This window comes from Streptomyces sp. LaBMicrA B280 (assembly GCF_049222185.1).
Taxonomy (GTDB): Bacteria; Actinomycetota; Actinomycetes; order Streptomycetales; family Streptomycetaceae; genus Streptomyces; species Streptomyces murinus.
Map to the genome: position 1 here is coordinate 1 of NZ_JBMJCT010000024.1, position 57,671 is coordinate 57,671.

The following is a 57,671-nucleotide window of genomic DNA, read 5'->3' on the forward strand; positions in this document are numbered from 1 at the left end:
GCGCCGGGCCGCGCGCGAGGCGCCGGGACCGGATTCGTCGTGGTGCGCCGCCGGGACCGGGGCGCGGCCCGCGGCCCGCTCCCCCGCCCAGAACGCCTCCAGGAGCGGCTCCTCGATCCAGTCCGCGAGGACGGTGAGATCGTCCAGGGAGAGCGCAGGGCGGGCCCGGATCTCCTCCACGCAGACGCTGCCCCCGTCGCTCACGACGGCCAGCGCGTCCACCCCGGCGCCGTCCGGGAAGTCCAGCCGGACGTACAGCCAGGACAGCGTGCCGTCGTGCTCGCGCACCTCCCACGCGGGCCACACGGACAGCGCGCCGTCCTCCGCGTTCCGCTCGGAAAGATCAAGAAAGGATGCTTCGAGCACCTACGCAACGTATCCGCGCGCGCACCCTCCATACGGTGGGACACGCGCCCGCGTCACCCGGCGGGCTCTGCCCTCGGGGGCGCCGCGGTGGGACCCTGGAGACGTCCGCGCACTCTCCTTTCGCCGTCAGGAGCACCGCCGTGCTGCGAGTCGCCGTCGTCGGATCCGGACCGAGCGGGTGCTACACCGCCCAGCAGCTGGTCCAGCAGGACCCCGGGGTGCGCGTGGACGTGCTGGACCGGCTGCCCTGCCCCTACGGCCTGGTCCGGTACGGCGTCGCCCCGGACCACGAGAAGATCAAGTCGCTCCAGAGCAGCCTGCGTACGGTGCTGGAGCACGAGCGGGTGCGCTTCCTCGGCGGGGTGCGGGTGGGCGGGCCCGGCGGGCTGCCGGTGAAGGTGCTCCGGGGGCTGTACGACGCGGTGGTGTACTGCGTGGGCGCCGCCACCGACCGCCACCTCGGCATTCCCGGCGAGGAGTTGCCGGGCTGCTGGTCGGCGACCGAGTTCGTGGCCTGGTACAGCGCGCACCCGGACGCGGCCGACGCGGGCTTCCTGCGGGACGTGCGCTCGGCGGTGGCGATCGGCGCGGGCAATGTGGCGGTGGACGTCACCCGGATGCTGATGCGCGGCGCGGCCGAACTGCGCCCGACGGACATGCCGCAGGGGGCGCTGGACACGCTGGCGGAGAGCGGGGTCCGTGAGGTGCGGATGGTGGCGCGGCGCGGTCCCGCGCAGGCCCGTTTCACCACCAAGGAGCTGCGGGAGCTGGGCACCCTGCCCGGCACCCGAGTCCTCGTGGAACCAGGTGACTTGGCGCTCGATCCGGCCGACCCGGAGACGCTGCCCGCGGTGCAGCGGCGCAATCTGGAGGTGCTGCGCGGCTGGGCGGAGCAGCCTCCCTCAGGGACCGGGCGGCACATTCGGCTGCGCTTCTTCCTGCGCCCGGTGGAGCTGCTGGCGGACGGCGGCCGGGTGGGCGCGGTCCGCTTCGAGCGCACGGCGCCGGACGGGCGGGGCGGGGTGACGGGGACGGGACGCTACGAGGAGTTGCCCGCGCAGCTGGTGCTGCGCTCGGTGGGCTATCGCGGGGTGCCGCTGGAGGGGCTGCCGTTCGACGAGCCGAGCGGCACGGTCCCGCACATCGCGGGGCGGGTGGTGCGCGACGGCGTGGCCTCGCCCGGGGAGTACGTCGCCGGGTGGATCAAGCGGGGTCCGTCGGGCGTGATCGGCACCAATCGGCCCTGCGCCAAGGAGACGGTGGCCTCGCTGCTCGCGGACGCCCCCGGGGCCGCGCGCTGCGAGGCGCCCGAGGACGCGGTCCCGGCGCTGCTGGCGGCCGGGATCGAGCCGGTGGTCTGGGACGGCTGGCTGGCGATCGAGCGGGCGGAGGCCGAGCTGGGCGCGCGCCTGGGCCGGGGTGTGGTCAAGCTGGCGGACTGGGACACCCTGCTGGCGGTGGCCCGGTCGTCGTAGCCACGGCGCGGCCCCCCGGCCGCGTGCTCAGGCGTCGTCGCCCACGCGGGCGTGCTGGCTCTTCGCGGCGGTGAGCAGGGCGTCGAGCAGGCCGGGGAAGAGGTCGTCCAGGTCGTCCCGGCGCAGGCCGCTCATCTTGGCCGTGCCCCGGTAGCACTGCCGGATGACACCGCTCTCGCGCAGCACCCTGAAGTGGTGCGTGCTGGTGGACTTGGTGACCGGCAGGTCGAAGCGCGAGCAGGACAACTCGTCGGCGGCCGTGGAGAGTTCGCGGACGATGCGCAGCCGTACCGGATCGGACAGCGCGTGCAGCACGGTCTCCAGTCGGATCTCCGCCCGGTCGGGGTGCGACAGCACCCGGCCGGGGGCGGCGGTCTCGGTCACGGCGGCCCACCTTCGTCGCTTGCGTCATGGAACGGTCACGTCCCCGCATTGTACGAAAGCCATCATAGTTTGACATCTCTCGTACTACGAGGTCTATCGTACGAGCAGACCTGCGGTCCATGACGAAGGGAATCTGTCGTGAGCGTGCTGTTCGAGCCCGTCACCCTGCGCGAGGTGACCATCCCCAACCGGGTGTGGATGCCCCCGATGTGCCAGTACTCGGCCGAGCCCGCGGGGCCGCTCACCGGCGCCCCGAACGACTGGCACGTCGCGCACTACGGGGCGCGGGCCACCGGCGGCACCGGTCTGATCGTGGTCGAGGCCACCGCGGTCTCCCCGGAGGGCCGGATCTCCCCCTACGACCTCGGCCTGTGGAACGACACCCAGGTGGAGACGTTCCGCCGGATCACCCGCTTCCTCTCCGCCCAGGGCACAGTGCCCGCCGTGCAGCTCGCGCACAGCGGTCGCAAGGCCTCGACCGAGCGGCCCTGGAAGGGCGGCGCGCCGATCGGCCCGGAGGGTCACGGCTGGGAGCCCCTCGCCCCGAGCCCGCTGCCCTTCGCCGAGGGCCACCCGGTGCCCGCCGAGCTGACGGTGGATCAGATCAAGGAGATCACGGGGCAGTTCGGGCAGGCCGCGCGCCGGGCGCTGGAGGCGGGCTTCGAGGTCGTGGAGATCCACGGCGCCCACGGCTATCTGGTCCACGAGTTCCTCTCCCCGCACTCCAACCACCGCACCGACGCCTACGGCGGCTCCTACGAGAACCGCGCCCGCTTCGCGCTGGAGGTCGTGGACGCCGTACGGCGGGAGTGGCCCGCGGACAAGCCGCTGTTCTTCCGCGTCTCGGCCACCGACTGGCTGGCGGAGGGCGGCTGGACCGCGGACGACACGGTCCGGCTCGCCCGCGATCTGCGCGCCCATGGCGTCGATCTCCTCGACGTCTCCACCGGCGGCAACGCCTCCGGCGTCCACATCCCGGTCGGGCCCGGCTACCAGGTCCCCTTCGCCGCCCGGGTGAAGGCCGAGACCGGCCTCCCGGTCGCGGCCGTCGGTCTGATCACCGAGGCCGAGCAGGCCCAGAAGATCCTCGCGAACGGCGAGGCCGACGCCGTCCTGCTCGGCCGCGAGCTGCTGCGCGACCCCTCCTGGGCCCGGCACACCGCACGGGAGCTGGGCGGCGACGTGCGGGTGCCGGAGCAGTACCTGCGCTCGGTGTGAGCCTCAGCTCGGCAGCAGCCGTACGACCGTCTCCTCCAGGCGGGGCAGCGCGCGCTGTCCCGCCAGCGCGAGGGCGATGGCGACGGCCACACCGGCCCAGGCGAGCGGGCCGAGCGGGGTGCAGCCGAAGGCACGGCTGAGCACCGGGGTCTGGACGACGGCGACGAGCACCGCGGCCGAGCCCAGCGAGGTGATCTGCACCAGCCGGCTGTCCCGCCGGTCCAGGAGGGTCTGCACCAGCTGGGTGCCGACCACCCCGCACAGCGCCATGGTGCTGGAGCGGCGGGCGGTGCCGGGGGTGAAGCGGCCGATCAGCCAGGCGGTGAGCGCGCCCAGACAGGTGGTCAGCGCGCGGTGCCTGATCTGCCGCAGCAGCGGGTCGCCCAGCACCCCGGCGGCCTCCTCCACATGGGCGAGGTCCGCCTCGCCCTCCTTCTCCGTGACGGCGACGGCCATCGAGGGGAACAGGTCGGTGAACAGGTTCACCATGAGCATCTGCCGGGTGGACAGCGGCGCCCGTCCGGACACCAGGGTACCGATCAGGCCGAAGCCGACCTCGCCCGCGTTGCCGCCGATCAGGATGGCGATGGCGTCGGCGACGCTGTGCCACAGGGCGCGGCCCTCGCCGACCGCGTCGATCAGGACCGTGAGGTCGTCGGCGGTGAGCACGATGTCGGCGGCGTTGCGGGCGGCGGCCGAGCCCCGGGCGCTGATGCCCACGCCGATGTCGGCGGCGCGGATGGCCGCCGCGTCGTTGGCGCCGTCGCCGACCATGCCGACCACCCGGCCCGCGTCCCGCAGCGCCTCCACGACCTGGAGCTTCTGCTCGGGCGCCACCCGGGCCACCACGCCCGCGTCGCGCAGCATCCGGGCCCGCGCCGCCCGGTCGGCGGCGGCGAGTTCGTCGCCGGTGACCACCACGGTGTCCTCCGGCCAGCCCAGTTCGGCGGCGATGGCACGCGCGGTCTGCGGATGGTCGCCGGTGAGCACGACGGGGCGTACGCCCGCCTCCAGCAGCCCCTTCACCAGTGCCGTGGAGGTGTCGCGCGGCACATCGGACAGCGCCAGCACTCCGGTGAACTCCAGCTCCTGGAGCGCCTGTTCGAGTACGGCGGACTCGTCCTCCCCGCCGTCGAGGCGCCGTTCGGCCACCGCCAGGACGCGCAGTCCCGAACCGGCCAGCTCCTGGGCCGCGTTGGCGGCGCCCGCGGGGAGGCCGGTGCAGGCGGGCAGTACGGTCTCGGGGGCGCCCTTGACCACCAGGACGCGGGAGCCGTCACCGGTGCGTCCGACGGCGGCCGCGTAGCCGCGGGCGGCCTCGAAGGGCAGCCCGGCGAGCTGCGTCCAGTCGGGATCGGGGCGGGCGGCGGCAAGGACGGCCTCGTCGGTGGCGTGCACCGGCCGCTCGGAGCCGCCGTTGAAACGGGGGCAGGCGCGGGCGGCGGACCGTACGGTGTCCGCGGACCCGGCGGCGGCCACGGCGCGTACGGTGCCCTCGGCGTCGGAGACCCGCACCAGACGCAGCCGGTTCTCGGTGAGGGTGCCGGTCTTGTCGAAGCAGATGGTGTCCATCCGGCCGAGCGCCTCCAGGGTGCGCGGGGTGCGCACCAGGACCCCGCCGCGGCTGAGCCGGCGGGCCGCGGCCAGCTGGGCGACGGTGGCCACCAGGGGCAGCCCCTCCGGTACGGCGGCCACCGCGACCGCCACACCGCCGCTGACCGCCTCCCGGATCGGGGTGCCGCGCAGCAGCGCGAGACCGGTCACCGCGGCGCCGCCCGCCAGGGTCAACGGCAGTGCCTTGCGGGTGAGTTCCTGGAGGCGGGCCTGGACTCCGGCGGCCGGGGGGGTGCGTGCGGCGAGGTGCACGGCGCGGGCGGCCTCGGTGTGCTCGCCGGTGTCGACCACGACGGCACGGGCCTCGCCCGCCACCACGGTCGTACCCTCGAAGACCATGCAGCTGCGGTCGGCGACCGGGGCGTGCGGGGTGGGGTCGGTGTCCTTCTCCACCGGCAGGGACTCGCCGGTCAGCGCGGACTCGTCGACCTCCAGGCCCTCCTGCCACAGCAGCCGGGCGTCGGCGGGCACCACGTCGTCGCCCTTGAGCTGGATCACATCGCCCGGTGTGAGCTTGCCCGCCTCCACGGTGCGGGTGCCACCGGCCGGCGCCTCCTCCGCCGTGGGCACCACGCGCGCCTTGCGCTTCTGGTCCGCGACCAGACCGGACAACGCCCGCTCGGCGCGCAGCCGTTGGACCCCGCCGACCAGGGCGTTCAGATCGAGGGCGCCGACCACGAGCAGGGCGTCCACCGCCGAGCCGAGGATCGCGGAGGCGGCCGAGCCGACCGCGAGGACCGGGGTGAGCGGGTCGTGCAGCTCGCCGCGGACGGCCTGGCCCAGCTCGTAGGACCAGCGCACGGGGGCGACGAGCGGATGCCGAAAGGCCCCGTCGGCCGCCTTGCGCAGCCCCTCGGTCAGCGTGCCCAACGGCGTGCTCTCGGCGCCGGGTCGGTGTTCGAGCCGGTCCCTGGCCTGGTCCGGGTCCAGTTCGTGCCAGTGCACCCGGGGGCGGGGGTGCGGGGCGCGGGCCACCGCCACGCCGAGCGCGGCGCGCATCCCGGACAGCAGGGCCATGGCGGCGCCCGCGTCGACGGGCGCGTGCCGCAGCCCCGGCAGCATGGCGAACCGCCCCCGGCCGCCCTTGGCCTCGCCGACGGCCACGAGGAGTCCGGACAGGGCCGCGCCGGACCGGGCCAGCGTCTGGGACCGCCCGCCGACCGCGCGGGCGGCCGGGATCGCGATCAGCACCCGCCACACGTCGGGCAGCCCGTGCAGGGCCAGCATGTCCGCGCCCCACACCACCGCGCCGTCCCGGTCGGTGAGGGCGACGGCGACATCGCTGGCGCGCAGCGCGGCCAGCACGTCGCGGTCCTCGGCCGAGCGCACCCGGGCGACGGTGAGGACGGTGTGCGTCTCGCCGCGCGCCTCGTAGACCACGTCGTCCAGCGGTCGGCGGGCGTCCACGACCTGGTCGGCGAGGCCGGTGAAGTCCTCCAGGGCGGGATCGTCCACCAGCACCACCCGCAGCCCGGCCCGGCGGGCGGCGTCCAGCACCGGCTCGGCCCACGGGTCCGCCTCGCCGTCCGCGCCGCGCAGCGCCCCGGCGTGCAGGACGACGGTCCCGGCCAGGTCAAGGCGGCGCAGCCGCTCCGGGTCGCGGACCAGCACCCCGGTGCGGGACAGGGCCGCGCTGAGGACGGCGTGGAAGGCGGCGGGACCGTAGCGGGCGGCCTTGGGGGAACCGGCGAGCACCGCCTCGGCCGCCTCGGTGCCGTCGTGCTTGACCAGCAGGGTGGCCGCGGCGCCCAGCACGCTGCCGGCCGAGGCGTGCGAGGCGTACTCCTGGGCGGGCGACTCGCGCAGCGGCGGCCGGGGCTCGCCGCCGGGGGCGAGGCTGACGCGGTCGGGGGCGCACAGGTCGTCGTGCACCGCGTCGAAGGCGGCGGCGCGGGCCACGGTCTCGGCGACCTGGCAGGCCCGCAGGGTGCCGTCGAGCAGCAGCGACGCGGGGGTCTGCCCGGCGCCGTGCGCGGCGGCGTTGGCGGTGGCCAGCACCAGGTCCATCCGGTCGGGTCCGAGGCGGGCGCGCAGCCAGGCGCGGAACCGCGGGTTCTCCCGCAGCAGCGTCACCACGGCGGTCAGCAGCCGGGGCGAGGGCGGCAGCCGCAGCGCGTACCCGGTGACCGCGACGGCGGTGCCCAGCACGTCGACCCCGAACGTGGCCACGGCGGTACGGACCCCCGCGGGGTCGGCCGGGTGGGTGGTCTCCTCCACATCCCCGGCGGCCAGTTCGAACCCGTGCCGCGCGGCGAGCCGCGCGGCGTGCTCGACCACGTCGTCGGTGGCCTCCTCCTCGGTCGCGCTCACCACGAGCCGGCCGAGACCGTCGTCCCAGTAGGCGAAGAGCACGTCGGGGCGGTCGGCGAGCAGCTGGGCGATACGGCGGCCGATGTGGGGGGTGGGGTTGGGAGGCCGGGGTTTGGGGCTGGGCGGAGGCTCGGGAGGCGGGGGCGCGGTCGCGGAGGGCTCGGGCGCCCGGCGTTCGGGGGCGGGGGGTGGCGTCACGTCTGCGGGGCCGGTGGCGGACTCGGGAGCCGGGGGTGCGGTGGTCCCGCCCGACGAGGGCTCGGGGGGTGGGGGCTGCCCACCGGACGCACCGGTGGCGGAGTCGGGTGTGGCGGGGCGGAGGGCGAGGTGGGCGCGGGTGCCGGAGCGCCAGTGGTCGCCGGAGCCGGGGAGGGTGTTGCGGGCGACGCGGGCGACCCGCAGGGCCGCGTCCGCGCCGCGCACTCCGGCACCGCGGCAGCGCCGGCGGCCACCCCCACGGCGGGCACGGCGGCGCGGGCGAGCAGACGTGGTGGCGCGGGCAGCAGCCGGAGGGTGGCCCGCGGCACGGTGAACAGACCTGGCAAGGGGCTCTCCTCAGCGGGTGGTGCGGTCGGGGCGCGCGGTGGGCCCGAGGGGGCCGGTCACCGCCTTCGGGGTGCTGTCCCGGGAGCCGTCGGCGGGTACGGGTCCGGGTCGATGCCCGTGTCCGTGCCCGTGTCCGCCCTCGCCGTGGTGCCGGTGCGGTTGCTCCTGGGGTCCATGCGTATGCGCGTCCGCGCCGGACCGGAGCGCGGCGGTGCCGAGATCGTGCGGAGCCGCGGCCCGGTCCGTGCCGGTCCCGTCGCCGTGCCGGCCGGGCCGGGACTGGGTGAGCCAGGCCACCGCCGCGCCGGTCAGTGCCACGGGCCACTCCACGACGCCCGCCGCGCCGAGCACACCCGCTCCGGCGTACACCGCGATGCGCCGCCCGCGCGGGGAGACGGCGCCCACCTTGTCCAGGGTCTCCTCAGCGGCGTGGCCCACCGCCGTGGCACCCGGCACCTTGCGCAGCACCGAGGCGGCACCGCGCAGGGGCGCCGTGAGGGCCGACGACGCTTTCTGCTCAGCCATGACTCTCCTCGGGTGAGATCGTCGTCCAACCCCCACCGAGTGCCCGCGACCGTGCCGGTCACCCTCCTGTCTCCCAGGGAACGCCCTGCACGTCGGGCGCGCCACCCGCCGGGTGGGCGGGCGCGGGGCGGCCCGGTCACCGGGGGCGGGGAGCCGTCGCGGCCACGGTGCCCGGAGGACCGGTGGAGAGCGGGTGCGGGGGTTGCTCCGCATGGGGCGGGGCGGGGGGCTTGGGCAGGCGACGCGTGCGTACTCGACGGCGGGGCGTGCGCCTCCAAGGGCCGCGAGGCCGGCCCCGACGGCGGGCAGAGCCCTCTGGCCCGCCCGGCGGACCACCTCACCCCGCCGACAGCGCCTCCTCACCGCCGAGCACCACCCCCTCAAGCCCGGGCCCCGGCCCCTCAGCGGCCCCTCACCCTCCCCTCCACCCCGACCGACGCCCCGACCTCCCGCTGATACCCGGCGTACGCCGTGCGCAGTTCGGGGCCCGGCCAGGTCGGGGGGAGGAGGGCCGGAGGGAGGACGGGGTCGCCGAGGAGGTGGCGGACGATCGCGGCGAAGGCGGTGAGGCGGTCCGCTGGGCGGGGGGCGTCGGAGGCGGACATGAGCAGGGCGCGGGCGGCGCTCGCCCAGCCGGACAGGGGCCACAGGCGCGCGACGAGGTCGTGCGCGGGCTCGTCCGGGCGGGCCGTGTACGTCACCGCCACCCGGTAGAGTCCGCCCGGCAGCGGCCGGTCGAGGTTGGCCGGGCGCAGCCACACGCCCTCGCGCAGCTCGGCCAGCCGCAGCGCGGTCAACCGGGCGCGCAGCTCGGCGCGTTCGGCCGCGCCGCGCCCCGTCGCCGTGATGACCACCATCTCCCAGTCACCGTCCCACGCCCGGGTACGGGGGTGGACCGCGTCGTCCTGGCGGCGCTGTCTGGCCAGCAGCCGCTCGCTCAGCCCGTAGACCGCGTCCGTGCGCCACAGATCGCCCGCGGCCACCATCCGGCTCAGCGCGGCCCGCAGCGTGGAACCGCCGACGCCGAAGGGCTCGACCAGCCGTACGAGGTCCCGCACCGGCAACTCGGGCGGGTGCACGGCCAGCAGCATGCTCAGCACGACCGACCGGGCGGACAGGGGCCGCAGGCCGGTCGTCTCCGGCCCGGTCGACACGTTCATGCGCATGGGCAGGTACTTTACGTGCGCCCCCATGTTGCACTATTGCTACAGCCGCAGAGAAAGCGCAACATGACGCGTATGGCCTCCACGCAGACGCAGCCCCAGACGCAGTCACAGCCGCAGTCACAGCCGCCGCTCGCGACCCATGACGTCACCAACCAGCCCCCGCCCCTCGCCCCCTACGACTCCTCCGACGACACCGCCCTCCTGGAGGGCCTGCGCCGCGAGGGCGCCCAGTGGGCCGAACAGGAGATCCACCGGATCGGCGCCCGCGCCGGCAGCGCCCAGGCCCAGGAGTGGGCCGAGCAGGCGAACCTGAACGAGCCGGTGCTGCGCACCCACGACCGCTACGGCAATCGCGTCGACGAGGTGGAGTTCCACCCCAGTTGGCACCATCTGATGCGGGCCGCGGTCGAGGCGGGCCTCGCCGGATCGGCCTGGGCGGACGAGCAGCCCGGCGCCCATGTGGCCCGTACCGCGGGCGGGTTGGCGTGGGGGCACACCGAGGCGGGGCACGGCTGCCCGACGTCGATGACGTACGCCGCCGTACCCGCCCTGCGCGCGCAGCCCGAACTGGCCAAGGTCTACGAGCCGTTGCTCACCAGCCGGGAGTACGAGCCCGGCCTGCGGGTGCCGACCGAGAAGCCCGGGCTGATCGCCGGGATGGGCATGACCGAGAAGCAGGGCGGCTCGGACGTGCGGACGAACACCACGAGGGCCACGCCCACCGGCGAACCGGGCCTGTACACGCTGCGCGGGCACAAGTGGTTCACGTCGGCGCCCATGTCCGACGTCTTCCTCGTCCTGGCGCAGGCCCCCGGCGGGCTGTCCTGCTTCCTGGTGCCGCGCGTGCTGCCGGACGGCAGCCGCAACACCTTCCGCATCCAGCGGCTGAAGGACAAGCTGGGCAACCGTTCCAACGCCTCCTGCGAGCCGGAGTTCGACCGGACCGTGGCGTGGCTGGTGGGGCCCGAGGGGCGGGGCGTGAAGACCATCATCGAGATGGTCAACTGCACGCGCCTGGACTGCGTGATGTCCTCGGCGACGCTGATGCGCAAGACGCTGGTCGAGGCCGGTCATCACGCCCGCCACCGAAGCGCGTTCGGCGCCCGGCTGCTCGAACAGCCGCTGATGCGCAATGTGCTGGCGGACCTCGCGCTGGAGTCGGAGGCGGCGACCACCCTCACGCTGCGGCTGGCCGGGGCCGCGGACCGCGCGGTGCGCGGGGACGCCGGGGAGCACGCCTTCCGGCGGATCGCCACGGCCGTCGGCAAGTACTGGGTCACCAAGCGGGGGCCCGCGTTCACCGCCGAGGCCCTGGAGTGCCTGGGCGGCAACGGGTACGTGGAGGAATCCGGCATGCCCCGCCACTACCGGGAGGCCCCGCTGCTGTCCATCTGGGAGGGCTCGGGCAACGTCAACGCGCTGGACGTGCTGCGCGCCCTCGGCCGCGAACCGGGCGCCGCCGACGCCCTGTTCGCCGAACTGGCCCTCGCCCGGGGCGCGGACGCCCGCCTGGACTCCGCCGTGGCCGCCCTCAAGTCCGAGCTGCCCCGGGCCGACCAGCTCAGCGCCCGCCGTCTGGTCGAGCACATGGCGCTCGCCCTCCAGGCGTCCCTCCTGGTCCGCCACGCCCCTCGGCCGGTCGCGGACGCCTTCTGCGCGACCCGCCTGGCCGGCGACTGGGGCCACTCCTTCGGAACCCTGCCCCCCGGAACGGACCTGAACGCCATCCTGGAACGGGCCCTGCCCGACCGCGGCTGAGCCCCGTGGAGCCGTCCCCGGGCGAGAACGATTCGGCCACGGTGACCGGCACTTCACCATCGGCGAGGACACCGCGCCCGCGATGGCGCCGATCACGATGCCGAGCGCGACGAACCGAGGCAGCCGAAGCCGAGGATCGATCCTTCCGGTGCTCGACCTCTTCGGCGGCGGGACGTCTCCACCGGGCCGCGCTCAGACCATGCGTCCCCACTGCGGCCCCAGCCGGGCCCACTCCGTGTCCCAGGCGGCCAGCCGGCGGCGCTCCAGCCGGGCGCGCAGCAGGATGCCGCCCGTGAAGGGGCCGAGCGCGGTGCCGAGGCCCGCCAGGGTCCCGACGAGACCGGCCCGGAAGGCGGCCTGGCCGGGCGGGACGGGGCTGCCGACGAGGTGGCCGCGGGAGTCGGTCCAGACGGTGACCCTGGTGCCGACCCTGTTCCCGTCCGCCGTCCGGACCAGGCCGGTGCGCACGGAACCGTCGGCCGCCGCCCAGCGCACCTCGGCCCAGCCCGGGGCGCCATGGGAGATGTGCCGTCCGGTGGGCACGTCCGGGATCTCGGCGACGACTTGGGCTGCGGCGGGGCGCCGGTCGGCGCGCTCGCGGGCCAGCCCCTGCGTCACCGACCGGGCCACCATGAGCCCGGCGAGCACCCCGGCGAGCACGGTCAGCAGCCCGACGCCGAGCACCAGCCAGCCCTCCATCACGTCCGCCCGGCGCTTGAGCGGATTGCGCCGCCACCGCCACAGCCACACCTTGGGACTCCGGAACGCCATCAAGGGCATCCTCCTCGCGACCGCAAAGACCGGCCGGACCGTCCTCCTCGGGGGAGGGACCGTTCCGTTGCTCATGACAAGGCTCATGACAAGCCGTCCTCGACGTTCGCACGAGAGGCCCGCCTCGCGCAGGCGCATCGGGGAACGGACCTCGCGGATCCTCGCCGAATGCCGACGACACCCGCGCTGAGCTGGGGCGATGACCGCTCCAGGGGAGACTGTCAGTGGTGGGGTGCAGACTGGCCGATATCTGACGCGACCCTGGGCAATGGCGCCCCGGAGGTGATCGGCATGACCGAGGTACTGCTGGCGGTGGGCACCCGCAAGGGCCTGTTCATCGGACGGCGGCGGGGGCAGGCCCCGTGGCGGTTCGACGAGAGCCCGTACTTCAACGCGCAGGCGGTGTACTCGGTCGCGATCGACACCCGGGGACCTCGTCCGCGCCTGCTCGCGGGCGGCGACAGCGCGCACTGGGGGCCCTCGGTGTTCCACTCCGACGACCTCGGCCGCACCTGGACCGAACCGCCCCGGCCGGCCGTCAGGTTCCCCAAGGACACCGGCGCCTCCCTGGAGCGCGTCTGGCAGCTGCACCCGGCCGCAGCCGAGACCGATGTGGTGTACGCGGGCACGGAACCGGCCGCGCTGTACCGCTCGGTGGACCGCGGCGAGAGCTTCGAGCTGGTGCGGCCGCTGTGGGAGCACCCCACCCGCTCCCGCTGGGTGCCGGGCGGCGGCGGTGAGGGGCTGCACACGGTGCTCACGGACGCGCGCGACCAGGCGGCGCTGACGGTGGCCGTCTCCACGGCCGGGGTGTTCCGCAGCACCGACGGCGGGGCGAGCTGGGCGCCGTCCAACTCCGGTGTGGCCGCGGTGTTCCTGCCGGACCCGAACCCGGAGTTCGGCCAGTGCGTGCACAAGGTCGCCCGGGACGCGGCCGATCCTGACCGGCTGTACCTCCAGAACCACTGGGGGGTGTACCGCAGCGATGACGCGGGGGCGCACTGGAGCGACATCGGCGCGGACCTGCCGTCCACCTTCGGCTTCGCGGTCGCCGCCCATCCGCACCGCGGCGACACCGCGTACGTCTTCCCGATCAACGCGGACAGCGACCGGGTCCCCGCCGACCGCCGCTGCCGGGTCTTCCGCACGGCCGACGCGGGCAAGTCCTGGGAGCCCCGGACCCGGGGCCTGCCGACCGGGGACCACTACGGCACCGTGCTGCGCGACGCCCTGTGCACCGATGACGCCGACCCCGCGGGCGTGTATTTCGGCAATCGCAACGGAGAGGTGTTCGCCTCGGCCGACGACGGCGACAGCTGGCGGCAGGTGGCCAGGCATCTGCCGGACGTCCTGTGCGTGCGCGCGGCGCTGGTCGGCTGAGGGCCGGGGCCGGAGAAGGAAGAAGAGGAGGAAGCATGACCGAAGAGGGGGGCACAGCCATGTCGGGAGAGCGGGATTCCGGGGGGCCGGGGGCGCGGGGCGTCCGGCCGGGTTCCGGCCATCGGTTGATCACCGGCCGCCGTACGGCAGTAGGGTGACGCCCGTGGCACCACGACCCTTGCATGAAATCGTCGAACCGGGCTGGGCGAAGGCCCTGGAACCCGTGGCCGGACGGATCGCCCAGATGGGCGACTTCCTGCGCACGGAGATCGCCGCGGGACGTACGTACCTCCCGGCCGGAAGCAACGTCCTGCGGGCGTTCCAGCAACCCTTCGACGAGGTGAGGGTCCTGATCGTCGGTCAGGACCCTTATCCCACCCCGGGGCACGCGGTGGGCCTGTCGTTCTCGGTCGCTCCCGAGGTACGGCCCCTGCCGCCGAGCCTGATCAACATCTACCGCGAGCTGAACAGCGACCTGGGGCTGCCCCAGCCGTCCAACGGCGACCTGACCCCCTGGACCCAGCAGGGCGTCCTGCTGCTCAACAGGGCGTTGACCACCGCGCCGCGCAGCCCGGCCGCCCACCGGGGCAAGGGCTGGGAAGAGGTCACCGAACAGGCGATCCGGGCCCTCGCGGCGCGCGGCAAACCGCTGGTGTCGATCCTGTGGGGCCGTGACGCGCGCAATCTGCGTCCGCTGCTCGGGAACCTGCCCGCGGTGGAGTCGTCGCACCCCTCGCCGATGTCGGCCGACCGCGGGTTCTTCGGCTCGCGCCCCTTCAGCCGGGCCAACGACCTGCTGGTCCAGCAGGGCGGACAGCCCGTGGACTGGCGTCTGCCGTGACCGTCGCCGGGTATCTCGCCGTGGACTCCGGCGGCTCCGGCCTCCGGGTCGCCGTCGGCGTCCCGGGGCGGGCGCCCTCGGCACAGCGGGAGACCCGGGAGCCGGTCCGTACCGGCGCGCGCGGCATCGACCCGGCCCATCTGATGTCCCGACTCACCCCGCTGGCCAGGGAGTTGACGGCCGAAGCGGGGGTGGGCGAGCTGGGCTGGGCCGTCGTCGGCGCCGCCGGGTTCGCCACCCTGGGCGACGCCCTGCGCGCCGAACTGCCGGACGCCCTCGCCCGCGATCTGGGGGTACGACGGGTCGCGCTCGCCGCCGACGCCGTCACCGCGTACGCCGGGGCCCTCGGTTCCCGGCCGGGCGCGGTGCTCGCGGCGGGCACCGGGCTGATCGCGATCGGCACCGACCTGACCGGCTGGCGGCGGGCCGACGGCTGGGGGCATCTGCTGGGCGACTGCGGCGGCGGCGCCTGGATCGGCCGGGCCGGTCTGGAGGCGGCGCTGCGGTCGAACGACGGCCGCGAGGGCGGCTCGGCCGCGCTGCTGAGATGCGCGGAGGAACAGTTCGGACCGGTGCGTCAACTGCCCGGCCTGCTCTACCCGAGGACCGACCGGGCCGCCGTACTCGCCTCGTTCGCGCCCCGGGTGGCCGATTGCGCGGCGGACGACCCTGTCGCGGCGGAGATCCTGCGCGCGGCGGCGCGGCACATGGCCGACTCCGCCGCCGCGGTGTGTCCCGCGACCGGGGCGCCCGAAGTGGCGCTCACCGGTGGCCTGTCCAAGATGGGCGATCCCCTGCTCGCGCCGCTGCGCGAGGAGTTGGCGCGGCGGCTGCCGCATGCCCGCCAGGTGCCGCCCGAGGGCGACCCGTTGCACGGCGCGGTACGGATCGCGGCCGAGCTGGCCGCCGGGCGGCTCACGCTGCCGGGTGAACCGACAATGCTGCACGTCACAGCCGCCACCCGTAAGCGGGCAGACAAAAGCGGACGGATACCGCTCACCTGTACCCTCCCCGAACAGGACCATCCGGGAAACCAGTAACATGCGGCGCCATGAGCTCCTCCACTGGACCCGAGTCCGGCCTCCCGGTACGAATGCCGCGACCCCGCCAGCCGGGACGGCACCGTCGGCCCGAACCGCTGGTGGCTCCCGAGGGCGCGCCCGCGCTCGTCCTCGCGGTGCCCGGTGTGCCCAGCGCCGCCACGCGTGGCCTCGCCGAGGAGGTCGTGAGCATCGCCCGTTCCGAGCTGCCCGGCCTGAACGCCCGGATCGGCTACCTGGACGGTGACGACGCCGAGTTCCCCGCGCTGCGGTCGGTCCTGGCGCGCGCCGCCGAGGAGCGCACGGCCCGCTACGAGCAGGCTCTCGCCGCCGGCGTCGAGGGCCTGCGGGAGCCCGACGGCCCGGTCGCGGTCGTCGTACCGCTGCTGGCCGGTCCGGACAACGCGCTGCTGCGGCAGATCCGCCAGTCGGTGAACGACAGCCGGGTCGCGGCCGAGCTGACCGATGTCCTCGGCCCGCACCCGCTGCTCGCCGAGGCGCTGCACGTACGGCTGTCGGAGGCGGGCCTGGCCCGCGCCGACCGTGCCCGGCTGTTCACCGTGGCCACGGCCGCCGACGGCATCGTGCTGGCCTCCGTGGGCGGTGAAGAGGCCGTGCAGGCGGCCGGGATCACCGGCATGCTGCTCGCCGCGCGGCTGGCCGTGCCGGTGATGGCGGCGGCCCTGGACCAGGAGGGTTCCATCTCCTCGGTCGCCGAGCAGCTGCGCTCCTCCGGTTCGCAGCAGCTGGCGCTCGCGCCGTACCTGGTCGGCCCGGAGATCGACGCGTCGCTGCTCGCGGCCGCCGCCGAGGAGGTGGGCTGCTCGATGGCCGAGCCGCTGGGCGCCTACCCGGCGATCGGCAAGCTGGCCCTCGCCAAGTACACGACGGCCCTGGGTATCGCGCCGCAGCAGGCGCAGGGCACCCCGGTCCGCTGACCGCACGGAAGACGGAAGTTCGGACAAGCAGGGCCCGCTCCCCTCGGGGGGGCGGGCCCTGCGCCGTGCCGGGGATCCGGTGTCGTGGCCGCTCAGCCGAAGACGACGCACGAAGCCGCGGCGACCTGCACCGAGCCGTCGTAGCGCGGTACGCCGGTCGCCTCGTCCACGGCGAACCAGCAGACGTCGCCGGAGCGCTCGTTGGCCACGTACAGGAAGCCGTCGTGCAGGGCCAGGGCGCGGGGCCAGTGGCCGCCGCAGGGCACGGTGCCGAGCGGTCTGAGGCCGTCCCCCTCGACGGCGAGCACCGACAGGACGTCCTCGCCCCGGGTCGCCGTCCACACGAAGCGGCCGTCGGGAGCGACCACGATCCCCGAGGGGTAGGCGTCACCGGCCGGGGCGCCCGGCAGCAGGGGGACCTCGGTGAGCGGCTTCAGGGAGCCGGCCGAGGCGTCCCAGCGGCACACGGTCACCGTCGGGGTGAGTTCGTTGACGACGTAGGCATGCTCGCCGTCGGGGTGGAAGGCCAGGTGGCGGGGCCCGGAGCCGGGTCGCAGCGCGCACTCGCGGTGCAGCGCCGGGGCACCGGCCTCCAGCGTGCACACCCGCACCGAGTCCGTCCCGAGGTCGACGCTCACTGCCCAGCGGCCGCTCGGGTCCGGCTGCACCTGGTGGGTGTGCGGGCCGCGCTGCCTGCGGTCGTGCGGCCCCGACCCGGTGTGCTGGAGCCGGCCGGAGGGCTTCGCGGCCAGGGTGCCGTCCGGGCGCAGCGGTACGGCGGTGACGCTGCCGCAGCCGTAGTTGGCGGTCAGCACATGCCCGGCGTACAGGCTCAGATGGGTCGGGCCGCTGCCGTCCACCGGCACGGACGGTCCGGCGAGCTCGGTGCGGCCGCCGTCGACGCGGTAGGCGGCCACGGCGCCCTCGGCGGTCTCGCTGACCGCGTAGAGCATGCCGCCGTCCGGGGAGAGGGCCAGGTAGGAGGGGTCCGGTACGTCGTTGACGGCGGCGACGAGGGTGAGCGCGCCGCCCCGCGCCGCGACCTCGGCGGCCACCAGCCCCGGGCCGCCCGCCGCCGTGAACGACCCGATGAACACCCTGCCGCCGCCGCTCCGCACCACCGCTGTCCCCTCTCGGTCGAGCCCGTCACGCGCCGACGGTAGCAGCCGAGCCAGTTCGGTCTAGACCAAGAGAACGGCGTGGGGCGGGAGTCCTTCACTCCGGTGCGGCATCCTCCGGAGGGGGCGGGGGGAGGGTCGGCGGGCGATCCGGACAGAAACGTCGGCATCTCGGCCGACGGCACGGGGGTTCCCCAAGGGCGTGCCGCCCCGCCTTCACGCCCCGACCAGCCTCGCCCCCGCCGCCCCTCGCAACGGCTCCGCGAGCGCGGCCAGCGCATGCTCAAGGCCGTGCACATGGGCCAGCGCCGGTGACACCGGAGACTCGGCCGCCGCGACCGCCGGTCCCGCGGCGCCCCCGGTCAGCGCCTCGACCGCCGACTCCACCCGCCCGCACGCCGCGGCGAGCCGCGCGTCGTGCGACGCCTGCGGATCCGCCGCGACAGCGACCAGACCCCGGATCTCGCGCGCGCAGTCGTCGAGCAGCGCCAGCACCCTGCGGGCCCGCCGCTTGCGGGCGGGTGACGGGTTCAGCGGATGCACCAGCGGCGCCACGGACAGCCGTACCCGGCCGAGCAGCTGCTCCAGCTCGGCCACCCGCGGCGCGGGATCGGCGCTCGGCGAGCCCGCGAGGCGTGCCGCCGCCTCCGCCGTGCAGGCGTGCACGCACCGCAGGGCCCGCTGGATCCACGCGTCCGTCGTGGCGTGCGTGGTGACCGGCAGCAGGACCAGCACCGCGAGCGCGGCGCCGAGCGCGCCCACCGCGGTCTCGCCGAGCCGCAGCGCCAGCAGCCCGGGGGTGAGGACGCCGAGCAGGCCGTAGAGGAGTTCGGCGAGGACCGTCACCCAGAGCATCATCCAGGTGTAGGAGACGGCGGCGGAGTAGAAGATGCCGAAGACGGCCACGGCGAGCAGCGCGGCCGTCGGCACCGGCGCGCCGTGCAGGGGCACGGCGACGAGGAAGCCCAGACCGACGCCGATCAGCGTGCCGAGGACCCGGCGGAAGCCCCGTACCAGCGTCTCGCCGCGCGAGGCGGTGTTGACGAAGACCCACCAGGTGGCGCCGACCGCCCAGTACCACCGCTGGCCGGACACCAGCTCGCCCACGACCAGCGCGAAGCCCGCGCCCGCCATCGCCTGGAGGGCCTGGCGCGTGGTCACCCGGGCGAGCCCGCCGCCGCCGGTCGACAGGGGGGCGGGGGCGGCGGCCGGGGGCAGCCCGCGCTCGTAGCACCACAGCCCGAAGCGCACCGCGGCCGCGCTGAGCACGGACAGCAGTACGGCGGCGGACAGCTCGGGCAGCCGGTCGGGGGTGGCGTGCAGGAACTGGGCGGTGAAGAACATCATGAAGGCGAACACGCCGAGGCTGTGCCCGCGCGGTCCCCAGCGCCGGGCGTACACCCCGGCGCCGACGACGGCGAGGAAGGCGAGGTCCCGGGCCACCGGGTACGGGTGCAGCGCGGCCGCGGCGCCGAGCACCGGCAGGCCCACGACCGGCAGCAGCGCGGTGGTGGCCGCCTGCCCGCGCACGGTGGGGTCGGCGACCGTGAACAGCGCGAGCAGCGCCGCGAGCCCGCCGGTGACCGCGCCGACGACGGAGTGCCCGACGAACAGGCAGACCACCGCGGCGAGCCCGATGCCGAGGACGGCCCGGGACGCCCAGCGCAATCGCGCCCGGCCCGGGTCCGGAGCCACGAACACCTTCTTCAGCACTGCTGCCCTCCCCATGGACACCTTGGAAGACCAAGGAAGACCGGAAAAGAAAAGGCGCCGCGGGGATCCGCAGCGCCATCGACATGTCTATAAGAGCATCCCCTGCCGCAGTGGCTCAAGTGATGCCTGATTCGATGGGCCAATGGTCCAGCACAGAGCCTCGTCATGGACACCCCGCGACGCCAACGGCGCAGGTCGAGCGGCACAGTGGTCCGAACGGGTACTGGGCCATTGGTACAGTCGTACATCATGGCCGTGGACGAGCTCGACACCCGCATCCTGCGACTGCTTCTGGAGCAGCCGCGCACCAGCGTGCGCGAGTACGCCCGGATTCTCGGCATCGCCCGCGGCACGCTCCAGGCCCGGCTCGACCGCATGGAGCGGGACGGTGTGATCACCGGTACGGGCCCCTCCCTGTCCCCCGCCGCCCTGGACCACCCGGTGCTGGCGTTCGTGCACATCGAGGTCACCCAGGGCCACCTGGACGACGTCGGGGACGCGCTGGCGGCGGTGCCGGAGATCGTGGAGGCGTTCTCGATCACGGGCGGCGGCGATCTGCTCGCCCGGGTGGTGGGCCGGGACAACGCCCATCTGGAGGACGTCATCCAGAAACTGATCAGCCTGCCGGGCGTGGTCCGCACCCGTACGGAGGTGGCGCTGCGCGAGCGCGTCCCCTACCGGCTGGGCCCCCTGGTGGAGGCGGTGGGCCGCGCCGCCCGCGCCTGACCCCGGCATGCTGGAGCGCATGAGCGATCTCGGCGCCCTCGCGGTCATCTTCGATCTCGACGGAACGCTGGTGGACAGCGAGCCGAACTACTACGAGGCGAGCCGTCTGGCCCTGGCCGAGTACGGCGTGCCGGGCTACGCCTGGGCCGACCACGAGAGCTACGTCGGGATCAGCACCCGGGACACGGTGCGGCTCTGGCGGGAGCGCTACGGGCTGTGCGTCCCGGCGGAGGAACTGCTGGCCGCGACGGACCGGCGCTATCTGGAGCTGGCCCGCGCCCACACGCGCGTGTATCCCGAGATGCGGGAGCTGCTGGAACTGCTGGCCGCCGACGGCGTGCCGACCGCGGTGGCCTCGGGTTCCTCCCCCGAGGCCATGGCCGCGGTCCTGACCGGCACCGGCCTCGGCGCTTTCGTCTCCGTGGCGGTCTCGGCGGCCGACGTGCCGCGCGGCAAACCGGCGCCGGACACGTTCCTGGAGGCCGCCCGGCGGCTCGGCGCGGATCCGTACGACTGCGTGGTCCTGGAGGACGCGGCCCCGGGCGCGGCCGCCGCGCACGCCGCCGGGATGCGCTGCGTCGCCGTCCCGTATGTCGCCGAGCAGGCCGACGATCCCGGGTTCGCCACGGCGAGCCTGCTGCTGCGCGGCGGCCAGCGGGAGTTCACGGCCCGCTCGGCGTACGCGTGGCTCCGGGGGACGACCTCCTTGGACGCCACCTAGGGCAGCGCGTACGACGCGACGCTTGGCGCCTTATAGCAGGACAAACACCGACGCGCCGGATTTTCCTCTCTTCCGCGCTCAAGGCCCGGCCGCTGCTTAGCGTGGCCCCCATGACCATGGACACGGCCCGGCCGGCCGACGACCGGCGCCGCTGGCAGGCGCTCTGGGTCTGTCTGACGGCGGGCTTCATGACGCTGCTGGACAGTTCGATCGTGAATGTCGCCCTGCCCTCGATGGAACGCGGCCTCGGTGCCGACACGGCCGCCCTGTCCTGGGTCGTCTCGGGCTACGCGCTCACCTTCGGACTCGCCCTCGTGCCCGCCGGACGGCTCGGTGACCTGCGCGGGCGGCGGACGGTCTTCCTGTACGGGCTCGCCCTGTTCACGCTGGCCTCGGCGGCGTGCGGGCTGGCCACCGACGCCGGCTGGCTGGTGTTCTTCCGGCTGTCGCAGGGCGTGGCCGCGGGCATCCTGGCCCCGCAGACCACCGGGCTGATCCAGCAGATGTTCCGGGGCACCGAGCGGGCGCGGGCGTTCGGCATGCTGGGCAGCGTCGTCGGACTGTCCACCGCGATCGGCCCGCCCGCCGGAGGACTGCTGATCCATCTGTTCGGCACCGGCGACGGCTGGCGCTGGGTGTTCTACGTCAACCTGCCGATCGGCGTCGCCGCCTTCTGCGCGGCACTGCGGCTGCTGCCCCGCACCCCGCCCGTGACCGGCAGGCGTGAGGGCATCGACCTGACCGGTGTGCTGCTCCTCGGCACCGGCGTGCTGGCGCTGATGCTGCCCCTGGTGCAGGAGCAGCAGTGGACGGGCCGGCTGAAGTGGGCGCTGCTGCCGGTGGCCGTGCTGCTGCTGGCGGGGTTCTGGGCGTGGGAGCGCTGGCAGGGCTGGTGGGGGCGGGCGCCGCTGCTGGACCTGCGGCTGTTCGCCCAGCGCTCCTTCTCGCTCGGGGTACTGCTGAATCTGGTCTATTTCGCGGGTTTCACCACGCTCTTCTTCGTCTACACGCTGTTCCTCCAGAACGGCGTGGGCTACACCGCGCTCGCGGCCGGGTTCTCCTCGCTGCCGTTCGCGTGCGGTTCGGCGATCGGCGCGGCGGTGAGCGGCCGGCTCGTCGTACGGCACGGGCGCAAGCTGGTGGTCGCCGGTCTCGCGGTGGTGGCGCTGGGCCTGCTCACGGTGATCGCGACGGTGCAGCTGGTGCCGGGGCGGGGCGTGGCCTGGGCGGCGGCGCTGCCCCTGCTGGTCGCGGGGCTCGGCTCGGGCGTCACCATCTCGCCCAACACCACGCTCACCCTGGCGACCGTTCCCGTGCGGCGGGCCGGGGCCGCGGGCGGGGTGCTGGTGACCGCCCAGCGCATCGGCTCAGCCGCCGGGATCGCCGCGGTGGGCGCGGTGTACTTCGCCCATCTGGCCAACCACGGCAGCCCGGCGCGGGCGCTCCAGCTGGGTCTGCTGACGGCCGTCGGCATCATCGTCCTCGCCCTGGTCCTCGCGGTGGCCGACCTGCGGGAACGGCAGACGGAGCCACTGGGCGCGGTGCGGAGCACGGCACGGCCGGAGGAACACGATCAGGCGGTTTGAGAAGGGTTCGCCGATCAAGGCCGCCGACCGCTCCCGGCGGCCTGTGGACTCGCGCTAAGAGCGCTTCCGCGGCTTTCCGCGCTTCGCCGCCGGTTTGGCGCCGCCCGTGCGGGCCCGCTGTGCCCGGCCGCCCGCGGACTTGGCGGCGCCGGGCTGCTGCCGGGCGCCGGACTGCCCGGCGCCCCGGGACTTCTTGTCGCCCTGGGGCTTGCCCGCCGACTTGGCTCCCGGCTTGGCCGTACGACTCTCCGTCGTACCGCCGTCCGCCGGGCGCCCCGCCGCTCCGCGCCCCCGGGTGCTGTTGACCGTGCGGCCCCGGACGATGCCGATGAACTCCTCGACCAGGTCGGTGGTGGCCTCCTGGGGCCAGGACAGGGCGACGCCGGACTGGGGCGCGTCGGTGACCGGGCGGTAGGTGAGGTCGCGGCGGTGGTACAGGCGGGCGAGCGACTGCGGGACGACGAGGAGGCCGACGTTCGCCGCGACCAGCTCGATCGCGTCCTGGGTCGTCGCGGGGCGCTCGAACGCGGCCTCGCCGGGCGGCCGGTCCCAGTCGAAGACGTCGTCCAGGGGGTGGAAGAGCACCTCGTCGGCGAGGTCCTCCAGGGTGACCTCGTCGGCGGCCGTGATCACATGGTCCTTGGGGACGACGACCACGCTGGTCTCGGTGTAGAGCGGGATCGCGCTGAAGAAGTCGCGGTCCACGGGCAGCCGTACGAGACCCGCGTCGGCCTCGCCCGCGCGCATCAGCTCCGGTGCCTCGGCGGCGGGGACCTGGGTGAGGGTGAGCGGGATGCCGGGCAGGCGTTCGTGCCAGACCTTCACCCATTTGGCGGGTGTCACTCCGGGGACGTACGCGAGCCGGAACGACGGTGATTCCTCCGAGCCTGTCACCGGGCCAGGTTACCGGCCGCGGCCCCGCCCATGGTCACCGGCCGTGCTCCGCTCCGTCCGCCGTCCGGCTCGTGGTCGGCTCCCGCACGCACGGCCGATACCCTTGTCCTCATGAAGTCGCAGCAGAGCACCCAGACGATGAAGCCCGCGACCGCGGCGAAGAAGCTGGGTGTGTACCTCCCCGCCACCCCCGCCTCCTTCCAGGAGGGTGTGGTCTCGCGTGCCGAGCTCAACGAGCTCCAGGCCGACCCGCCCCAGTGGCTGCGCGAGCTGCGTCTCAACGGTCCGCACCCGCGTCCGGTGGTCGCCTCGAAGCTCGGCGTCTCCATCGCCGGTCTGGCGCGCGGCGGCGTCACCGAGGCGCTGACCACGGAGCAGATCGAGGCGCTCAAGCAGGAGCGGCCCGAGTGGCTCCTCAAGGAGCAGGCCACCCAGGTCGAGGTCCGCAAGGAAGCGGCGCGGATCAAGAACCTGAAGCAGCAGAAGGACGCGGCCAAGGACTCCGCCGAGAGCTGATCGCCCGCTTCTCCACAGGCTCCTCCCCAGCGCCCTCCGTTCGTCGGAGGGCGTTGTCAGTGGTCGCCCCTAGAGTTCCCGTCACTTGAACACTGCGGTGCGGGAGGCACGTATGGGGTGGGTGTCGGCCGGTGACTACGAGGTCGCCCTCGACGGCAAGAAGGTGGTGTGCCGCAACGCGTCCGGGCGGTTGTTGAAGTCGGTGCCGCCGAAGATCGCGGACGATCCCGCGGTCGTCGCTCTGAAGCAGCTCGTCGAGTGGCTGGAGCGGCACGAGTCGCAGTGCCTGGCCGACGCCGAGCGGTGGATGGTCCGCTCGCTGCCGGTGCCGTCGGCCCTCCTCACCGGCGTATGGCCGGATCCCGCCTGGCAGTCGGCGCTGCGCGACCTCGTGGTCACCGGCGCGGACGGAGCGGTCGCCGGATTCCTGCGCGACGCCGACTCCGAGCGGGGCCTCGGCCTGGTGGACCTCGACGGCGACACCGTCCGCATCACCCCCGAGCTGGTGCGCATCCCGCACCCCGTGCTCCTCGAAGACCTGGAGGAGCTGCGGGAGTTCGCGGTGGAGCTGGGCGTCGAGCAGCGCGCCCAGCAGCTGTTCCGCGAGGTCTGGCACCGCCCGGCCGTCCTGGACGCCAAGGCGACGCAGATCGAGGAGTACGCGGGCGGCGTCTTCAAGGAGCTGCGCTTCCTGCACGGCCGTACCGCCCAGCTCGGCTACCGCGCGCGTGGTGGCCACGCGGTGTGCTCCGTTGTGGAGGACGGCCGCGCCGTCGAGGCCCGCGTCTGGATCGGTGACTACGACGGGTACGCGCGGACCGAGACCGGCCCGCTGGCCTGGTCCGAGCCGGGCGGCCGGGTGCTGAGGCTCGATCAGGTCGGGCCGGTGGCCTGGTCGGAGGGCATGCGCATGGCGGCGGCGCTGTACGCGGGGCGGGACGTCGAGGACGAGGAGCGGGCGGCATGACGTACGACGAGAACACGGTCACCGCGCTGCTGGACGCCGGTGCCGTGCTGCCGCCCGGGAGCACCGCCCGCGAGGACGCCGACAGCCTGACGGTGCGCACGTACACGCATGCCGCGCTGGACGGCCGCCGGGTGGTCCGGCTGGTGCCTGGCACGCTGGGCGAGGCGGAGGACCTGGCGCTGGAGTTCCTGGGCCTGGCCAGGGAGCCCGAGCCGCCGGTGGTCGGGCAGGTGCGCCGGGAGACGCTGGGCTTCCCCGCCTGGGCGCTGGTCCACGACCCGGCGAACGGCCATCACGCGCTCGCCCTGGTGAAGGACGTCGAACGGCTCGCCCGGCAGGCCAAGTCCCGGCCGGGCACCGCCAAGGAGGGCTTCGAGGCGCTGGGCGAGCGGCTGGGGCGTGCGGTGCCGCACTTCCTGCCGACGTTCTACGAGCAGGCCGCGCGGGTCTTCCTGGGACACGAGAACACCACGTACGCGGCGGCGTTCTTCGGCAAGGCCCGCGAGGCCGAGCGGGTGCACGCGCTGGCGGTGGACGAGGAGCGGCGGCGCGCGGTGTTCCTGGAGTTCGCCTTCGCCGGGGCGCTGACCGTCAAGGCCCTCAAGGAGTATGTGAAGGATCTCGCCGCGCGGCTCGAACCGGCCGCGGCCTGGGCGCAGTTCCGGCAGCTGACGGTGGAGCGCTGCGCGGCCGGCCTGCCGCCGTACGCCTCGCTGCCGCAGGACGCGCGCGGGCTGATCAAGGCGGCGGGCCTTGACCGGGTGGCGGAGGAGTGCGATCTGGTGGCCGACCTGATCGCCTCCCCGGCGGCGGTGCGCGCGCCCCGGTCCTTCTGGACCGCCTACCGGGCGGTGCTGCCGGTCCTCGCCGAGCGTCGGCCCGAGACCCGGACGCGGCTGCTGGAGATCATGCCGGCCGGGCTCGGCCGGGACGTCGAGGACGACGAGTTCTGGCTCGCGCTGCTCGCGGAGACGGGGGCCGAGCGGCTGCTGACGGAGCCGACGGAGGCCGCGGCGCACGGCGTCGATCCGGCGGACTGGCTGAGCCGTTGGGCGTCCTTCCGCAAGCACGGCGGGTCGTTCTCCCTGCGCTCGCCGGGCACGCTCGCGCTGACCCGGCGGATGACCCCGGGGCTGGTCGCCGCCGGGCGCCCGGTGGCCCTGTTCGCGGGCGGCTGGCACGCGGGCGCCGACCTCGACCTGCTCGACCTGTGTCTGACGGAGGGCATCGCGCTCACCGTGCCGGGCGGCGGCGAGCGGATGTTCCTGCCGCTGCCCAGCTGGCTGACGGACACCCGTGCGGGCGCGCGCGACCTGGCGGCGGTGGCGGCCGACCCCCGGCTGCGGCGCCTGCTGAACACGGCCATGGGACAGCTCGGCGGCCATGCGCGCGCCGCGGAGATGCTGCGGACGGTCGCCGGGCACCCCGTCCTGTCCGAGGTGCTGCGGGAGTGGCTGGACGAGGCCGCCGACGACTTCACGGGCGCGGTGGGCCTGCCCGGCGCCGACCACGCGCTGAACCGGCTGCACGCCTTCCGGACCATCGCCCCGGAGGTCAACCCGGAGGCCGTGGCCCGGATCGCCGCCCACCCGACGGCGCCGCTGCTGACGCGTACGCTGCGCGCCGGCATCCTGGACGAACTGGGCTGGCCCGCCCTGGAGGAGGCGCTGGCCGTGCTGGACGCGCAGACCCGCGTCCAGGGGCCCGGCCATCGGCACACCGACTCGATCGCCGTGTACGAGGCATGGCCGGCGCTGATCGTCGCGCGCGGCCACAAGGCGCTCGTGGTCGGGCCGCGGGAGGTGCTCCTGGACCACGAGCTGCGGCTGCCGCAGGACCCGGACCACCGGCAGCAGCCCCGATTCCGTTATGTGGACGGCGAGTTGCTCGTCATGTGGCGGCAGGGCAGCAAGCAGTACGGCTACTGGTCGTCCCGGCCGGCCGACGTCTTCGAGCTCGGCGGCGAGCAGCTGCCCTCCTGGTGGAACCCGAACGAGACGATCGTCCCCTCCCTCCCGCTGCCGGGCGGCGGCCGTGCGAGCGGCGGCAAGGCCCTGCACGCCGGTGACACGGTCCTGCCGCCGTCCCGGAGCCTGCTCGGTGACGGCGGCACCCTGTGGCGCCGGGGCAGGGACGGCCGCCGCACGGTGTGGCTGGAGTACGACCCGGCCACCGGGACGCACGGCCGCGCCTCCCTGCCCGCCCTGCTGCGCTCGGGCATCCGCGAGGACGCCGAGCTGCTCACGGAGCGCTGCGAGGTGCTGCCGCTGCGACCGGGCCTGGAGGACAGCCCGTTCGGCACCGACGGCGCGGTGCTCGGGCACTGGGTGCGCACGGAGGGCGAGGGCGGCGCCGAACTGCGGACGGCGGGCACGCCGGACGGCCGGACCGTCTCGATGGCGGCGGCCGCGACCCGGCCGGACGGTGTTCCGGTGGGCGCGCTGCGGCTGCCGGGCGGCGCCGAGCCGGTCGTCGTGGAGTGGTACCGCGGCATCGGCCTGATGACCCCGGGCGGCGACGGCCACGGCCCCGGTGAGCTGGGGCGGGTATCACCCCAGGGACCGGGCGGGGAGTTCGCCGCGGGCACCCGCTTCGTGCCCCCGCTGCCCTTCTGGCACGCGCTGCGCCCACGCGACCCGCAGGGCTCGGCCGTGCTGCGCGCCCTGACCGGCGAAGCGGTCGGCGCGGTGCTGCGGGCCGTCGCCGAGGCGCTGGCGAAGCGGCAACAGGAGCTGTCCCGCGCCGGGGAGGACGAGCGGGCCAGGGCCGCCGTGCCGAGTGCCGACCAGGTCGTCCGGCGGACCGTAGCCGGTGCCCTGCCGGGGCTGACCGATGCCCGGCTGCTCACCGGTGTCGCCGCGCTGGTCGGGTCGACCCTCCGTATCGCCGACTCGGCGACCGCGTTCGCCCGTCCCCCGCAGGAGCGGCCCCGGTTGCCCCGCAACCGCACCGAGGGCATGTTCGCCGACTACCGCCCCGCGCACGGCGACGACCACAGCGTGTACGCGGCCGTGGCCGGGCTCGGCCCCCTCCGGGGCTGGTGGCGGCAAGAGGTGTGGAACGCGCTGCGCCAGATCCGGGCGGTGAACCATGTGCTGTCCGGCCACCCCGCCGACGGCACACCCCTGCCCGGCCGGGACCGGCTCGGCGCCCTCACGGACGGCTGGGAGAGCGAGGAGTTCACCGTCCCGGGCATCGGCATGGTGTGGCCGCAGGTGCTGGACCGGCTGCGCGCGCTGGCCTACCGGGCCGCGTCGCCCGCCCTGACCGAGGCCCGGCGAGAGCCGCTGCTCCTGCTGTTCGAGGCCCTCGCCGAAGGACCGCTCGCCGGGGCCGGCGGCACCTTCCGGCAGATGGTCCTCGGCGAACCGCACGACAAGCAGCAGCGCACCGGCCAGGTGCTGCGCCGCGCAGGCCGCACCGTGGTGATCCTCGGCTGCGAGAACGTCGACACGCGCCGGGACCGCGTCAACTGGCTGGCGCTTGACCATGATCCCAGCGGCGCGTTCGGCGCGGTCGCCCACTTCACGCTGGACCAGGAGGTGCGGTACGACACGACGATCACCGGCGCGGACCTGGCCGCGCTGACCCGCCTGGTCCGGGAGAAGGGCGCCGCGCCCTGGACGGCGGCGGCACCCGCGGCGCTGGTCGCGGCGAGCGGCGGCGGTCTCGGCCCCGCGCAGGCCGCCGTCCTGCTCGCCGGACAGCCGCAGGACATCGAGGCCGAGGGCCTGGCGGTGATCGGACTCAAGCCCAAGCAGCGGGAGTTGGGCGCCGCCCTGCTGCACGGCCTCGGCACCGAGCCGCGCACGGCGCTGCTGGGCGCGCTGCTGCCCCCCGACCCGGCCGACCTGTGGAGGACCGGACCGGACACGGAGGCCGCGGGCCGGGTGTGGGCCGAGCGGCTCGGCTCGCTGGTCCGGGTGCCCGAGGACCTCAGGACCGAGCTGACCGGGCTGCCCGTCGGACACGCCGAGGAGGCGCTCAACCCGTCCCGTACGCCGTGGCTGAGCCGCACCACGGTCCTGCGGCCGGACAAGGACGGCGATCTCGTGCCCGAGGACCCGTCGGCGGTGCCCTCCGGACACGATCTGGTGAACGCCGTCGACGGGCTCGCCTCCCTCGCCTACGGCCTGCCCCACGGCCACCCCCTGCGCGCCGCGCTCCCGGCCGGGCTCGCCGCCGTACGCCGACGGCTGACCGACCCCGAGCTGATACTCGGCCTCGGCGTCGAGCGGACGGAGAAGGGCGCCCCGACCGCGGCCGAGCTGCGCAAGGCGTACGGGCTGCCACCGACCGGCGGCGCCGACGCGCACGGACGGACCCGGGTGGGCGAGGCGATCGTGCTGCGCCCCTGGTACCAGGACGTGGAGACGGTCCTGATCCGGCCGGCCGGTCTCGACGGGCCCGACGACGCCGCCTTCGGGCTGCTGGCGGGGCTGGTCGGACCGCAGCAGGGGCATCCGCTGGGCGCCGTACGCACGCTGCTCGGCGAGGAGTTGGGCCGCGCGGTCGGCGCCGAGGGCCCTCCGGGGTACGCGCAGGACCCGACGGTCAGCGTGCCCGCGCTGGTCGCCGAGGTGGCCGGGACGTACGGGCTGGGCGAGGACGCGGCCGCGCTCTACCTCCAGCTGCTCGCCCTGCCCGACCCGACGGACCGCAACCGCGCCCGCTGGACCGGTTGGCGTCCGGCCCGGCTGAAGAAGGCCCGCGCCGAACTGGCCGCGACCGACCTGGTGGTCGAGGCCGGACGCCCGCGCGCCGGACGGACGTTGTTCCTGCCGTGCGGCTGGCGCGACCCGGGTTCTCCCGCGCTGCCGCTGGAGACCTGGAAGGAGTCCCTGTACCCGGTGCCGCCGCGGCGGCGCGCGGTACCGCTGCTTCCGGTCTCCGAGCTGTTCGCCCGGGCCTGGAACCGGGTCCGGACGGGCGACGCCCCGGCGTACGAGGAACTCACGACGCGGGCGACGCGGAAGGGCAGGCGCCGGTGAGGAACGGGGGCGGGGGCGCGGCCGGAGGGTTCTCCGGCGGTGCCGCGCACGATCCGCGGCGCGGCCGAACCCTCGCCGCCCCCGCCCCGAACCGCTCCCCCTGCCCCCGTACCCCCGCTGCCCGTCCCATCCGCACCCCCTCGAAGGACTTCCTCCGATGACGACCGTCCTCGTTCCCGACAGCACTCGGCAGATCGTTCCGCCCGAGGACCGGTACGCCACCGAGCTGGCGTTCCTCGCGGCTCACGATGCCGGTCCGCGGCCGCCCGCCTGGCGGCTCACGCCCCGGGCCGTGGTCACCTTCGTGATGGGCAGCGGCGGCCGGGCGCTGCGGCTGCCGGAGGACGCCGCGGTGCCGGACGGGGTGCCCCGGCGGCTGGAGATCGGCGGCAAGTTCGTCGGCGACCGCGCGCTGGTGGAGCGGTGTGTCGTCACGCTCGCCGGGGAGCGGGGCCTGCTGCTCGTCGGCGAGCCCGGCACCGCCAAGTCCATGCTGTCGGAGCTGCTGTCCGCCGCCGTGTGCGGCACCAGCGGGCTGGTCGTGCAGGGCACGGCGGGTACGACGGAGGACCAGCTGAAGTACGGCTGGAACTACGCCCTGTTGCTCGCGCAGGGCCCCAGCAGGACCGCGCTGGTGCCGTCGCCGGTGCTCACCGCGATGGGCCGGGGCGCGGTGGCCCGGGTCGAGGAGGTCACCCGGTGCCTGCCCGAAGTGCAGGACGCCCTGGTGTCGCTGCTGTCGGAGCGGCGCATCGCGATCCCCGAACTGGCGGGCGGCGAGGACGCGTTGGCGCACGCGGCGCCGGGCTTCACCCTCATCGCCACCGCCAACCTGCGGGACAAGGGCGTCTCCGAGATGTCGGCCGCGCTCAAGCGCCGCTTCAACTTCGAGACGGTGGGCCCCATCGCGGACCTCGACGCCGAGATCGCGCTGGTCCGCGGCCAGGCCCGGGCGTCGGTGGCGCGGGCGGGCGCGCCCTTCCAGGTCGACGACGCGGTCCTGGAGGCCCTGGTCACCGTGTTCCGCGACCTCAGGCAGGGGCGTTCGGCGGAGGGCTGGGAGGTGGAGCGGCCGTCCACGGTGATGAGCACCGCGGAGGCCGTCTCCGTGGCGGGCGCGCTGGGTCTTGCCGCCGCCTACTTCCCGGGCGACCGTGACGTCCTCGGGCTGCTGCCGGGGCATCTGCTCGGTGTCGTGCGCAAGGACGACCCGGCGGACGCGGCACGGCTGCGCGGCTACTGGGACGGCCCGGTCCGGCGCCGTGCCGAACAGGGCTCCGCCACCTGGCGCACCCTGTGGGATCTGCGCACGGTCCTGGAGGGCTGAGGACGGTGCGGTACGACACCCCGGAGGCGGCCGTCGCCGCCCTGACCGACCCGTCGGCGCCCTACCTCATCGGCGTGCGCCATCACGCGCCCTCGCTGGCCGCGGCCGTGCCCGAACTGCTGGACGCGGCCGCGCCGGACGTGCTCCTGGTGGAACTCCCCGCCGAGCTGGAGGAGTGGCTGCCCTGGCTCGCCCACGCGGACACCCGCGCCCCGGTCGCCCTCGCCGCCGCCCCCGCGACCGGGGCGAGCGGCCCGGCGTTCTACCCCTTCGCCGACTTCTCCCCCGAACTCGCGGCCGTACGGTGGGCGGCGCGGCGCGGGACTCCGGTCCTCGCGTGCGATCTGCCGCTGGCGGACCGGGCGTGGGCGGGGGCACCGGACGAGGACGGACCGACGGCCGGTCAGGTCCCGTCCGGGTCGCCCCGGCCGCGTACCGGCGGGGCGGGGCCGGGGATCGCCTCCGCGCTGCGCTCCCGTCTCACCGGTCGCCCGGGGGACGATCTGTGGGACCGGTTGGTCGAGGCGCCCGCGCCCGGTTCGGCACCGGAGGCGCTGCGCCGGGCCGCGTTGCTCACGGGGTGGGCGCTGCGGCAGGAGGCGGTGGCCGCGGGCGGTGTACCGGCGCTGGATCTGCGGCGGGAGCGATGGATGCGGGCGTGTCTGGCCCGGGCCACGGCGCACGGGAAGCGCGCGGCGGTCGTGGTCGGCGCGTTCCACGCCCCGGCGCTGTCGGCCCAGGCGCTGTCGGCCCCGGCGGACGGCGACGCCGCGAGCGCCACCGCCGCCCCCACGTCCGAGAACGCGTCGGCCTGGACGACGTCCCTCATCCCCTACACCTACGCCCTCCTGGACGCGCGCTCCGGCTACCCGGCCGGGATCCGCGACCCGGAGTGGCAGCACCTGGTGCTGGCCGCGGCCGGTGATCCCGCGGCCCTGGAGGACGCGCTGACCGGCGCCGCCGTACGGATCTGCGCCGAGCTGCGGGCGCTGGGGCATCCCTCCGGGCCCGCCGACGCCCGTGAGATCGCGCGGCTCGCCGGGGATCTGGCCCGGCTGCGGGACCTGCCGGCGGCGGGCCGCGGTGAACTGGTCGAGGCGGTGCAGACGGTACTGGCCCAGGGCGAGCCGTACGGCCGGGGGCGGGCCGTGGCGAGGGCGATGGAGAAGGTACTCGTCGGGACCCGTACCGGACGGCCCGCGCCGGACGCGCCGCGCAGCGGTCTGGCCCCCGCGGTGGAGGCCGAGCTGACCGCGCTGAATCTGCCCGGCCCCGCCGATCCGGCCCCCGGCACCGCCCGGGAGCTGCGCCTCGACCCGCTCCGCTCCGATCTGGACCGGCGCCGCGAACTCCTGCTGCGCCGCCTCGCGGTGTGCTCGGTGCCGTACGCCGAGCCGAGGACGGTGACCGCGGCGGGCGGCGCCGACGCGCTGACCTCGCGCTGGGAGGCGCGCTGGACCCCGGCCACGGCGGCCATGCTGACCGTGGCCGGGAACCGCGGGGTCACCCCGGCCCAGGCCGCCGAGGGCGTGCTGCGGGAGCGGCGGCGCCAGGAGCGGGCCGAGGGCGGGCCCACGGCTGCGGCGATCCTGCGGGGCCTGGAGGAGGCGGCCGGGTGCGGTCTGCCCGACCTCGCCGACGAGCGCCTCACCGAGACCGCCGAGGTGCTCCCGGACACCGCCACGCTGCCCGAACTCCTCGCCGGGCTCGCGCTGTCGGACCGGCTGCGGGCCGGGCACATCCCCGGGCTCGACGCGACCGGGGAACGTACCGGGCGCGCGGCGGCCGTCGCCGAGGCGCTGACCGCCGCCGCCGTACGGCAGCTCGACGGGCTCACCGGTTCCGAGGACCCGGCCGACGCCCGCGCCCTGGTGGAACTCGCCCAGCGTGCCGACCGTTTGGGCGGCATCCGGCTCGGGGCCGCGCTGGCCCGGCTGGCGGCCGACGGTTCCCCGCTGATGCGCGGCGCCGCCGGGGCCGTACGGGTGCTGCTGGGGCAGGAGGCGGCGCGGACGTTCGGCGATCGGGTGGCCTCCTGGGTGGACGGCGCCGGGGACCCGGAGTCCCGGGTGGCGCTCACCGCCCGCCTGACCGGTCTGCTGACCGCGGCCGGACCGCTGCTCGAATCGGCGGCGCCCGCGCTGCAGCCGTTGCTCGACCGGGTGCCGGAGCTGTCCGACCGCGACTTCCTGGACCGGCTCCCGGCGCTGCGCGGCGGCTTCGACACCCTCAGCCCGGCCGCCCGCGAACGGCTCCTCGCCACCGTCGAGGAGCGCCTGGACGGCGAACGCCCCTGCGACACCGGGGACTTGGATCCCGTAGCCCTGGCCCGCTGGACCCGCGCCGACCTGGCGGCCCGCGAGGCGCTGGCCGCGCTGGGCCTGCTGCCGACGGACGGTACCGCCGAGAGCCCTGGGGACGCCGTCATCAAGCCCTCCGCGCCGACGCCGTCCGCCCCCGCCTCCATTCCCTCCGCCACTCTCTCCCCCGCCGACCGCTGGCGCCTTCTCCTGGGCCGCCGGAGCAGCCGACTTCCGGCCTCCGCCCGCTCGTTGGCGACCGCGCTCGACGAGCTGTACGGCCAGGGGCGCGGCGAGGGCAGCCGGGGCGACATGGCGGGACGGGGACGCGGCGGGCGCGAGGCGTCGTACCCCGGTGTCCGGGAGTGGTCCGAGGAGCTGGCCGCGCTGTTCGGGCCGGGTGTCCGGGAGGAGGTGCTGGCGGCCGCGGCCGCCGCGGGGCGGCGGGACGTGCTCATGGAGCTGGACCCGGACACCGTACGGCCCTCGGTGGATCTGCTGCGCTCGGTGCTGCGGCACGCGGGCGGGCTGCCGGAGGCCCGGCTGGCGGCGCTGCGTCCACTGGTGCGCCGACTGGTCGAGGCGCTGACCCGGCAGCTGGCGACCCGGCTGCGGCCCGCGCTGCACGGCACCGCCCTGCCCCGGCCCAGTCGGCGCCCCGGCGGCGGCCTGGATCTGCCCCGCACCCTGCGGGCGAACCTGGCCACCGCCCGCCGCCGCCCGGACGGCACGGTCCTCGTCATCCCCGAACGCCCCGTCTTCCGCAGCCGTGCCCGGCGCGCGGCCGACTGGCGGCTGGTGCTGGTCACCGACGTGTCGGGCTCCATGGAGGCGTCCACGATCTGGGCGGCGCTCACGGCCTCGGTGCTGGCCGGGGTGCCCACGCTGTCCACGCACTTCCTGGCGTTCTCCACCGAGGTGATGGATCTGACCGACCATGTCGAGGATCCGCTGTCGCTGCTCCTGGAGGTCCAGGTCGGCGGCGGCACCCATATCGCGGCCGGGCTGCGCCACGCGCGCGAGCTGGTCACGGTGCCCTCGCGCACCCTCGTCGTGGTCATCAGCGACTTCGAGGAGGGCTATCCGCTCGGCGGGCTGCTCGCCGAGGTGCGCGCCCTGGTCGGCGCCGGCTGCCACGTCCTGGGCTGCGCGAGCCTCGACGACTCGGGCCGACCGCGCTACTCGACCGGTGTCGCGGGCCAGTTGGTCGCCGCGGGCATGCCGGTGGCCGCCCTCAGTCCGCTCGAACTCGCCCGCTGGGTAGGGGAGAAGATCGCATGAGCCCGCAACTGCCCCCGGTCGCACCGGCCGTGACCGCCGCACTCGTCGCGGCGCTCTCACCCCGGTTGCGCAGGCGCCTCGACTCGGGCGTCGCCAAGCTGGCGGACCGGCCCGTGGTCCGCGACGGCGACGTCGTACGCATCGCCGTGGACGACGACACCGACCTCGAACTGCACGCCCCGGGCGGCGCGGTGAGGGAGGCGGACGCCGTGCGCTGCGGCTGCCTGCTGGCCCCGGACTGCCTGCACCGCGCCGCGGCCGCCTCCCTGGCGCCGGTCGCGGAGGAGACCGACTCCCCTGCCGGGCCGGACGATTCGGCCACCGAGGAGGCCGCGGCCCAGGCTCCCGAGACGGCCTCGCCTAAGCAGCGTGCCACGGTCCGCGCCGTACAACTGGCCGCATCCGCCGTGCTGGAGGCCGGTACGGACGGGGCGGGCGCGGTGCTCCAGGCGGAGTTGCTGCGCGCCGCGCACACCGCGCGGCTCGCGGGCCTGCACCGGGCCGCCGCCACGGCCGTCTCCGTGGTCACCGCGCTGCGCGCCGCCCGCGCGGCCGATCCGGCGTACCGCCTGACCGATCTCGCCGCCGGTCTGTACGACGTGCTCTGCGTGGCCCACCGCCTGCCGAGCGCGTCCGGCGGCGAACTCACCGCGCTGCGCGGCACCGCGCGTCAGCCCTACCGCCCGGACGGTTCGCTGCGCCTGTACGGCCTGTTCTCCGAGCCGGTGCTCACCACGAGCGGCTACGCGGGCGCGGTGACCTGGACCGCCGACGCGGAGGGCCGGCTGTACCAGGTGTCCGACGTGGCCCCGGGCGGCGCCGGGCGTGCGACGGGCGCGGCCGACCGGGCCGTGCGGATCGGCGACACCGCGCTGACCCATCGTGAACTGGCCCGCGCCGGGCTCGCGGTGTCGGGCGCCACCGTCTCCCCGACGGGCCGGCTCGGGGCGGGCGCGGGGGTACGGGCCGTACGAGCCCCCGGCGCGGGCTGGCACGAGGAGCCGTCGGCCCGGCTCTGGGCGGAGCCGGTGCCCGACCAGATCGCCCGCGCCCTGACCGGCGGCCCTGACCTGCTGTTCCTGGACGTCACCCTCACCGGCACCGCGGCGGAGGCGGCGGGCCACTGCCTCCTCGCCGACTGCGCCGGGGTGCCCCTGCGGCTGACGGCGGCGCACGACGACCCCGCGCTCCCCCACCGCGACAACCTGCGCCTGCTGTCCGCCGCCCGTGGCACCCGGCTGCGCGTCGTGGCCCGGCTCAGCCCGGCCCCGCACCCCCGGGCCGAGCTGCTCGCCACCGAGCATCCGACGCGGTCCGACACCCGTCTCGACATCGGCCTGGACCGGCTCACGGGCGCCGACCTGCCCACCACCGCGGCGACCCCGCCCGAGCCCCTACCTGTACCTGTCTCCGACGAGGCGCCGATCCACCTGCTGCGCCGCCGCGTCCACCAGACGGTCTCGGGCGGCCGCCCGGTCCTCGCCCTTCCCGGCGACACCCGCGCCGATGCCCGGCGCCTGCGCCGGTCCGGGCTCGCCACGGCGGCCGGACTCCTCACGGACCTGCACTCCGCCGCCGCGGACCGCGCCCATGACGTCTTCGGCCGGCTGCGCCCCACCGACCCCGACCGCTTCGCCCGCGCCTGGCTGGCCGCGGCCCACTACACGACCGAAGTGGACCGCGCGCTGTGCCTGGCCGCGTGGACGTCCTGACCACGCCACGCGGCCGACCCGGGCCTCAGGGCCTCAGATCCTCAACTGCGCTCAACTGCACTGGAGCAGGCCCGCGTTGTGCTTGGCGTCGAGTATCCGGCGCACGCTGTCGTCGATCTTGGCCCGGTAGGAGGCGTCCTGCCCCATCTTGGTCTGGACGGCCTGCGCCATCGCGGGTATGACATCCGGTCGCACCGTGAGGATCATGTCGCCACCGGCCGAGGTGAAGTTCAGCGCCCGCTGGGCGGGGGTGAAGGACCGTACGGCGACCGCGTTGCCGATGTCGTCCGAGATGACCACGCCCTTGAAGCCCATCTGGCCGCGCAGCAGTTGGCCGATGACCGTCGGCGAGAAGGCCGCGATGTGCTGGGCGTCGATCTTGTTGTAGGTGGCCGACGAGACCATCACGAAGGGCGAACCGGCCTGGATCCCGGCCTTGAACGGGTCGAGGCTCGCACTGGTGCCGGTCGTCACCGAGTCCACGACGTTGGCGGTGGTGTCGGTGTTGCCGATCACCTGGCCCAGCCCGGGGAAGTGCTTGAGCGTGGTCATCACGCCCGACTGCTTGAAGCCCGCGGCGAAGGCACCGGTGTGGGAGGTCACGGGGCCCGGGGTGTTGCCGTACTCGCGCTGGAAGGAGCCGATGGGGATGTTGCGGGTGCCCAGCGAGGCGGGGACCACGTCGGCGACCGGCGCCAGGTTCAGATCGACCCCGGCCCGCTTGAGCTGCTGGGCCCACATGGCGGCCTCGGCACGCAGCATCGTGGTCGACTTCTTGCCCTGGGTCACTCCGTTGGGCATGGCCGAGAAGCCAGGGCCGTTGAGCACCTGTACCTTGCCGCCCTCCTGGTCCGTCGCCACCAGCAGGCCGACCTGCTTGCCGTCGACCCGGTCCGCCTGGCCCCGGAAGCCGTCGACGACCTTCCGGGTCGCCGCCGTACCGGCGGAGCTGCGGCCGGTCAGCATGACGGAGCCCACGTGGTTGTCCCGCAGGATGCGCAGCTGGGCCTGGTCCGGTTTGGCCGCGTTGATGCCGCCCATGAAGAGCTGTCCGACCCGCTGAGCCGTGGTCATACCGGCCAGGGTCCGGTCGGTGCAGGTGGTGGCGGTCGCCATCGGGGTGGTCTGCGCGGTACCGGTGCCGGTGGGGCTCGGCGTGGGGCTCGCGGTGCCCGGGGTCGGTGTGCCCTGGGTCGCGGCGGTGTCGCGGAGGGAGGTCGTGGTCGCCCCGGGTGTGACCGATGCCCCGCAACCGGCGACGGCGAGCGCCAGAGTGGTCAGCGGAACCCCGGCGCGCAGGGCTGTGCGGCGGCTCCTGGGCCGCTGCCGGACGCGTATTCTCATGCTTCCTCTCCCGGCCTGGACGGACCGGGGCTGCCGCGTACTGCGCAACCACTTCTGTCGCGGCGAGCCCGGCTTGCTGCGTCCACCACACCGTACGTGATTGAGCATTTGTTCGCCCCACGACGGAGATGAGCGAGCACGGGCTGCCCATCGGCCCGATAAGCCGATCGCCATACCCCTCGGGGGAACCCGGGCTAAGGTGATCCTCCGCGTCGCCCCCTATCCCGTGCGGGACCACCCTCAGGGAGTCATGGGGCCCGGTCTGGGGTTCTGGGAAGCCTCGGGATTCGGTGAAGTCCCGGAGTTCTGTGAAGGTGAGGGTCTTTCTTGGGGGGATCGAGGGGGCGGCGGCCCACCGTGGTCGTGCTCACCGCCTTGCAGGTCGAGTACGAGGCGGTACGCCGGCACATGACGGACGTCCACGAGGACCGGGAGCCTCAGGGCACCGTCTTCGACAGGGGCCGCATACCCGGCCTCGGCTGGGAGGTGGCGCTGGCGGAGATGGGCCCGACCAACACCCGTGCGGCCCTGGTCACTCAGTCCGCCATCGCGTACTTCGACGCCGAGGTCGTGCTCTTCGTGGGCGTCGCCGGTGGGCTCAAGGACAATGTCCGTCTCGGTGATGTCGTCGTCGCCAGGAAGGTCTACAGCCATCACGGCGGACGCGAGAGCGCGGACGGGTTCGCCGCCCGGCCCGACGTCTGGCAACCGCCGTACGAAATGGATCAGTTGGTGCGCTCGGCCAGACGCAACGAACCCTGGTCCTTCCTCGCTCGGGAGGCCGGATCCACCGGCACGCCGCCCCAGGTTCATTTCGAGCCGATCGCCTCGGGTGACGTACTGCTCGGCTTCCGTGACTCCGAGACGGGACGCCGGATCCACCGGCACTACAACGACGCCGTGGCCATCGACATGGAGAGCCACGGCGTCGCCCACGCGGTCGGGATGAAGCAGGGGGTGCGGGCCCTGTTCATCCGCGGCATCAGTGACTCCGCCGACCAGGACAAGGCCGCGTACGACGCCGCGGGCTCCCAGGAAACCGCCGCGCGGCATGCCGCCGCCTTCGCCCTGCGGGTGCTGCGCGATCTGCGCCCCGCCGGACGACCGGCACCAAAGCGGCCTCCGGTACCGGCCCCCGTCGTGGTGTCCGCCCCTGACCGCTCCCCCGGCCCCGCGTCCTGGGACAGCCGTCCTGTCGTCAGGGTCGGGGAGCAGGAGTACCTGCTGTACGGCGGTCCCGGAGACCTCCTGCAGGAGTCACGGCACGGCGATGTGCTGCGCCGCCAGGCACTGGCCCGTGTGATGTCCGACGGCAGCACCCGCGGCACCTACGCCTGGCTGCGCCAGGTCGAGGAATTCGAGCCGGACCGCGGTCGTGCCCTGACCGCGCTCGAAGAGGAGGCGAAGCTGTGCCGACGCCTCCAGGGCCCCACCGTCCTCCAGCTGTCCCGCAGCGGGAACACCGCGACGCTCGCTCTGGCCTGGCCCGGTGACCCGAAGCGCGGCAACCCGCTGGAGACCCTGCACGAACTGCTGCCCGCGTCGGCGGCACCGGCGGACCCGCTGCGCCTGTGGTCCGTCGTGCAGGCCCTCGCCGAAGTGGCACACGTTCTTGAGCGGCTGAGCGGCGCGGGAGTCTCGCACCGGGCGCTCCGGCCGACCGCGGTCGTGCTGCACCGGCCGGGCACGGTGCTGCGCGACTTCGGCCTCGCCACCGTGCCGCCCCGCCTGGGCGAGAACCCGGGGCCCTTCCAGGCGCCCGAGCAGCGGCACGGATCCGCCGTCCGTCCCGGGCCCGCCACCGACGTCTACCAGGTGGGCGCGCTGCTGCACCTCGCGCTGACCGGCCGGGCCCCCGAGCCCGGATGGCCTCCCTATCGCGGATCGGCCGCGGTCCCGGACCGCCTTGTCCGCGCGGTCGCCGACGCTCTGCAGGAGGATCCGGGGGCCCGCCCGTCCGCCCGTGCGCTCCGTCTCGCCCTGCTCGCCGCGGCGCGCGAGCTGGCGTCCGTCCCGCCGCCCCGGCGCTGAGGAGCGTCATCGATGTCCGTCAACACCATCAGCTTGAACGCCCCACTGGTGCTCGTCCCCTGGACCGACCTGGACAACCAGCTCCGGGCGAAGGCCGGGTCCAGCGCGGGGCTGCCGTCCGACGTCCCGCAGATCGTCCATGACCTGAACCAGCTCACCGGGGGCGCCGCCGTCAGCGTCAGCCCGGCCAACGGCAAGTACAACGCGTCCCTGCTGGTGTACACACGGACGTACCGGTTGCGCCTCGAAGCCACGAAGCGGGGCACCGGCTACTTCGTCCGGCACATCGATCCGCTGCGACTGGCCGACCACGCGCGCCTCGCCAGGTCCTGTCTCCTGGTGCGACCGCCCGCCTGGCAGATGGTGTTCGAGCTGCGGGCCGTACCCGAGCACGCGGACGCCCAGTGGGCGGCCATCGAGGACGCCTGGCAGCATCTCGGCCGGGAACGGGCACCGCGGCGGGCCGCCCCTGCCGTCAGCGAGGCGCAGTCGCGGTTCCTCGACACCGTGGACCGGCTGATCGACGCGACCGAGGAGATCACCACCCGGGAGGACCGCCGGGCCGCGCCCTTCCCGTACCAGCGCCTCACGGCCACCGGTGGCAAGCGCGGCAGCGGTCCGCAGTCCGTCTACGAATTCCAGCTCATCGGACCGGAGTTCCCGCCGGCCGGCGCCTTCGTCCGCATCCAGGGTGACAGCGATACCCGCGGGAAGGTGAGCCGGGCGGCCGAGGGGCGCGTCACTGTCCGCTTCGACCAGCCCGTGTCATGGGACCGGCTGCCGCCACGCGCCGCCCTGGAACTCATCCCCAGCAGCGTGATCTTCAACAAGCAGCGGCAGGCCGTGGCAAGCCTCCGCAACGGGGACACCAGGAACTCGGGCCTCCTGTCGGCCGTGGTCGAGCACCAGGTGACCCCGATCCCCCGCAGCACCGCCGAGCCGCACGAGGACCTCGATCCCGAACAGCTCGACGCGTTCCGCAAAGCGCTGACCACGCAGGATCTGCTGGTGGTGCTCGGGCCGCCCGGCACCGGCAAGACCCGGACCATCACGGAGATCGCCCACACCGCCGCGACGGCGGCCACCGCCGACAGCTGCCGGGTGCTCGTCACCTCCCACACCAACCGCGCCGTGGACAACGTACTGGCCCGACTGCCCCGGGATCTGGTGGTGATCCGGGTCGGGGACGAGAGCAAGGTGCACGCCGACGTCAGACCGCTGCTTCTGGAGGAGCAGTCGGAGAGCCTGTCCGAGGAGATCCGGCACACCATGGTCCAGCGCGCCCGGGCGTACCAGGAGGCAGCGGCCGCGGAACCGTGGACGGACGAATTCGCCGTTCGCCTCCAGCAGGTCGACGACCTGGCCGAGGAGGAGAGGACCGCGGCCCGGCGGCTGCGCGAGGCGACCGACATGGCGACCGCACCGGCCCGGGAAAAGCTGTCAGACCTCCGGGGCCAGGAGGACGAACGGATGACCGCCCTGGGGTCGCTCACCGGACGCGCCGCACGGCTGGAGGAGAAGGCGCGGTCCGCGCGACAACGTTCCGACGCCTTTTTCACGGGCTGGCTGCACCGCTACCGGGCCCGGCGCCGGGAGAAGGAACTCACCGCGGTGCGGGCCGAGACGGGGCGGCTCGACGCGCTCGGCCTCAGCCTGCGCCGACAGGCCGAGGCCGCGAGCGCCGAGGAGGAACGCGCGCGCCACGAGGACGCCACCGTCAAGGCGGCCCGGGACACGTACCTGGTGGTGGAACGGCATCTCGGCAAGGGAGTTCAGTCCGCCTACGAGGCCGCCGACATGGCCGTCCACGCGCTCGGCAGGGCCGTGCCGGACCCGCCCGTCGCCGTTCGCCCGGCTGATCCGGCCGACGCGCCGGCCGCACTGCACACCCTGCACGGGCAGTTGACGCGGTGGCTGCCGGTCCTCTCCCAACGCCAGGAACTCACCCGGCGGTGGCAGGCCGCCATCGGCCAGGACCCGGGCCAGCTGGTACCCGAACTCGTCCGCTACGCCCAGGTGGTCGGCGCCACCTGCATCGGCGCGGCGTCCCGCCCCGAACTGTCCGGAGTCGAGTTCGACCTGGGCATCGTCGACGAGGCCGGCCAGATCGGCATCGCGGACACGCTGGTGCCGCTGACCCGGGTCCGCCGCGGCGTCCTGGTCGGTGACGACCGGCAACTGCCGCCCTTCAGCGACCCCGAGGTGGACGACTGGGCGCAAGGCATCGGTGACCCGGAGCTCGTCCGGCTGATGTCCCGCAGCGCCTTGGAGCGGCTGCGTGCCGGACTGCCCTCCTCGCACGTGGTGCAGCTGACCCGGCAGCGCCGGATGCCCGCCGAGATCGCCGACTTCATCTCGGCCGCCTTCTACCGGGGAGAGCTGCTCACCGAGAAGGACCACCGGCACATGGACCCCCTGTTCTCCAGCCCGATGGCCTTCGTGGACACCTCCGACCTGCCGGACCGGGAACGCCGCGAGTCGGGCGGGCGCGGCCCCGAGGGCCGCGCCCGCAAGGGCGCCTCCAACGCCTGTGAGGCACGCCTGCTGGCCAGGCTCGCCGCCTTCTACCACCGCCGGGGTTCCGAATGGGTGGTGATCGTCCCCTACCTCGCGCAGCGTCTGGAGGTCGTCCGCCGGCTGACCCGGCTGATCGGTGACTCCCAGCTCGCCGACGCCTCGGTCGGCAGCGTCGACTCGTATCAGGGCGGGGAGCGCGACGTCGTCCTGTACGGCTTCACGCGCAGCAACCCCGAAGGCAGGATCGGCTTCCTCAGGGAGCTGCGCCGTGCCAACGTCGCCTTCACCCGCGCCAAGAGCCAGCTGGTCCTGGTGGGCGACCTGAGCACCCTGATGCGCGCGGACGATCCCGGCTTCCGGGTGCTCATCGGTGACCTGTACGAGCATCTGCGGGACCGCGGCGACCTGCGGGCCTACCAGGACGTCATGGCCGCGCTCGGCGAAGCCGTCCCGGACCTGGCCAAAGCCGCCGACGTCTCTTCCGAAAGGGGCCGGGCATGACGACTGCGCCCCGGTTGATGAACTTCCCTGAAGAGCGAGTCCTGGAGGACGCCGCCTTCGGCCAGGGCATCGTGCCCACCCGGCTCTACTCCCTGCTCCTGCCGGTCTGGCAGGTGGAGATCCGGGCCGACATCACCGAGGGCGAGGACTTCTCGCTGATCGACGGGTTCCTGGAACGCGGACTGCGCCACGGCGCCTTGCACACCGTGGACGAACTGGCGGCGTTCTTCGCCCTGGACCGCGCCCTGGTCGCCCAGGCCGTGCGCTTCCTGACCACGATCGGCCATGTCCGGGAGGAGTTCGGCGGCCGACTGTCCCTGACGCCCCTCGGGCAGCGCTCCGTGGACGACGACATCCGCTACGTGGTCACCCGCCAGGACCGCCGCAAGCTGTACTTCGAGGCCCTGGGCTGCACTCCGCTGACCCGGGACCACTACGACGAGGATGTCGTGACCCTTCTGTCCGGTGACGAACTGGACCGGGTGCAGCGAAAGGACCACTACCCGCGCTTCACCGCGCTCCCCCCGGCCTCCGGCTTCGATCGCTCGGCCCTGGACCGCCTCAAGGAGCGCAAGGACCGGGCCCGCTTCAATCTGCCGGTCGCCCTGGACTCCCTGGAGTGTCTGAGCGAGACAGTCGTGTACCTGCCCGTCCACCTGGTGCGCGGCGGACGGGGAGACCTTCTGGTGTACGGCCAGGCCAAGGCCGGGACGGCACACGATCCGGAACTCAGCGCTGTCTGCACCCGGACTCCTCAGCTGGTCTCCGCTCTCGAGAACGAGGAGAACGAGGAACTGGACCGGAGAGCGGACGACCGCCTGCTGCGTTCCGTCCAGAGGTGGCTGGGCGAGCAGGGCATCCACTCGGTCGCCCCGGAACAGGACGACGACGGCACCTGGTCGGTCTCGCTGCCCGCCACCGCCTTCGGCGAGGAGAGGTTGCCGGAGTCCCGTATCGGCGGCTACCGCATGGCGGGCAACCGGTTCTTCCGCGTGTGGTGCCAGGAGGAGGTACCGCGCAAGCGCGCCCTCCTGCATCTGCTGGACCGGCGGATCGGCTCGCGTCGGCAGGTCACCCGGCGGGAGGCGGAAGAGATCATCTCCCGGCTGGCCCTGCAACTACGTCTGGAAGTACCCGAGTTGTCCCGGCTCCGTAGCGGTGCGAGGAAGATCGGCCTCAGCGAGCTGGAAGCCCGACTGGCCCGACTGGAGAATGAATAAAGTGATCGACACCGGCCAACTCCTGCTTGCCGAGTACGCGCAGATCAAGGAGGAGCAGCGCGCTCGTATCGGCTTCCGGGACAACCTCATCTACGCCACGCTCGGCACCATGGCGGCGGTCGTCGGCTCGACTCTCGCCCGCAGCGGCCACCTTGAGATGCTGTTGCTGCTCCCTCCGCTGTCCACCATCCTGGGGTGGACCTACCTGGTCAACGACGAGAAGATCTCGGCCGTGGGCCGGTACATACGCGAGGAACTGGCCCCCCGCCTCAAGGAACTGAGCCGGGAGCGGGCGGAAGTCTTCGGCTGGGAATCCGCGCACCGAGGCGACACGCACCGTCGCTCCCGCAAGCGGTTCCAGCTCGCCGTGGATCTGCTGACCTTCTGCGGGGCACCGCTCGCGGCCTTGGTCGTCTACTGGCTGTTCGGCCCGACACCGTGGCCGCTGCTTCTGATCTCGCTGGCCGACACGGCCGTGGTCATCGGCCTGGCCGCCCAGGTCGTGCGCTACGCCGACCTCGGAGGCTGACCGGGCCCGACGGGATGCACCACCCGGACCCGACCGGACGAACCTCCCGGCCCGCGCGTCCAGCCCTCTCGCCCCGCTCCCCGCGGAACCCGGTCCGCCGGTGGCGGGCTCTCAGCCCAGGAAACTCAGCCTCACCTGCCGGTCGGGGTTGTCCCTGTTCGTGTCCACCAGGCACACCGACTGCCAGGTGCCGAGTTCCAGGTGGCCGGCGATCACCGGCAGGGTCGCGTGCGGTGGGACCAGTGCCGGGAGGACGTGGTCGCGGCCGTGGCCGGGGCTGCCGTGGCGGTGCTGCCAGCGGTCGTCGGCCGGGAGCAGGGTGTGCAGGGTGGCGAGGAGGTCGTCGTCGCTGCCGGCGCCGGTCTCGAGGACGGCGATCCCGGCGGTGGCGTGCGGGACGAAGATGTTCAGCAGGCCGTCGCGACCGGCCGCCGCCTCCCGCAGGAAGTCCTCGCAGTCCCCGGTGAGGTCGACCACGCGTTCCCGGCTACCGGTGGAGACGTTCAGGATTCGGGTGGTGAAGGCATCTGACATGGTCCCCATCCTGACGCATGGGTACGACAGCGGGCGGGAAGAGCCGCGCACGGCACGCTGTTGGTAGAAGCGTGAACGAATTGCGTGAGGTCGAGGTGGTCGTCGTAGGCGCTGGTCAGGCAGGACTGGCCGGCGCCTATCACGTGCGCCGCGCCGGATTCGAGCCGGACCGCGACTTCGTGGTCCTCGACCGCTCCCCCGCGCCGGGTGGCGCCTGGCAGTTCCGCTGGCCCTCGCTGACGTACGGCAAGGTGCACGGGATGCACGCGCTGCCCGGCATGGAGCTGACCGGCGCCGATCCCGCGCGCCCCTCGGCCGAGGTGATCGGCGCGTACTTCGACCGGTACGAGCACGCCTTCGACCTGCGGGTACGGCGCCCGGTGGAGGTGCGGGCGGTGCGCGAGGGGGACGGCGGGCGGCTGCTGGTGGAGACCTCCGACGGCATCTGGTCGACCCGTGCGCTGATCAACGCGACCGGCACCTGGGACCATCCGTTCTGGCCCCGCTACCCGGGCCAGGAGACCTTCCGCGGGCGGCAGTTGCACACCGCGCGGTACACCGGGCCCGAGGAGTTCGCCGGGAAGCGGGTGGTGGTCGTGGGCGGTGGCGCCTCCGGCACCCAGCATCTGCTGGAACTCGCCCCGTACGCCGCCGCGACCACCTGGGTCACCCGGCGGCCGCCGGTCTTCCGGGAGGGCCCGTTCGACGCGGACGCCGGGCGGGCGGCCGTCGCGCTGGTGGAGGAACGGGTGCGCGCGGGACTGCCGCCGCGCAGCGTGGTCTCGGTCACCGGGCTGCCCCTGAACGACGCGATCCGCCGGGGACTCGCGGACGGCGTCCTGGACCGGCGGCCGATGTTCGAGAGGATCACCCCCGACGGCGTGGAATGGCGGGACGGCGGCCGCGTGGACGCCGATGTGATCCTGTGGGCGACCGGGTTCCGGGCGGCGCTCGGCCATCTCGCCCCGCTGCGGCTGCGCACGCCGGGCGGCGGGATCCGGATGGAGGGGACGCGCGCGGTGGCCGACCCCCGGGTCCATCTCGTCGGCTACGGCCCCTCGGCCAGTACCATCGGCGCCAACCGGGCCGGTCGCGCGGCCGTACGGGACATCAGGCGGCTGCTGGCGCGGGACCGATCGGCCGCCGCATGACGAACCGCCGGGCCACCGCGCCCCGTTGAACCGGTCGGTGGGTGGACCGGTCGGTGGGTGAACCGGTGGACGCCGCCTCAGCCTGCCTTGCCGGACCGTGTCGCGGAGGGTGACGTGGAGTGGCTCGGTGACGGGCTCCGGCTCTGGTCCGTCCGCTGCCCGGCCCGCTGCTGCTCGGAGCTGAACTCCGCCACATTGCGCATGTGTGTGTCGTAGTCGGCGGTGAAGCGCGTGTCGCCGGGCTTCACCGTCACGAAGTACAGCCAGTCGCCCGGCGTCGGATTGATGGCGGCGCGCATCGCGTCCTCACCGGGATTGCCGATCGGCGTCGGCGGCAGGCCCATGCGCTGATAGGTGTTGTAGGGGCTGTCGCTCCTGGTGTCGTCCTCGGTGGTGCGCGCGCGGCCCAGCGCGTAGATGAGGGTGGAGTCCAGTTGCAGCGGCATCCCGCGCTCCAGCCGGTTGAGGATGACCCGGGCGACCTTGCCCATGTCCTCCTTCTTCACGGCCTGGGCCTGGACGATGCTGGCGATGGTGAGGGCCTGGTAGACGTTCATCGAGTTGCGCTGCGCCCCGGCCGCGACCGGTGCGCCGTCGAACTTCTCGTGGGCGGTGTCCACCATGGAACGCAGCACGGACTCGGGGGTCGCGCCCTTGCGCAGGGGGTAGGAGGCCGGGAAGAGATAGCCCTCCGGGTTGCCCCCGGCGTCCTTGGGAAGCGTCAGCCGGGCCTTGCCGAGCGAGGTGTGGGTGCTGCCCGAGGGCAGGGCGAGCGCCTTGTCGATCGCGTCGTAGACCTGGGTCGCGCGCCAGCCCTCCGGGACGACGAGCGCGGCGGGCCCGGGTGCCTCGTGGTGATCGGCCACCGTCAGCAGCGGCACCGCCACGGCGGTGCCGGCGACGACGGCGCCGGCCACGACGAGAGCGAGTCTGCCCCGGCGTGTCAGTCGGGTCCTTCTCCGTGGCGGAATGTGCGTCAGCATGCGGGAACCGTAATACGCGAACCACCGCAAACTCGACATATATTCAGCTTGTCGGCCCAGTCGCCCGTCTCGACCCGAGGCCCCGGACGCCCGGCCGAGCCCTCGGCCCCCGGGCGCCGCTTTCACCCGGCCGGCTCCAGTTGCGCGTCCCTGCGCACCAGGGCGGCGTACCGCCCGTCGCGCTCCAGCAGCTCCTCGTGCGTGCCGCGTTCGGCGACATGCCCGGAGTCCAGCACCACGATCTGGTCGGCGTCGCGGACGGTGGACAGCCGGTGGGCGATGGTGATCGTCGTACGGTTCGCCGAGAGGGCGTCGATGGCCTCCTGCACGGCGGCCTCGGTCCGGGTGTCCAGGGCGCTGGTCGCCTCGTCCAGGATGAGGACCGGCGGGTCGCGCAGGATGGTGCGGGCTATGGCGAGGCGCTGCTTCTCGCCGCCGGAGAAGCGGTGGCCGCGCTCGCCCACGACCGTGTCGTAGCCGTCGGGCAGCGCCGCTATGTGCTCGTGGATCTGCGCCGCCCTGGCCGCCGTGTGCAGTTCCTCGTCGGTGGCGCCCGGCTTGGCGAAGCGCAGATTCTCGGCGACGGAGGCGTGGAAGAGGTACGTCTCCTGCGAGACCACGCCGACCGCGCGGGCGAGGGTGTCGAAGTCCAGGTCGCGGACGTCGACCCCGTCGAGGGTGACCCGGCCGCCGGTGACGTCGTAGAGCCGCGGCACCAGGTAGCCCAGGGTGGACTTGCCCGCGCCGGTGGGGCCGACGATCGCGAGGCTGCCGCCGGCGGGGACGGTGACATCGACGTCGTCGAGGACGGGGCCGCTCTTGTCGTCGTAGCGGAACTCGACCTCCTCGAAGCGGACTTCGCCCTTGACCCGGTCGAGGTGGACCGGCCGGGGGCGCTCGGTGATGTCGATCGGCAGGTCCAGGTACTCGAAGATGCGCTGGAAGAGCGCGAGGGAGGTCTGGATCTGGACACCGGTGGCCAGCAGGCTCACGGCCGGGCGGAACAGGCCCTGCTGGAGCGAGACGAAGGCGACGATGGTGCCGAGTGACACCTGGGGACCGCCGAACTGGAGGGCTAGACCCGCCGTCCAGTAGATGACAGCGGGCATGGCGGCCATCACGATGGTGATCACGGCCATCCGCCAGCGCCCGGCCATGTTCGACCGGACCTCCAGGTCGACCAGCCGCTCGGACTCCTCGGCGAAGGAGCCGGTCAGCGAGTCGGTGCGGCCCATGGTGCGGCCGAGCAGGATGCCGCTGACCGAGAGGGACTCGGTGACCGTGGCGGCCATCGCGGCCATCTGCTTCTGGCGCTCGGTGGTGATCCGCTTGCGCTCATTGCCGACGCGGCGGCTGATCCAGACGAAGGCCGGCAGCAGGAGCAGCGAGACGATGGTGAGCCGCCAGTCCAGGGCGACCATCGCGACGACGGTGGCGACCACGCTGGTGGCGTTGGAGACCAGGGAGGTGGCGGTGGAGGTGACCGTCGCCTGCATGCCGCCGATGTCATTGGCGATGCGGGACTGCACCTCGCCGGTGCGGGTGCGGGTGAAGAAGGCCAGCGACATGCGCTGGAGGCGGCCGTAGACGGCGGTGCGCAGGTCGTGCATGACGCGCTGGCCGACGGTGGTCGAGATCAGCGTCTGGAGCACGCCGAAGACGCTGGAGAGGACCGCGCTGAGGATCATGCCGAGCGCGAGCAGGCTCAGCAGGCCGGTGCGGCCGCGCGGGATGGCGACGTCGAGGATCTCCTTGAGCAGGAACGGTGTGGCCACCGAGACCAGCGAGGAGGCGCCGACCAGCAGGCCGACGACGGCGAGCCGCCCGCGGTAGGGACGGAACAGCTTGAGGATCCGCCGCCACTGCCGGGGCGCGTCCTTGGCGTCGGCGGGCGGGGTCCAGGAGGTTTCACGGTCGGGACGCATGGGCTCCTACGGAGGTGAGCGGTCGCCGGCCGGGATCGGCCGACGATGACGGAACGGATCGTAGCTCATTGTTACCTATACTCACAATGAACTGCATCCTGATATTGTTCCCGCATGACCACCCCCGATCCCGAGGGACTGCTCGCCGAGCAGTTGCTGCGGCTCACCCGCCGGGTGCACCGCATCCAGAAGCGCCATCTGGAACAGCGTGAGCTGGGCGTCACCCCCGCCCAGTCCCGATTGCTGCGCACCCTCGCGCACTACCCCTCCCCGCCCCGCATGGCCGACCTCGCCGAGCGCCTGGAGGTGGTGCCGCGCGCGGTGACGACGCTGGTCGACGGGCTGGAGGCGAGCGGCAAGGTGCGCCGGGCCGCGGATCCGGCGAACCGGCGCGTGACCCGGATCGAGCTGACCGACGAGGGGCGCGCGACCCTGCGCGAACTGCGCGGCGCGCGCCGCTCGGCGGCCGAGGAGATACTCGCCCCGCTCACCGGGAAGGAGCGCGAGGTGCTCGGCGTGCTGCTGGACACCCTGGTCGACGGGGACGCCGCCAAGCCCTGCTGACCCCTCGGCGCGGCGGTCGGACCCGCCACGCCGAAGGAGTCCGGCCCTAGCAGCCCCTGCGGTCCAGCGTCAGCGCGCCCTGGGCGGTGGCCAGCGTGTGGTCGTAGCAGCCGCCCGAGCCGTACAACCGGTAGCGCTCCCCCGAGGTGCCGACCGCGTGCCGCTGCTCGCGCGGGGCGTCGAGGGTGTATGAGGCGTCGCCGCGGTAGGTGTCGTCCAGCCGCGACCACGCGGCGCGCCTGCCGTCGCGCAGCTCGGTCACCGCCGCGCGATCGCCGAGCGTCAGCACGGTACGCAGCCGGTCGTCGGAGCCAATGGTGGTGACCCCGTCGAGGGTGTACGTCCGCAGCGTGTGCGCCGACCGCGCGGGCCCGTACCCGGTGGTGGCGACGGTCTGGTCGTCGGTCCAGGTCGCGTCCAGTCCGTCGGTGTTCTCGCCGTCCGTCCAGCGGTGGACGGAGGTGTCGGCGAGGGTCCGGGTGACGGTGGTGGTCACTCGTCCGTGAGAGGTGTCGAGGTACCCGCTGACGGTGAGCCGGTGCCCGGCCTTCGTGTCCACCCGGTTCTCCGAACCCGGCGTGTAGGTCGAGGAGTTGACCAGACCGGTCACCGTGTCCTCGGTGACCGCCCCGGTGAGGTGGTCGCGGTGCGCGTCCTGCCAGACCAGCACGTTCACCGGAGTGCTCCAGCCGGCCTGACCTGCCGGCACGCCCACGACGGAGACCTCGACCCGGTGCGGGCGGCCGTCGTCCAGCAGCCCGGCGAAGGGCGTCAGGTCGTATTCGACGGGCCGGACGTCGAAGGCGCCCGGCGCCGGGACGACATACCAGAGGAACGGATCGGACCAGCCGCCGGTCCACACGTTCGGAAAGGGCGCGGCGATGCCCGCCGTCCGGCCGTCGACCTTGATCTGCACCTCACGGTAGGGGCCGTGATCGGCCTTGCAGGAGTACGACGCCGGGTCGGCCACCGTCAGGTACCAGAACTCCTCGCAGCCGCCGCCGGATCCGGTCGCGTAGACCTCGGCGACGATCCGCTCGCTGTTGCGCGGCGTGGTGAGCGTCGTGCCGTCGGGCGTGTCGGAGAGGGTGAGCACGCGGTCGGGGGTGCGTTCGGCGGGACTGCCCGCGTAGAACGTCAGGGTGACGTCGACGCCGATGACGCCGGTGTAGGTGTCGTCGACCACGTTGCCGATCAGCATCTCGACGTCCCGCGGACTCCGGAAGGTGTCGCTGTAGCGGGTGACGTCCTTCTCGACGTGCCAGGCGATGCCGTCCGGCGAGGGCTCCGGGGTGGAGGTGCGCAGGATCTCGACACCGCCGACGTGCAGATAGCCGAGCCGGTCGTACTGACGCCCCTTCACCGTGCCGTCCAGACGGAGTACGACCTTGCTCCAGTGGTCGCCGCAGCCCTTGGGCGGGGTGTACGCGCCGCGGTAGGGAGTGAAGTCGCGGAACTGCGTGTCGGCCAGGGTGACCTGACAGGACTTGGTGTGCGGCCGGGCGACCGGCGGGGCGGCGGTCACCGGGTCGTGCCAGTCGGTGCCGAACTCGGCGGGGACGTCGGCGGCCCGTGCGGTCGCGGTCCCGGCGCCGAAGAGCGCGCCGACCAGAAGGAACGCGGTCGCAAGCATGGACATGACTATCCGTTGTCTCATGGGCGGTGTTCTACGGGGAGTTGGGCCCGGCCGCAATGAGGCGTCGAGGGGAGGGACCGCCCCAGGGGGCACATCTGGCGCATCGTCACCCTGACAGACATTTAGTGCTATAAGCGGATCTCGCTGGCATAGTGCGTTCATGGAGATCACGTCCGCAGGCAGCCCGGTGGGGACCCCGGGCCAGGGGCCACGGAAGGTGCGCGGAACGAGGCGCCCCCGCCGCACGGCCCTCGCCCTCGCCAGTGCCCTCACCCTCACCGGCGCCGCCATCTGCTACGACCTGCTCCCGCGCGGAGGCCATGGCGCACGCGCGCCCGGCCCGGCCGCCGCACCGGGGCGCGCCGCCGCCTCGGCACCGGGGCGCGCCGCCGCCTCGGGCCCGGCAGGGGGCGCGCGCCCGTCCCCCGGCGCCCCCGGTATCGGCGACCCGCTGATGCCGTTCGCCGGGAACGGCGGCTACACGGTCCGCCGGTACACGCTGGACTTCGACTGGCGGGCGCCCCGGACGCCGTTCGAGGCGGGCGCCACCGTCAGCGCCGTCGCCACCCAGGCCCTGTCCCGCTTCGACCTCGACTTCGCGGGCAACACGCTGCACCGGGTCACGGTCGACGGCGCCTCGGCCAGGTCGGTACGCGACGGCGACGAACTCGTCGTCACCCCGGCCCGGCCGATCCCCCGCGGCCGGGCCTTCACCGTCCATGTCGCCTACACCGCCGACCCCACCCAGCAGCGCCATCGCGACGACGCGATCCGGGACTACGGCTGGGTGCCCACCCCCGACGGCACCGTGGTCTGCGCCCAGCCCGACGGCGCCAAGATGATCTTCCCGGCGGACGACCACCCGAGCCTGCGCGCACCGATCACCTTTCATGTCACCACCCCCGCGAACATTGGCGCGGTGGCCAACGGACGCCTCGTCAACACGACCGCGCGACCCGGCGGCCGTATCGAACGGACCTACGACTCCGAGCAGCCGATCGCGGCCCAGCTGGTCCAGCTGGCGATCGGCAGGTTCCGTGTCGTCAACAGCACCGGCCCGCGCGGGCTGCCGGTCCGTGACGTGGTCCCGGACGACCTGGTCGGCGACACCGAGGAGTACCGCTCGCTCACCCCCGAGCACCTGGCCTGGCTCGAACAGCGGCTCGGGCCGTATCCGTTCCGCCGCTACGGCGTGCTGGTCGGGGACACCGAGCTGCCGGTGGCGCTGGAGACCCAGTCGCTGTCCGTCGTACCGAAGGACGATCTGCTCGGCGACCGGGTCGACGCCGAACGCAATCTCGTGCACGAGCTGACGCACCATTGGACCGGGGACAGCGTCGCCGTCCGGCGCTGGTCCGACCTGTGGCTGAGCGAGGGTCACGCCCGTTTCTACGAACGGCTGTACTCCGACTCGCACGGCGGCGTCGGCCTGGACGACGCGATGCGCGACGCCTACGAGCAGCACGACCAATGGCGCCACGACGACGGCGCGCCCGCCGAGCCGAGCGCCGACACACTGTTCAAGGTGATGCGCTACGACGGCTCGGCCCTGGTGCTGTACGCCCTGCGGGAGAAGGTCGGCGCCACGGTCTTCGAGCGGGTCGAGAAGTCCTGGGTGAGCACCTACCGGGGCCGCGCGGCCGGCACCCGCGACTTCATCGACCTCGCCTCCCAGGTCGCGCAACAGGATCTGAAACCCTTTCTGACCGCCTGGCTCTACGGGCCGCACACCCCGCCCATGCCGGGCCACCCCGACTGGCGGGTCGACCCGGTCGAGGACTGACCCGGATGCCCTCCGTCACCGTCCCGCACGGGCACCCGCGCTGACGGGCCGTCGGAGCGGAGCGGCTGCCGCCGACCGGGTGGCCTCTGCCGGGCCGCTGGTCCACCCCGGTGACGGTTGGCGCGACGGGACACGCCGGGCACGGAAACGTACAAGGGGTGGTTGTCAGGGGCAACTCCTTTGTCCTGGCTGCGAAGAGCGCGATGAACTTGTTTGGAGACCCGTGCCATGAAAAGACCCACCGCCCCACGTGTCCCCAACGGCCGCGTGTGCCGCCGGACCGCATGCGCCATCGGATCGGCGGCCCTGCTGGCGCCGCTGCTGCTCACCCCGCTGACCGACGACGACGCGCCCGAACAACGCCTTCAGGTCGCCTTCACCGATGCCGCCCACGACTTCCATGTGCCGCGCAGTGTGCTGATGAGCGTGTCCTATGTGCAGACCCGCTGGGACGCCCACCCGGGTTCCCCGAGCGTCGCGGGCGGCTATGGACCGATGCATCTGGTGGACACCAGCCGGTTCCCGGCCGCCTCGCCCACCCCGGGCGTCCAGGGCGGTGGCGCGCTCCAGCCCAGCGCGGGGGCGGCGGGGGCGCCCGCCGCACGGCCGGACGGTGTGCTGGCCGGCCGGTCCGTGAAGCCGGCGGACCTCCAGCGCGCCGCCCGGCTGACCGATGCCCCGGCCGGACGGCTGCGTACCGATGCCACCGCCAATGTGCGCGGCGGCGCCGCCCTGCTGGCGGCCACCCAGCAGCAGCTGGGCAAGCCCTTGAGCGACAATCCCGCGGACTGGTGGGAGGCGGTGGAACGTTTCCCCGGTACCCCTGACGTCACCTCGGCCGCGACCTACGCGAACGACGTCTTCTCGGTGATCCGCAAGGGCGCCCACCGCACCACCGCCGAGGGCCAGGACGTCTCCCTGCCCGCGAGCCCCTCCGTGCGCCCCCACACCGTCCGCACCGAGAAGCCCCAGCACGCCAAGGGAACGGAGTGCCCGACCGAGGTGGCCTGCGACTGGCTCGCGGCGCCCTACGAGGAGATCGACGACGACGGCGACTACGGCAACCACGACCTCGCCGACCGGCCGCGCGACCAGAAGATCGAGTACATCGTCATCCACGACACCGAGGCCAAGCTGTCGAGCATGTTCCAGACGGTCCAGGACCCGACCGAGGCGTCCTGGCACTACTCGATCCGCTCCAGCGACGGCCATGTCACCCAGCACGTCCAGACCAAGGACGAGGCCTGGCACTCCGGAAACCAGTACGTCAACGCCCGCTCCATCGGCATCGAGCACGAGGGCTTCCTTCGGCAGCCGGGCACCTGGTTCACCGAACAGATGTACAGGACCTCGGCCCGCCTGGTGCGCTATCTGGCCAAGAAGTACGACATCCCGCTCGACCGGCAGCACATCTTCGGTCATGACAACGTGCCCTCGCCGACCGGCGACTCCATCCCCGACATGCACGACGACCCGGGTCCCTTCTGGGACTGGCGGCACTACTTCGACCTCCTCGGCGCGCCCCTGAAGGCCACCGCCGGGCCGAACAGCGACATGGTGACGATCCTGCCGGACTACGCCACCCACTCGCCCAAGTTCACGGGCTGCCTCAAGCCCGGGGCGCCGTGCCCGAAGCACGGCTCCAGCGCCGTCCGCATGTACACCCGTCCGGACGAGAAGGCGCCGCTGATCCAGGACCCGGGCCGCCACCCGGACGGCGGGGTCTCCACGCTGGACGTCGACGACCTGGGCGCGCGCGCCTCGGCCGGGCAGACCTTCGCCGTCGCCGAGCGCCGCGGCGACTGGACGGCGGTCTGGTATCAGGGCCGCAAGGCCTGGTTCAAGAACCCGCAGAAGCAGGCGACGGCGGTCGGCGCGGCCGGAAAGATGGTGACGCCCAAGGAGGGTCTGGACGAGATCCCGGTCTTCGGCCGCGCCCTGCCCGAGGAGGACGCCTACCCGGAGGGCATGGAGGAGGAACCCGAGGCGCCGCTCCCCTACCACTTCCGCGCGGGCCAGCGGTACGTCACCGAGGGCACCATCGACAGCTCCTTCGTGCCGCGCTCGGCCTTCGTCGACAGCCCCGAGCCGGTGGTCAAGGGCGACGAGACCTACTACCAGATCCAGTTCGACCACCGGATCGCCTACGTCCGCTCCAGCGATGTGGACGTGATCGGCTCGGCCGTCACGGCGGGCCCGTCCTCGGCGCCCCAGGGCGGCTCGACGGGCAGCTGACGGCCGCGCGGTCCTCAGACACCGAGATCCGCCCGGTCCCCCATCACCACCACGGGGTGCCGGGCCGGGTCGAGCGTGCGCAGCAGCGTCTCCATGGCGCTCTTCGGCATGCTCACACAGGCCGAGGTGCCGCTCCCGTGGTCCAGGTGGAGCCAGATCCCGCCGCCCTTGGCCGCGCCCAAGGGGCGTGCGCCGTCGCGCGGCGGGGTGCCCGGCACACGGTTGTAGTCGATGGCGATGACGTAGCCGAAGTCGTGCTGATACGCCTTCGGCCACTCCTTCGGGGACGCGTAGGCGTAGGTGTCGTGGTCGTACGGCAGCTTGCTCCCCGGGTCGGCGAACGTACCCCCCGCGGCGGACAGCGTGAACACACCCACCGGGCTGCGCTTGTCGTCCTCGTGGTGGTCGAGGGTCCAGCCGCGCCGCCCGTTGTGCGCCGCCCAGCTGCCCTCCTGGTGCCAGCCGCCGCCCTGCCGTACGTAGAGCACCACTTCGGACTCGGCCGACTCCCGGCCCTTGCCGTACACGGCCACGACCTGGCGGGACTGCGCGGGTATCCGTGCGTACAGACGTCTGCCGACACCCGGGACGCGGACCGGGTCGGGGGCGGGCGCGGAGCCGGAGGCGGTCGACGCGGCCGGGCCGTGACGGCCGGGCGCGGGGCCGGAGGAGGCCGTGCCGCAGGCCGAGAGGGTCGTCACGAGCAGGGTTCCGAGGGCCGCCGCCCAGCGCGTCGAGCGCCGCACACTGTCTATACGCACCCGGACATGCTGACATGACGCCCGATTGACTCGAAAACCGTTTGAAATTCCCGACTCTGCGAAGCGACCCTTTCACGGCTTGTCCCTGGCCGCCGCCACCCCCGGCTGCCGCCGTTCCCTGACACGCTGTCACGAGCCATCTGGACGTCATGCAGATTCACGACCTTCCCTATCCCGACCCCGGTGTGCCCGACGCACGCTCGGGGCCCCGATTCCTGTGGTGGCTCTGGCGCAACCAGCTGGGCGGCCAGCTCAAGGCACTGGCCTGGGGCCTGCTCCACTTCGTCGGCGTCTCCGCGCTGCCCTTCTGCGTCGGCTTCGCCGTACAGGCCGTCGTGGACCGGTCCGGCGAGCGGCTGGCCCTGACGGGTGCTCTGATGCTGCTGTGCGGCACGGCCGTCGCGGTGGGCGACACCTTCCTGCACCGGGCCGCCGTCACCAACTGGATCACCGCCGCCGCCCGCGTCCAGCAGCTCCTCGCCCGCAAGGCGGCCGAACTCGGCTCGGCGCTCACCCGGCGGGTGGCGGCCGGTGAGGTGGTCGCCGTGTCCACCGGAGACGTGGAGAAGATCGGCTGGTTCGTGGAGGCGGTGTCCCGCTTCACCGCCGCCGCGGTGACGGTGGTCGTCGTCTGTGTGGGCCTCCTCCTCTACCAGCCCGCGCTCGGCACGGTCGTCGCCGCCGGCCTTCCCGTCGTGGCCCTCGCCGTGCTGCCGCTGCTGCCACGCGCCACCCGCCGGGCCGACGTACAGCGCGAGAAGGCGGGCCGCGCCACCGAGCTGGCCTCGGACACCGTCGCCGGACTGCGGGTGCTGCGCGGCATCGGCGGCGAGGAACTCTTCCTCGACCGCTACCGCCACGCCTCCCAGGAGGTACGCCACGCGGCCGTGCGCAGCGCCCGTATGTGGTCGCTGATCTCGGCCGTGCAGGTGCTGCTGCCGGGACTGCTGCTGATCGCGGTCGTCTGGTACGGCGTCCACCTGGTCCGCGGGGGCCATATCGCCGTCGGTGAACTGGTCACCGTCTACAGCTCGGTGATGGTCCTGAGCTATCCCTTGCAGCACTTCGAAGAGATCGCCATGTCCTACTCCTTCTCCCGCCCGTCGGCCAAGCGCGCCGCACGGGTGCTGTCGTTGGAACGGTCGGCGGCGGGCGGAGACGTTCGCGAAGCGGCGGGCGGCGACCGGGCGGAGGTGCCCCGCGGCGATCTGTACGACCCCGCCACCGGGCTGACCGCTTCGGCCGGCCGACTCACCGCGGTGGTGTGCGGCGACCCGGACGCGGCCGGCCGGCTCGCGGAACGGCTCGGCGGCCACCCGACGGAACCGGGCCGCTCGGTCCTGCTCGGCGGGACACCCCTGGACGGACTCCCCCTGGACCTCGCCCGGACCGCCGTCCTCGTCCAGGACAAGGACCCGGTACTGCTCTCCGGCACCCTGCGCGAACTGCTCGACGTGCCCGCGTCCGGTGCCGTCACGGCCGCCGACGCGCTCGCGGCCGCACGGTGCGAGGACGTCCTGGACGCCCTGGTGCAGGGTTCCCTGGACGCCGCCGACCCGATGGACGCCCGCATCACCGAACGCGGCCGGTCCCTCTCCGGCGGCCAGCGCCAACGGCTCGCCCTGGCCCGGTCCCTGGTCACCGACCCGGAGGTACTGGTCCTGGACGAGCCGACCTCCGCGGTCGACTCGCACACCGAGGCCCGCATCGCCGACGGACTGCGCCGACTGCGCTCGGGGCGCACGACGGTGGTGTTCACCTCCTCGCCGCTGC

40 protein-coding genes (1 of these 40 running past the window's edge) are annotated in these 57,671 nt (G+C 74.1%); 25 read left to right on the plus strand and 15 right to left on the minus strand.

Annotation, left to right across the window (positions count from 1 at the left end):
- Window positions 1–366: DUF6214 family protein (locus ACLF5H_RS21850; RefSeq protein WP_421677706.1), on the minus strand; the 366-nt coding region annotated here is incomplete at its 3' end.
- Window positions 367–506: 140 nt separating this feature from the next.
- On the opposite strand from ACLF5H_RS21850, the gene ACLF5H_RS21855 reads away from it, so the two are divergent.
- Window positions 507–1,841: an FAD-dependent oxidoreductase gene (locus ACLF5H_RS21855; protein WP_421677707.1), complete on the plus strand. Its 1,335-nt coding sequence runs from the start codon at window positions 507–509 to the stop codon at window positions 1,839–1,841.
- Between the two features lie 27 nt (window positions 1,842–1,868).
- Here the strand turns inward: ACLF5H_RS21855 and ACLF5H_RS21860 are convergent, their stop codons facing one another.
- Complete coding sequence (locus ACLF5H_RS21860; protein WP_421677708.1) at window positions 1,869–2,225, minus strand: ArsR/SmtB family transcription factor; 357 nt, start codon at window positions 2,223–2,225, stop codon at window positions 1,869–1,871.
- 138 nt (window positions 2,226–2,363) lie between these two features.
- Between ACLF5H_RS21860 and ACLF5H_RS21865 the strand changes: the two genes are divergently transcribed.
- Entirely contained in the window at window positions 2,364–3,443 is a 1,080-nt protein-coding gene (locus ACLF5H_RS21865) for an NADH:flavin oxidoreductase/NADH oxidase (RefSeq protein WP_421677709.1), read from the plus strand.
- A gap of 3 nt (window positions 3,444–3,446) precedes the next feature.
- Here ACLF5H_RS21865 and ACLF5H_RS21870 read toward each other — a convergent pair whose 3' ends face one another.
- From ACLF5H_RS21870 to ACLF5H_RS21880, 3 genes are all read right to left on the minus strand, one after another.
- Window positions 3,447–7,790, minus strand: coding sequence for an HAD-IC family P-type ATPase (locus ACLF5H_RS21870; RefSeq protein ID WP_421677710.1), 4,344 nt, complete (start codon window positions 7,788–7,790; stop codon window positions 3,447–3,449).
- A 132-nt stretch (window positions 7,791–7,922) separates the two neighbouring features.
- On the minus strand, window positions 7,923–8,438 hold the full coding sequence (locus ACLF5H_RS21875) for a hypothetical protein (RefSeq protein ID WP_421677711.1): 516 nt from the start codon (window positions 8,436–8,438) through the stop codon (window positions 7,923–7,925).
- A 401-nt stretch (window positions 8,439–8,839) separates the two neighbouring features.
- Entirely contained in the window at window positions 8,840–9,604 is a 765-nt protein-coding gene (locus ACLF5H_RS21880) for a PaaX family transcriptional regulator C-terminal domain-containing protein (RefSeq protein ID WP_421677712.1), read from the minus strand.
- A 72-nt stretch (window positions 9,605–9,676) separates the two neighbouring features.
- Here ACLF5H_RS21880 and ACLF5H_RS21885 point away from each other — a divergent pair, with 72 nt between their 5' ends.
- The gene (locus tag ACLF5H_RS21885; protein WP_421677713.1) at window positions 9,677–11,362 is read left to right on the plus strand and encodes a DNA alkylation response protein; all 1,686 of its coding nucleotides are present in this window, start codon (window positions 9,677–9,679) and stop codon (window positions 11,360–11,362) included.
- A gap of 192 nt (window positions 11,363–11,554) precedes the next feature.
- Here ACLF5H_RS21885 and ACLF5H_RS21890 read toward each other — a convergent pair whose 3' ends face one another.
- Window positions 11,555–12,133 carry a hypothetical protein gene (locus ACLF5H_RS21890; protein WP_421677714.1) on the minus strand — a complete coding sequence of 193 codons (579 nt, stop codon included), beginning with the start codon at window positions 12,131–12,133 and terminating at the stop codon, window positions 11,555–11,557.
- Window positions 12,134–12,424: 291 nt separating this feature from the next.
- On the opposite strand from ACLF5H_RS21890, the gene ACLF5H_RS21895 reads away from it, so the two are divergent.
- The 4 genes from ACLF5H_RS21895 (at window position 12,425) to ACLF5H_RS21910 (ending at window position 16,332) form a co-directional block, all read left to right on the plus strand.
- Complete coding sequence (locus ACLF5H_RS21895) at window positions 12,425–13,513, plus strand: WD40/YVTN/BNR-like repeat-containing protein (protein WP_421677715.1); 1,089 nt, start codon at window positions 12,425–12,427, stop codon at window positions 13,511–13,513.
- A gap of 163 nt (window positions 13,514–13,676) precedes the next feature.
- Window positions 13,677–14,354, plus strand: coding sequence for a uracil-DNA glycosylase (locus ACLF5H_RS21900; protein WP_421677716.1), 678 nt, complete (start codon window positions 13,677–13,679; stop codon window positions 14,352–14,354).
- Window positions 14,351–15,394, plus strand: coding sequence for an N-acetylglucosamine kinase (locus tag ACLF5H_RS21905; protein ID WP_421677717.1), 1,044 nt, complete (start codon window positions 14,351–14,353; stop codon window positions 15,392–15,394). Before ACLF5H_RS21900 ends, ACLF5H_RS21905 begins: the two co-directional genes overlap by 4 nt.
- An 11-nt stretch (window positions 15,395–15,405) precedes the next feature.
- Entirely contained in the window at window positions 15,406–16,332 is a 927-nt protein-coding gene (locus ACLF5H_RS21910) for a sirohydrochlorin chelatase (protein ID WP_421677718.1), read from the plus strand.
- A gap of 92 nt (window positions 16,333–16,424) precedes the next feature.
- Here the strand turns inward: ACLF5H_RS21910 and ACLF5H_RS21915 are convergent, their stop codons facing one another.
- Window positions 16,425–17,453, minus strand: a complete 1,029-nt coding sequence (locus tag ACLF5H_RS21915; protein WP_421677719.1) for a lactonase family protein — start codon at window positions 17,451–17,453, stop codon at window positions 16,425–16,427.
- 213 nt (window positions 17,454–17,666) lie between these two features.
- Window positions 17,667–19,163: an FUSC family protein gene (locus tag ACLF5H_RS21920; protein ID WP_421677777.1), complete on the minus strand. Its 1,497-nt coding sequence runs from the start codon at window positions 19,161–19,163 to the stop codon at window positions 17,667–17,669.
- 249 nt (window positions 19,164–19,412) lie between these two features.
- Here ACLF5H_RS21920 and ACLF5H_RS21925 point away from each other — a divergent pair, with 249 nt between their 5' ends.
- From ACLF5H_RS21925 to ACLF5H_RS21935, 3 genes are all read left to right on the plus strand, one after another.
- Complete coding sequence (locus ACLF5H_RS21925; protein ID WP_172427374.1) at window positions 19,413–19,889, plus strand: Lrp/AsnC family transcriptional regulator; 477 nt, start codon at window positions 19,413–19,415, stop codon at window positions 19,887–19,889.
- 19 nt (window positions 19,890–19,908) lie between these two features.
- Window positions 19,909–20,610: an HAD family hydrolase gene (locus ACLF5H_RS21930; protein ID WP_421677720.1), complete on the plus strand. Its 702-nt coding sequence runs from the start codon at window positions 19,909–19,911 to the stop codon at window positions 20,608–20,610.
- Window positions 20,611–20,720: 110 nt separating this feature from the next.
- Window positions 20,721–22,196 carry an MFS transporter gene (locus ACLF5H_RS21935; protein ID WP_421677721.1) on the plus strand — a complete coding sequence of 492 codons (1,476 nt, stop codon included), beginning with the start codon at window positions 20,721–20,723 and terminating at the stop codon, window positions 22,194–22,196.
- A 54-nt stretch (window positions 22,197–22,250) separates the two neighbouring features.
- Here the strand turns inward: ACLF5H_RS21935 and ACLF5H_RS21940 are convergent, their stop codons facing one another.
- Window positions 22,251–23,090, minus strand: a complete 840-nt coding sequence (locus ACLF5H_RS21940; protein WP_421677722.1) for a LysR family substrate-binding domain-containing protein — start codon at window positions 23,088–23,090, stop codon at window positions 22,251–22,253.
- A 111-nt stretch (window positions 23,091–23,201) separates the two neighbouring features.
- Here ACLF5H_RS21940 and ACLF5H_RS21945 point away from each other — a divergent pair, with 111 nt between their 5' ends.
- The 6 genes from ACLF5H_RS21945 to ACLF5H_RS21970 all read left to right on the plus strand — a co-directional run bounded on the left by ACLF5H_RS21945 (window position 23,202) and on the right by ACLF5H_RS21970 (window position 36,184).
- The gene (locus ACLF5H_RS21945; protein WP_421677723.1) at window positions 23,202–23,606 is read left to right on the plus strand and encodes a DUF5997 family protein; all 405 of its coding nucleotides are present in this window, start codon (window positions 23,202–23,204) and stop codon (window positions 23,604–23,606) included.
- 112 nt (window positions 23,607–23,718) lie between these two features.
- On the plus strand, window positions 23,719–24,573 hold the full coding sequence (locus ACLF5H_RS21950) for a DUF4132 domain-containing protein (protein WP_421677724.1): 855 nt from the start codon (window positions 23,719–23,721) through the stop codon (window positions 24,571–24,573).
- Entirely contained in the window at window positions 24,570–29,564 is a 4,995-nt protein-coding gene (locus tag ACLF5H_RS21955) for a hypothetical protein (RefSeq protein WP_421677725.1), read from the plus strand. The genes ACLF5H_RS21950 and ACLF5H_RS21955 overlap by 4 nt, the downstream gene beginning before the upstream one ends.
- Before the next feature lie 157 nt (window positions 29,565–29,721).
- A complete protein-coding gene (locus ACLF5H_RS21960; RefSeq protein ID WP_421677726.1) occupies window positions 29,722–30,891 on the plus strand; it encodes an AAA family ATPase in 1,170 nt (389 codons plus the stop codon).
- A 5-nt stretch (window positions 30,892–30,896) separates the two neighbouring features.
- Window positions 30,897–34,472: a vWA domain-containing protein gene (locus tag ACLF5H_RS21965; RefSeq protein WP_421677727.1), complete on the plus strand. Its 3,576-nt coding sequence runs from the start codon at window positions 30,897–30,899 to the stop codon at window positions 34,470–34,472.
- Complete coding sequence (locus tag ACLF5H_RS21970) at window positions 34,469–36,184, plus strand: hypothetical protein (protein ID WP_421677728.1); 1,716 nt, start codon at window positions 34,469–34,471, stop codon at window positions 36,182–36,184. Before ACLF5H_RS21965 ends, ACLF5H_RS21970 begins: the two co-directional genes overlap by 4 nt.
- Window positions 36,185–36,235: 51 nt before the next feature.
- Here the strand turns inward: ACLF5H_RS21970 and ACLF5H_RS21975 are convergent, their stop codons facing one another.
- Entirely contained in the window at window positions 36,236–37,528 is a 1,293-nt protein-coding gene (locus ACLF5H_RS21975; RefSeq protein WP_421677729.1) for a glycoside hydrolase family 3 N-terminal domain-containing protein, read from the minus strand.
- Between the two features lie 327 nt (window positions 37,529–37,855).
- Between ACLF5H_RS21975 and ACLF5H_RS21980 the strand changes: the two genes are divergently transcribed.
- The 4 genes from ACLF5H_RS21980 to ACLF5H_RS21995 are packed head-to-tail and all read left to right on the plus strand — an operon-like array spanning window position 37,856 to window position 44,326.
- Window positions 37,856–39,559 carry a hypothetical protein gene (locus tag ACLF5H_RS21980; protein WP_421677730.1) on the plus strand — a complete coding sequence of 568 codons (1,704 nt, stop codon included), beginning with the start codon at window positions 37,856–37,858 and terminating at the stop codon, window positions 39,557–39,559.
- 12 nt (window positions 39,560–39,571) lie between these two features.
- A complete protein-coding gene (locus ACLF5H_RS21985) occupies window positions 39,572–42,577 on the plus strand; it encodes a DEAD/DEAH box helicase (RefSeq protein ID WP_421677731.1) in 3,006 nt (1,001 codons plus the stop codon).
- A complete protein-coding gene (locus ACLF5H_RS21990; RefSeq protein ID WP_421677732.1) occupies window positions 42,574–43,797 on the plus strand; it encodes a hypothetical protein in 1,224 nt (407 codons plus the stop codon). The genes ACLF5H_RS21985 and ACLF5H_RS21990 overlap by 4 nt, the downstream gene beginning before the upstream one ends.
- A gap of 1 nt (window position 43,798) precedes the next feature.
- Window positions 43,799–44,326 carry a hypothetical protein gene (locus tag ACLF5H_RS21995; RefSeq protein ID WP_421677733.1) on the plus strand — a complete coding sequence of 176 codons (528 nt, stop codon included), beginning with the start codon at window positions 43,799–43,801 and terminating at the stop codon, window positions 44,324–44,326.
- Between the two features lie 111 nt (window positions 44,327–44,437).
- Here ACLF5H_RS21995 and ACLF5H_RS22000 read toward each other — a convergent pair whose 3' ends face one another.
- A complete protein-coding gene (locus ACLF5H_RS22000) occupies window positions 44,438–44,860 on the minus strand; it encodes a YjbQ family protein (protein ID WP_421677734.1) in 423 nt (140 codons plus the stop codon).
- A 71-nt stretch (window positions 44,861–44,931) separates the two neighbouring features.
- Here ACLF5H_RS22000 and ACLF5H_RS22005 point away from each other — a divergent pair, with 71 nt between their 5' ends.
- A complete protein-coding gene (locus ACLF5H_RS22005; protein WP_421677735.1) occupies window positions 44,932–46,011 on the plus strand; it encodes an NAD(P)-binding domain-containing protein in 1,080 nt (359 codons plus the stop codon).
- Window positions 46,012–46,088: 77 nt separating this feature from the next.
- Here the strand turns inward: ACLF5H_RS22005 and mltG are convergent, their stop codons facing one another.
- Both mltG and ACLF5H_RS22015 read right to left on the minus strand, forming a co-directional pair.
- Window positions 46,089–46,994 (minus strand): endolytic transglycosylase MltG, encoded by a 906-nt coding sequence (mltG, locus tag ACLF5H_RS22010; RefSeq protein ID WP_421677736.1) that lies wholly within the window; start codon window positions 46,992–46,994, stop codon window positions 46,089–46,091.
- A gap of 122 nt (window positions 46,995–47,116) precedes the next feature.
- A complete protein-coding gene (locus tag ACLF5H_RS22015; protein ID WP_421677737.1) occupies window positions 47,117–48,919 on the minus strand; it encodes an ABC transporter ATP-binding protein in 1,803 nt (600 codons plus the stop codon).
- Window positions 48,920–49,033: 114 nt separating this feature from the next.
- On the opposite strand from ACLF5H_RS22015, the gene ACLF5H_RS22020 reads away from it, so the two are divergent.
- The gene (locus ACLF5H_RS22020) at window positions 49,034–49,483 is read left to right on the plus strand and encodes a MarR family winged helix-turn-helix transcriptional regulator (RefSeq protein ID WP_421677738.1); all 450 of its coding nucleotides are present in this window, start codon (window positions 49,034–49,036) and stop codon (window positions 49,481–49,483) included.
- Window positions 49,484–49,529: 46 nt separating this feature from the next.
- Here ACLF5H_RS22020 and ACLF5H_RS22025 read toward each other — a convergent pair whose 3' ends face one another.
- A complete protein-coding gene (locus ACLF5H_RS22025; protein WP_421677739.1) occupies window positions 49,530–51,140 on the minus strand; it encodes a peptide-N4-asparagine amidase in 1,611 nt (536 codons plus the stop codon).
- Window positions 51,141–51,279: 139 nt separating this feature from the next.
- Here ACLF5H_RS22025 and ACLF5H_RS22030 point away from each other — a divergent pair, with 139 nt between their 5' ends.
- Complete coding sequence (locus ACLF5H_RS22030; RefSeq protein ID WP_421677740.1) at window positions 51,280–52,902, plus strand: M1 family metallopeptidase; 1,623 nt, start codon at window positions 51,280–51,282, stop codon at window positions 52,900–52,902.
- Between the two features lie 228 nt (window positions 52,903–53,130).
- Window positions 53,131–55,137 carry an N-acetylmuramoyl-L-alanine amidase gene (locus tag ACLF5H_RS22035; protein WP_421677741.1) on the plus strand — a complete coding sequence of 669 codons (2,007 nt, stop codon included), beginning with the start codon at window positions 53,131–53,133 and terminating at the stop codon, window positions 55,135–55,137.
- Window positions 55,138–55,151: 14 nt separating this feature from the next.
- Here ACLF5H_RS22035 and ACLF5H_RS22040 read toward each other — a convergent pair whose 3' ends face one another.
- Window positions 55,152–55,898, minus strand: a complete 747-nt coding sequence (locus ACLF5H_RS22040; protein ID WP_421677742.1) for a L,D-transpeptidase family protein — start codon at window positions 55,896–55,898, stop codon at window positions 55,152–55,154.
- Between the two features lie 149 nt (window positions 55,899–56,047).
- Between ACLF5H_RS22040 and ACLF5H_RS22045 the strand changes: the two genes are divergently transcribed.
- Window positions 56,048–57,671, plus strand: partial view of an ABC transporter transmembrane domain-containing protein gene (locus ACLF5H_RS22045; protein ID WP_421677743.1) — the 5' portion only. It continues 200 nt past the right edge of the window; only the first 1,624 of its 1,824 coding nucleotides appear in the window; the start codon lies at window positions 56,048–56,050; the stop codon falls past the right edge of the window.

Coding starts and splice junctions, on each gene's coding strand:
- ACLF5H_RS21875 (WP_421677711.1), bottom strand. CDS start 8,438: ATGGCTGAGCAGAAAGCGTCGTCGGCCCTCACGGCGCCCCTGCGCGGT.
- ACLF5H_RS21880 (WP_421677712.1), bottom strand. CDS start 9,604: ATGCGCATGAACGTGTCGACCGGGCCGGAGACGACCGGCCTGCGGCCC.
- ACLF5H_RS21885 (WP_421677713.1), top strand. CDS start 9,677: ATGGCCTCCACGCAGACGCAGCCCCAGACGCAGTCACAGCCGCAGTCA.
- ACLF5H_RS21890 (WP_421677714.1), bottom strand. CDS start 12,133: ATGGCGTTCCGGAGTCCCAAGGTGTGGCTGTGGCGGTGGCGGCGCAAT.
- ACLF5H_RS21895 (WP_421677715.1), top strand. CDS start 12,425: ATGACCGAGGTACTGCTGGCGGTGGGCACCCGCAAGGGCCTGTTCATC.
- ACLF5H_RS21910 (WP_421677718.1), top strand. CDS start 15,406: ATGAGCTCCTCCACTGGACCCGAGTCCGGCCTCCCGGTACGAATGCCG.
- ACLF5H_RS21925 (WP_172427374.1), top strand. CDS start 19,413: ATGGCCGTGGACGAGCTCGACACCCGCATCCTGCGACTGCTTCTGGAG.
- ACLF5H_RS21930 (WP_421677720.1), top strand. CDS start 19,909: ATGAGCGATCTCGGCGCCCTCGCGGTCATCTTCGATCTCGACGGAACG.
- ACLF5H_RS21935 (WP_421677721.1), top strand. CDS start 20,721: ATGACCATGGACACGGCCCGGCCGGCCGACGACCGGCGCCGCTGGCAG.
- ACLF5H_RS21945 (WP_421677723.1), top strand. CDS start 23,202: ATGAAGTCGCAGCAGAGCACCCAGACGATGAAGCCCGCGACCGCGGCG.
- ACLF5H_RS21950 (WP_421677724.1), top strand. CDS start 23,719: ATGGGGTGGGTGTCGGCCGGTGACTACGAGGTCGCCCTCGACGGCAAG.
- ACLF5H_RS21955 (WP_421677725.1), top strand. CDS start 24,570: ATGACGTACGACGAGAACACGGTCACCGCGCTGCTGGACGCCGGTGCC.
- ACLF5H_RS21960 (WP_421677726.1), top strand. CDS start 29,722: ATGACGACCGTCCTCGTTCCCGACAGCACTCGGCAGATCGTTCCGCCC.
- ACLF5H_RS21970 (WP_421677728.1), top strand. CDS start 34,469: ATGAGCCCGCAACTGCCCCCGGTCGCACCGGCCGTGACCGCCGCACTC.
- ACLF5H_RS21975 (WP_421677729.1), bottom strand. CDS start 37,528: ATGAGAATACGCGTCCGGCAGCGGCCCAGGAGCCGCCGCACAGCCCTG.
- ACLF5H_RS21985 (WP_421677731.1), top strand. CDS start 39,572: ATGTCCGTCAACACCATCAGCTTGAACGCCCCACTGGTGCTCGTCCCC.
- ACLF5H_RS21990 (WP_421677732.1), top strand. CDS start 42,574: ATGACGACTGCGCCCCGGTTGATGAACTTCCCTGAAGAGCGAGTCCTG.
- ACLF5H_RS22000 (WP_421677734.1), bottom strand. CDS start 44,860: ATGTCAGATGCCTTCACCACCCGAATCCTGAACGTCTCCACCGGTAGC.
- mltG (WP_421677736.1), bottom strand. CDS start 46,994: ATGCTGACGCACATTCCGCCACGGAGAAGGACCCGACTGACACGCCGG.
- ACLF5H_RS22015 (WP_421677737.1), bottom strand. CDS start 48,919: ATGCGTCCCGACCGTGAAACCTCCTGGACCCCGCCCGCCGACGCCAAG.
- ACLF5H_RS22020 (WP_421677738.1), top strand. CDS start 49,034: ATGACCACCCCCGATCCCGAGGGACTGCTCGCCGAGCAGTTGCTGCGG.
- ACLF5H_RS22025 (WP_421677739.1), bottom strand. CDS start 51,140: ATGAGACAACGGATAGTCATGTCCATGCTTGCGACCGCGTTCCTTCTG.
- ACLF5H_RS22030 (WP_421677740.1), top strand. CDS start 51,280: ATGGAGATCACGTCCGCAGGCAGCCCGGTGGGGACCCCGGGCCAGGGG.
- ACLF5H_RS22035 (WP_421677741.1), top strand. CDS start 53,131: ATGAAAAGACCCACCGCCCCACGTGTCCCCAACGGCCGCGTGTGCCGC.